Consider the following 56453-nt stretch of genomic DNA (forward strand, 5'->3'; position numbering starts at 1 on the left):
AGTCAGAGTCGTACGAGCCCGGCCAGTCGGGTACGTAATCGGGACGATGCCCTACCCCAACAGCGGCAGCATCGGATGGCCGCGTGCGCACTCTCGGCGGCAGATCCGTGTGCGCTGAGGCGCACACTACGCGGCAGATCCGGACGGTCTATGACCCCGGTGTGTCGTGGTTGCGAGTCGATTCGTGGGGACGAGCACAGTCATGTGGTTGCGAGACTCTTTCTCTATCTAGATGGTGATGTAGACGGAGATGAGTGCGAAGAGTCCGAAGCCGCCTGTGAGCATGAGTGGTCCCCAACTGCTGGTGGGGCCCTCGTGGGCTTGGGTGACTACCTCCTCGATGATCACGCTCATCAGGACGCCTCCGGTTGCCGCGAGGACGGACAGGGTCACGGTGTCAGGCGCTTGACGCAGAGATAGATACCCGATGGTGGCTCCTAGGAGCACGGGTACCGCGAAACTGGCGGCCATGAGCATCCGGAGGCGGGGTGCGAATCCGGCGCGTTTGAGGGTCGCGGTGGCTGCGAAGCCTTCGGGGATGTCGGCTGGCACTTGGCCTGCGGCTAGAAGCAGCCCCAGGCCGGGATTGATCACGCTGCCGGTCCCGATCATGACACCGTCGCTGAACAGGTCCAGTGACACTCCGGCGAAGATCGCCAGTGGTCCCGCGGATTCCTCTCCGGTGTTGAGGCGGTCCTTGATGAAGTCGATGAGACGCTCAAGGCCCATGAACACTGCCCCACCCGCGACAAAGGACGCGACCGGTATCCACGGGTGGGCGCCGTCGAGGGCACGGGGCACTAGTTCTAGCCCTACAACGGCTAGGACGATGCCAGCGGCTAGGTGCAGGGCCAGGCTCAAGGCCCGGTCGGAGACATCGAAGACCTCGGCGATGAGACCTCCGGCGATGTTTCCTGCGGCGGGCAAAGTCGCGAAGGCTAGGACGATCAGGAAGTCGTTCACGGCTGGGGAGGAGGCTCGGCGGCGGCTTCGCCATGAGTGGGTCTGACTCGCGCAACAATGAGGTAGAGCGCTCCGCCGAGCGCTGTGTCGAAGGCGATCTCGTCCATGTGTTTGCGCACCGACAGCCACGGCTGGATGTCCTCGTATGCGCGGGTTACGCCGAACGGCGCGGTGGCGGTGCGTCCGAGCGCGACTGCCCATTCGGGCCACTGTGGCGGTCGGCGGAAACCCAGGACCGCGAGCCTCCCTCCCGAGGGTGAGAGTTGCGCGGTGAGGTCGCTGATCAGGTCGTCCTGCTCGGGGATCATTTCGAGCGATGCTGTGGCCAGAACACCCGCTGTGTTCGGGGGAAGTCGGACTTCGCGAATGTCACCTTGGATGAGGGTGACTTGGGGCAGGTTGTGGCGGTCGGACCGGCGTCGTGCTTGATCGAGCATTCCTTGGGAGAGGTCGATGCCGACTACTTTGCCGTGTCCGCCGACCGCATCAGCCAGCGCCGGCAGATTGACTCCTGTTCCACAGCCCAGGTCCACCACGGTGTCGCCGGGGCGTAGGTCGAGCAGTTCGACTGCCTTCCTCTGTAGGCGTTCAGCACCGAGCGGTTGAAAGACCCATGCGGTGGCGTTGTAGGTGGGCGCAAGGCGGTCGTAGAGCGATCTGACTGAGTCGGCGCCTCGGACGTCGCCGTGGGATGCCCGTCGTGCTATGTAGCCCAGGGCTACGGCTGCGGTCGCCGCCGCGAGCCAGCGTTTGCGGTGTTCCATGGTGGATCTCCAATGCTGTTGACTTTGCCGGTTGTGCCGTGGGCGCCGCTCACGTAGCGGTTTCATCCGATGCGGCGTGAGGGGCGTTGTGGTCGTGGGTGACGTGCTCGCGGGTGATGTCCAAGAGCATGCGGACGTGCATGTCGGAGAGGCGGTAGAAGACGTTGCGGCCCTCGCGCCGACCCGTGACGACGCGTGATGCCCGAAGGAGTCGTAGGGACTGGGACAGGGTGGCCTCGCTGATGCCGGTTGCGGCGGCGAGATCGCACACGCACAACTCGCCCGCTTCCAACAGGGCGTATAAGACTCGCGTCCTGGTCGGGTCTCCCAGGATCTTGAAAACCCTGGCGACTTCGCTGAGGTCTTCCTCGCCGGGGGTGTTGGACCACACCATCGCGACTTTCTCCGGGTGCACGCACACGACGGTGCAACCGTCCAAGCCAACAACTTCAGTCATAGCCGTTCCTTACATCTGATTACCTGATCAGATGATCATGCCGGGGGAGGCCGGGTACGTCAACCGGCGCACGACTTTCGGCAGATCCGGACGTCCCGGTAACCGAACGCTGTGCGTGACATGCCGGTGGGTCTCAATTGATCTCGGACGCTCGTCCCGTATGCCCTGTCCGGGTGGCGTCTCCGGGAAGGGGGCGTTCTACGAGACAGATTCCGCCAACGACGCTCTCCGCTTCCGACCCCGACATCCCACTCGGACCGACCTCCTGCCGATGACCTTCATTGACCATCGACGGTCCCCGAAATCTCCCCCAGCTACGTGCCTCCCTACTCGCTCAACCCCTCCATATCAAGCGGCACGCATGCTACGAAGGTTCGTAGATGGGTCGCCCGTGGACGGGCGGCCCACGCGGCATTTCTAGGGGTCCGTTGGTTGTCGACGGACGCGGTTGAGAACGGGATCCGGGGTGGTCGGCGTGCACGGTGGGGTGAAGTTCTACCGCGGCGCGGCGAAGGCTGCCAGGGCCTACGTCGAGCGCGACCGATCGCGCGCCGATGACTACTACCTCGGTGAAGGCACCGGGGTCGCTGCCCGGCTCACCGCGAGCGACACAGACGTCGCGCGTGCGGGGTCGATGGACGCCGAGACCTATGAGCAGTGGGTCGCCGGGGTCGACGTCGACACAGGGCGTAAGAAGGGTCGGGTCCGCGATGACGCGAACGCGTTGCGGTTCGTGGAGGTCACCGTGAACGGCCCTAAGACCTGGTCGCTGGCCGCGGCGCTTCATCCGGAGGTCTCGGCAGCGCTGAACGCCGCTCAGGACCGTGCGGCGGAAGAGATCGTCGGCTGGGTCGCGCAGCACGCGACCACGCGGGTTGGGCCCCGAGGGCGGCAGGTGCAGGTGCCCGTTGAGCGGATCGAGGCCGCGGCGATCCGGCATTACACCTCACGGGCCGGTGACCCGCACCGGCATCTGCACCTCCAGGTCAACGCGCGCGTCTTCGCCGAAGGCGCCTGGCGGGGCCTGCACTCGGTCGGGGTGCGCGACATGATTGAGGCGATCAACGGCATCGGGCATGCCGCGGTCGCGTGCGACCCGGAGTTCCGGGCGGTCCTCGTCGCACGCGGCCTCACCCTGAACGCCGAGTCCGGGGAGATTGAGCAGCTCGCACCGTACATCGGGGCGTTCAGTGCTCGGACCAGTCAGATCCACCGCAACATCGACAGGTACGAAGCGAAGTGGCGGAGCGAGCATCCCGGTGAGGAACCCGGGCCGCGGCTGCGCGAGGTGTGGGATCGGCGGGCGTGGGCCGACGCGCGGCCGGACAAGGTCGTCCCTACGGACGGCGCCGACCTGGTCGCGCGGTGGAACGCCGAGCTGTGCGCCCTGGGCTACCGCGACCCAGCCGCCCCCGCCGTGCTTGAAGCGACCCAGATCGGCTGGATCGACCGAGACACGGCGGCGGACTGGGTCATCTCCCAGCTTGGGGCGAAGCGGTCGGCGTGGAACGCCGCCGACATCCGGGGCAAGGTGGAGGTCCTGCTGGCGCAGACCAACGTGGTGGCCGAGTCATCGGCGCGGATCGAGCTCGCCGAGGACGTGAGCGCCCGTGCCGCTGCACGCTGTGATCGGCTGCTCGCCGCACCCGACGTACCTGAACATGTCCGGTCGCTGACCTCCCGGCAGGTGGTGAAGGTGGAGACGGACCTCGTGGATCGCCTCGCTCGCCGCGCCACCCAGCCCGCTAGACGGCTCCGCCTGCGGGGGCGGGGGCTGACGCGGGTCGACGCCACCAAGGCCACCGTCGTCGGCGCACTGGCCGGCGACGGACAGCTCCTCGTGGTGGAAGGCGCGGCCGGTGCTGGCAAGACCACCGCACTCAAGTCGACGCACACCGAGCTCGCACGACAAGGTCACCGGATGCTGGTGGTGACGCCGACGCTGAAGGCGGCCGAGGTCACTGCCGCGGAGACCGGCGCCGACGGGCACTCGGCCGCCTGGCTGATTCACCAGCACGGCTGGCGCTGGGACGACGACGGGCACTGGACCCGCCGACCGGACGTCACTCCCGGCCAGGACGCCCGAATGGAACCAGGAGACCTGCTGCTGGTCGACGAGGCGGGAATGCTGGACCAGGACACCGCCCGCGCTCTCCTGACGGTCGCCGACGAGGCCGGGGCGCGGGTCGCACTGGTTGGCGACCGACACCAGCTCCCCTCGGTCGGACGCGGCGGCGTACTGGACCACGCCCTCGCCTGGGCACACCCGACCGCGGTCGTGACGCTAGAGAAGGTGCACCGGTTCACCGACCCCGACTACGCCGCACTCTCCCTGCGGATGCGCAACGGCGACGACCCCACCGCCGTTTTCGACGCGCTGCACCGCCGCGGATCGATCGTCCTCCACCCCAGCGACAGCGAGCGCACCGTCGCGCTCGCCGAGGCGGGTGCAGCCGGCGACCTCGTCCTCGCCGACACCCGCGAGCAAGTCGCCGGACTGAACGCCGCGATCCGCGACCAGCGTCGAGCCGACCGCGACCCGGGCGACTCGCCTGGCAGGGTGGTGACCGCTCGGGGCGAAGCGATCGGGATCGGAGACCGCGTCGCCACCCGCCGCAACGACCCCGACCTCGGGGTCGCGAACCGCCAGACCTGGACCGTCGCCGGCATCGGCGGAAACCACAGTCTTTTCCTTCACGGCCACGGGCGTGATCGCGAGATCCCCCCGGAGTACGCCGCCCGGTTCGTCGAGCTCGCCTACGCCACCACCGTTCATGGCGCCCAGGGCGAGACCGTCGACCACGCCCACGTCGCCCTCGGCGACACGACCGGCGCCGCGTCGGCGTACGTCGCGATGACCCGCGGTCGGCACAGCAACGTCGCGCACCTCGTGGCCGAGTCCGTCGAGGATGCGCGCAAGCAGTGGATCGGAGTTTCCGGTCGCAACCGCGCCGACCTCGGGCCCGCGCATGCACGTCGCCGGGCGATCGACGCCGTCGACCGCTACGGCCCCTTGGCACCACGCAGGCCGGCGCCGGCCTCTCCCCCGCTCTCCACGGCGCGCGCGGACACCCTCAGCCTTTGAGGACTAGCGGCGGCTCCTGCCGCTAGGTGGGTGGCGGCCACTCGATGCTGATCTCGCCTGCGACTTGGGCGCTGAGCCCGCCCGGGTCGCGTGGCCGCGCGTCCCGCGCCGTGGTGGCCGCGTCGATCACCGGCTGCCAGGCCGCACGGACCACATCGGGGAGCTTCATGTGCGGCCACGCCTGGGTCAGCAGTGCACCATCGACCGAGTCCAGGAGCATCTGGTCGAGCCCGTACACCAGGGCCAATTCGTAGTACTCGATGCGTTCGGCCGGATCCGACAGGTCCCAGATCTGGTGGTCGTCGGTGTGGAAGATGTACTTCAGCACCTGCACCCGGGCGAAGCAATCGGGCACCGGCACCGACCACAGGCGGTCGGGGACTGCGAACAAGCCGATCTCGGGGTCCTCCCGGTAGTCGAAGAAGACCATCGGCCTCACCGTCAGCTCCGCATTAGCGGCGTCCAACAGTCGCTCGACCACCTCCAGCGTGGGTGACTTCCGGCGTGACTCGTACTCCGAGACCGACGACTGCTGGGTCCGGGCGATCTCAGCCAAGCGGCGCTGCGACAGCCCTGCTGCCAGGCGGGCGACCTCGACCACGGTCTTCGGTTCCATCCGGCAATGATCGCTGATCATCGATCGGGAGGCCAGGCACACCTCCTGGGTAAGGCCGGAAGTTCCGACCTGCGACCGACTCAGGTCGGACAACACCAGGAGAACGCCATGACCGCTGAACCGATCAACCCCCACGAGAACCGCCGTCCCGCCAGGAACCCCGGCGACGAAATGCTCACCCTCCAGGAGGCCTGCCGCTTCCTGCGCGTCCCCGAGGGGACGTTGCGCTACTGGCGCCACCTCGGCGCCGGCCCGAGGAGTTTCAAGGTCGGCCGCCACGTCCGCTACTGGCGCACCGACCTCATCCACTGGCTCACCGAACAGAGCAATCGTCCACACCACGACCACTGAGCCGGCGACAGATTCGTCTGGAAGGGACACGATGAGACATGGCCAGCATCGAGAAGCGCATCCGGAACGGGGAAACGACCTGGCGGGCGCACTACCGCACACCCTCCGGTGTCCAGCGCAACAAGAGTTTCGGTCGGAAGCTCGACGCCGAACGGTTCCTTGCCGGCGTCGAGAACGCGAAGCTCACCGGCACCTACGTCGACCCGACGTTAGCGCAAGTCACGGTTGGCGAGTGGGCCGACCGGTGGCTGGCAGGCCAGGCCCACCTCAAGCCTTCGACCCATTCGCGCTACGCCGGCATCTTGCGGAGCCATGTCATCCCACGGTGGGGTCGCGTCAAGATCGGTGGCGTTTCCCATGCGGACGTGCAGTCCTGGGTGACCAGCCTCGCCGAGGCCCTTTCACCGGCGAGTGTCCAGAAGGTGCACCGCGTGCTCAGTCTGGTCCTTGATCTCGCTGTTAAGGACGGGCGCCTGGTCCGCAACGTCGCCACCGGGGTCAACCTCCCGCGGGTTGGCAAACCCGAGCATCACTATCTAACCCACGAGCAGGTCGAGGACCTCGCCCATGAGTGCGGGAGCCCATCTGATCCGAGCAAGCACGCGGCCTACGACACCCGCACCAACCAGACCTACCGTCTCGTCGTGTTGTTCCTCGCCTACACCGGCGTCCGGTTCGGAGAGATGGCCGCGCTGCGCGTCAATAGGGTCGATTTGGACAGGTGCCGGGCCAACATCGTCGCCTCCGTCACCCCCGTCCAGGGCCAAGGTCTGGTTTGGGGAACACCGAAGAACCACCAGCGGCGCGAGGTCCCCATCCCACCGTTCCTCGTTGAGGAACTCCGCCACTATCTCGCAGACAAGGCACTCGACGACCTCGTCTTCCCCGGCATCCGACGCGGCTCGCCCCTACGGGTCAGCACCTTCCGAACCTCATTTGACCAAGCCGCCGGAACGATCGGGCTTCCGGGTCTTCACCCTCACCAGTTGCGGCACACCGCAGCTAGCCTGGGCATCGCCGCCGGAGCCGACGTCAAGGTCGTCCAACAGATGCTCGGCCACGCCTCCGCAACGATGACTCTGGACACCTACGGGCACCTCTTCGAGGACCGCCTCGACGAAGTCGGCTCCGCCATGGACGCCGCCCGCAAGGTTGCTCAACAGCGTCGCAGCACGCTCCAGGCAGTTCCTGCTGTTGCCCCAGTGTTGCCCCACGCCTCAAACGTGGCTGGCGATCAGGAAGACGCTTTTGGCGTCTCTGCAGGTCAGAACCCACGTAAGACTGTGTACCCCCAACGGGATTCGAACCCGTGCTACCGCCGTGAAAGGGCGACGTCCTAGGCCGCTAGACGATGGGGGCCGGAACTGCGGGGCCCAGAGTAGTCGGTCACCCCACCTGTCCGCCAAAGCACCGCCACTTTCGTGTCGACGGCGAGCCTGCGGTAGCATCCATCCTTGCTTGGGCAGGTAGCTCAGTCGGTACGAGCGTCCGCCTGAAAAGTGGAAGGTCGGCGGTTCGACCCCGCCCCTGCCCACAAGCAAAATGGGTCTCTGACCTGCACGAACGCCCCCTCCGGAGTCCGGAGGGGGCGTTTGTGATTTGGAGTTGATCGAACTGCCACTACTCGGCCGATGGCACTACTGCGCCACCGCGGAAGCCGCGTTGTAGAAGTCGCTCGGCAGCGCATGCGACAACTTCCAGGTGATAGCGATCGGCCGGTCACCGGTGTGGCTGCTGTAGGTCGCTGGGCCCAGGAAGAGATAGGGCGCCGTGCCGAACTCGTCCTTCTGTTCCTGTCGGACAAATAGGAACACGGTGCTGGTTCCTTGGAGGTACCGCTGTCCGGTGGGAGACGCGACCGATGTGGTGGATTGGGACTCCCAGTGGAACAGGGTGGGACTGATCGGGTAGTCCGCGTACATCGTGGTGGGTGAGTAATCGGCCTCTGACTTCTTCAGCGTGACGAAGAAGGCGTCGACGTTGTGTTCCGCGGAGTACCAGACGCCTTCACGGAAACTGTTGGGCTTGCGGGGGAAGTCAAGAGCGGCCAGGATTTCTTCGCGCTGATAGCGGGCGTGCACTTTGAGGGGGATGCCTCCCAGCGGACCCTGAAGATCGAGCGCTACGTGTCGGGCCGCATCGAATCCGATGTCCACCACGGTCCGGATCTCCGCACGACTCGCGCGCTCCGCCTTCAACACCGCGAGTCCCGTCTCGTACGAGTCCATCGAACCGCCGTCGGACCACATCGAATAGAACATCATCCGGGCGTACTTCTGCTCTGCTGGCGACAAGTCCGAGTACGCGGACGCCTCATCACTCAACAAGGCGACGTACGCGTTCGCTCGGTCACGGTCGTCCACATGCGCGAACGCTCGCACTCGCTTGAGGAGGTGATTCTCCACCTCCGATCCAGGAAGAGCGGGTAGGCCGGCGTCGCGACGAAGCCGAGTCCACGAATGGCTGCCACGACGCAGGATGTCGCTGAGCTCCAGGCCTGATGACTCCAGGAAGCTGGAGAGATCGCCGTCCTCGCTGCGTCGCAACTCCGCCACGATGTGCTGCCACCTGTTGCCAATCTGAGAGCGGAGATTCTCCAAGATCATCGTTTGCGACTGACGGTCCAGAACGATCTGAGAGCCAGGACCGAGGAACGGAAACTCCTCGGCAACAGCCTTGGCGAGGCGCTTACCCGAGAGGCCCGTGAGTGCGCGATACCGGGCCGCGAAAGCGAACTCCCTCCGCTGGTAGCCAACGAAGTCGAGCACCGTCAGGACCGCCTTGTCACGAGTCCGCCGCAGGCCACGGCCGAGCTGTTGCATGAAGACCGTGGCGCTCTCGGTTGGGCGCAGGAAGAGGACGGTATCCACCTCGGGGATATCGAGACCTTCATTGAAGACGTCGACAGTGAAGAGGATGTTGACTCGGCGTTGGCGGAGCTGGCGTAAGGCTTCTTCTCGGTCGCCCCGCGGGGTCTGACCGCTGACGATCAGCGCCGGAACGCCGGCCTCGTTGAAGACTCGAGTCATGTACTTCGCGTGGTCTACCGAGACACAGAACCCCAGCGCCCGCATGGCACCGACGTCTCCGACTTTGTCCTGCAGTTCGCGAAGGACGACCGCTGCTCTTGCGTCGTTTCCTGTGTAGAGGTTCTCCAAACCGACCTCGTCGTAGCGTCCCCTGCTCCACGCGACGGATCTAAGGTCGGTCCCGTCGGCGATGGCGAAGTAGTGGAAGGGACACAACAAGTCGGCCCCGAGGGCGTCCCAGAGCCTCAGCTCAGCAGCGGTTCGGCCGCCGAAGAAGCTTCGAACATCCGAGCCGTCGGCTCTTTCTGGCGTAGCCGTGAGTCCCAGTAGTTCGCGCGGCTGGAAGTGCTCGAGGATGCTCCTGTAGGTGCGCGCCTGTGCGTGGTGAAACTCGTCGATCACGATGATGTCGTAGGCATCGCGTGGGATGTTCTGTACGCCATAGGCCGTGAGGGACTGAACGCTCGCAAAAACGTGGCGCCACCGCTCCGGGCGCGATCCGCCGACGTACAGCTCGCCGAAATCGGGATCGCTGAGGACCTCACGATAGGTCCGCAAAGACTGTTCCAGAATTTCTTTGCGGTGGGCGACAAACAGCAGCGAAGGTCGCGCTGCGGAGTCAGGAGCCAAGGACCTGTAGTCGAGTGCGGCAATCACGGTTTTCCCCGTGCCGGTCGCCGCGACCACCAAGTTGCGATGCCGATCATGCACGAGCCGCTCAGCGGCGATCGCGTCCAGCATCTCCTGCTGGTAGGGGTAAGCACGGACTTCCAGTCCCGAGATTGAGATCGTGACTCGGCCGCTGCTACTTCGGCCGGAGGCCTCATTGAGGGCATCGTCGAGTCGATCGCGATCTCGCTCAGGATCGTATGGCTCGAACTCGCCGGCGCTCCAGTAACTGTCGAAGGTCGCGCGGAACTTCTCCATGAGAGTCGGCGTGGACGCCGTCGACAAGCGGACGTTCCACTCGACTCCTTCGAGCATCGCGCTGGTCGTCAGATTAGATGAGCCGACGTAGGCGGTATCGAAGCCCGAATCGCGACCGAAGAGCCACGCCTTCGCGTGCAGCCGAGTGCGAGCCGCGTCGTACTGGATCCGCACATCAGCGCCGAACTCGTTGACGAGACGGTCCAACGCTCGCCGTTCGGTGCCGCCGATGTACGTCGTCGTGATGACTCGAAAGCGAATGCCGGCTTCCTGAAGGCGCTGAAGGTCCTTCTCCAACAGGCGCACCCCGTGCCACATTACGAAGGCGCACAGCAGATCGACACGGTCAGCAGAGTCAAGTTCCGCCCGCAGTTCGGAGGCCAGCGACGGCTCCCCGTGGGCGTTGGTCAGGAGGGCGGCGTCGTTGAGCGGAGTTTTTGGTCGCTTGATCAACCGGCCGGCTGAACCCGGGCCGCCCGGGGTGCGAAGTGCGTGAAGTTCTCGAACCGGGGCAAGGACCTCGTCGTCCGCTCCAGGAATACTCTCGAGGATGCGGTTGGCGGCAAGCAGTCGCTGCTGAGGATCCTTGATGGCCGCTAGGCGTCGGCCGATCTCCGCGCCGAGGTGCCTCGTGAGGACGTGGGGTGAGTCGGCGTCGTCCACCTGAGCGAAGTCGGGTTCGAGATTCAGAGTCCGCAGAAGCCTGTCCTCTAGGCGTGCGGTGACTAGTGACTCGTGCAGACCTTCGTACATAACACCTTCATCCGAGTGGGCTACTTCTTCGCTTTGCAATGTGGGTATGCAAGCACGATTTCGGTTTCTCCATTGGGCGAATCGGACGTTACGCGAGACCCCCGGAGACTGCCCTTTGCGATCTCCGGACATCAGCCTCACTGACGTCTAATATGGCGGCGTCATCAACTCAGCCAGGGGCAGTCGTGCCACCGCTTGACGGCAAACGAACCTCGGGAATTCCTATCGCGACTGCAGAGGTCTATTCGTGTCAACACCCCCTCCCGGTTGGTACCCCGCAAATGACGGCCCGTTTCAACGCTATTGGGATGGCCGGCAGTGGACGGAGTTCACCCACCCTGCCGGGTCTGCACGTGCCTCGGCGTCGGCGTCGGCGTCGGCGAATGCCGGCGCCTGGGGTCCCCAGCTTTCAACTTCCGCTAGCGGTTCTGTGCAGGATCACACGCCCCGTAGCGACCCGGGATCCATCAAGAAGTCTGGCGGATGGGTACGCCGGCACAAGGTGATCTCCGCGATCGTTCTTCTGTTCCTCCTCGGCTCCTGTGTCGCCGCGCTACCAAGCTCTCCTGAGCCCGTTGAGGAAAGCCCGACTGAGGCCGCCCCGCTAGCAACGACTCCGAGCGAGCCACCGACACCAGCGCAGGAGCCCGCGCCCGTGCTAACACAGAAAGAGCTATGGCGAAAGAACCTCGAAGAGAACGAACAGTCTTACCTGAGCGCTGTAGCTACTGCTTTCGCCGTTCGGTCGGCGCTTCTCGATATCGATTCCGGGGCCCTCAGAACGTGCAGCCAGATTGCGGCGAGCAAACCGCTGAATCGCAGGGCCTCTCGTACAGCACGAGACTTCGGCGTGGCAAAGTTGAGCGCTTTTGACCGCGCGCTCTCGGCAATGGACGAGACCGTGACGTACATCTGCCCCGAACTCGCCGAAACCCAGCAGAGCCAAGTGACCGAGCGTGAGGAAGCGGAGCGAATCAAGGCGGCTAAGCGCGCGGAAGCGAAAAGGGTCAAGGCGGCTAAGTTGGCGAAGGCGCGACAGATTGAGCAGCGCAGGGCCAAGGCAGCCGAGCGCGAGCGCGCGGCCGCGGAACGCCGCGAGGCCGAGCAGCGGCGAGCCGCGGAGGAAGCCCGGCTCAACGTGTACTACGGGAACTGCACCGACGTCGAGAACGCCGGAGCGGCACCCATCCGCCGAGGCGAGCCTGGTTACAGCAGCAGCCTCGACAGAGACGGCGACGGAATCGCTTGCGAGCAGTAGCCCGCCACGACCCGGGTACTAGAAGTAAGGACGTAAGTGTTCGCGCAACGGCGCGTCACAGACATACACGTACGTCCCGAGCATCCCCCGTGTGAGCAGCACAGCGTAGATGTTGCGTACGAACTGCAGGATGTGGTCGTCCGTGTAGGTGACACCGCGCATCCGGTTGTTCGTGGTGCCCCTGGGGTCGTGATAGCTCGGGCGATGGAAGTAGATGCGCTCGGCAATCGGGTCGTAGCGCAGATCATTGCCGATGATCACGCCCGCGTAGTTGAGGTCGTAGCCTTGGATTGTGTGTATGGAGCCCACCTCATCAACGGAGGTAGGCGAGTTCACCCAATCGACATCGGTGGCGTTCCAGCGAAGCCGCAACCCATCAAGGTCGATGTCCAAGGCCTCCCGGTCGTGCTTGCCCTTCCAGGGCCAGGCGAAGCCGGCCAGTAGGCGAGCGAGGCCGGCCTCTCCGTCTCGTTCGATGATGGCGTCGCGAAGCTCCGCGGGATCATCGAAGAAACGCAGGTCGTAGTCCGGGAACTCTCGGCGGCCGACGGCTGAGCCATCGAGCACGCTTCGCACGTATGACACGTAGTCGTTGCCCGCTCGTACTCGCATCTGGGAGACGAGCGGATAGTGGCGACCGGTCCGCTTCACCTCGTCGACGAGATCTTGGGTCGCCTCGACGGGAAGGTCCGCGGGGCGAACGGCTTGGGCGCCGTCTAGGAGGTAGATCTGGTGGTGGCTCTGATAGTCGATCCAGTCCATCTGGGTGATGGACATGTCGTCCTGACCGAAGAGCTTCGTGTTGATGTCGGCGAACATCTTGTTTAGAGGTCCGGCGGCTTGAGCCGCCCGCTGGTTGAGGCGGTGCGCCTCGTCCACGATCAACAGGTCGAACTGCTCGGAAGATCCTCCAACCTCGAACGGGCTGAGCACCTGTTTCGGTGACAAGCCCGGTGTCTTGCGGAAGACGTTCTTGATGGAGCGACGCAGCGATTGTTGCGGCACGACCAGCGCCACCTTGAAGTTGGCCAGCAGTTCCGGGTAGCCGGGCACGAAGAACTCGGAGAGAAGGGAGTCACCGTCTGGCGGGTCGGTGAGGTCCGCGTGCTTGATGTCCATCAGCAGCTTCATGAGGAAGATGCCCACGATGGTCTTGCCGGTTCCGGGAGCGCCGTGAATCACGATCCTGCTGGAGACACGAGACTTCAGATCCTCGAACAACCCGCTGATGATGTCTTCGACCGCGATGGCCTGGTCCTGGGTCAGGGCCTTAAACGGCGACAGCTTGAAAAGGTCGCTGTTCTCGATCTCCCGTATCGGCCGGCTGAAGACACCGCGCGCCCGCATCTCGTCGAAGATTTGGTGGAAGGTCTCGCGATACTCGTCCCGCCCGAAGTAGTCGGAGTCCGTGATGCCGTGATTGCCGTTGAGTACGTTGAATTGGCCGTCCCCGGCGAAGCGCCGGATCAGGAACGATTCGAGGTCCAAGCACACGGACTTGTTGAACCGGTCGTCAATGACGACTCGGGCGCTCTTCAGACTCTGCCGTTGAGGTGACGCGAGGTGCTGGCGGAACCGTGCCGCCACGTTCAGCGACTCCCCCACGTAGATTTTCCCTGCACCGTCGAGCGTGTAGACCACGGGCCAGTTGCGGTACCTGGGCTCGAGGGGCGCCCACGCTGCGAGTTGGGCAGCGGTGAACTTGACCTCCTCAATCCGGAAGCTGGTCATACTTCTCGCTCCGCCCGCGTGCCTTCTCCACCGGATACTTGTTTCGAGTGATCTCGAGCTTGTCCAGTACGACCTGATCGGGGTCGACTCCTAGCCGAGCTGCCAGCAGGTGGCAGTACGTGAGTACGTCGGCCAACTCGCCCGTCACCCGGTCCGTGTCCACGGCTTCCGTCCACTGGAAGCACTCCAGCAGTTCGGCGGCCTCGATAGCGATGCTCTTCGCCAGGTTTCCCGGCGTATGGAACTGCGCCCACTCTCGCTCCGCGACGAACGCTGCCAACTGTTCCGAGACCGGGAGTGTCATGGCGACACTCTAGGTACCGATCGCACCAGCTGAGGGCGATCAGCCCGAGTGTCCCTCAGACGCCTCTCAGCGACCCGTCATCAACCCATCCGGATCCAGCCGCTCCAACAGCGTGTCCGCGATCGCTTCGAGCTGACCGAGCTGTTCCGGGGTCAATGCGTCGATGACGTGACGTCGTACGTTCTCGACGTGTCCGGGTGCCGCAGCGACTAGGACGGTCCAACCGGCATCGGTCAGTCGGGCGTTGGTGGCGCGACCGTCCTCCGGGCACTGGAAGCGCTCGACGAGACCGCGCTCCTCCAGCCGTCGGATGACGTGGGAGAGCCTCGGGAGGGTGGCGTTGGTGCGGTGGCCAAGGGAGGTCATCCGCAGGGTGCGCTCGGGGGCGTCGGAGAGCATCGCGAGCACGAGATACTCGAAGTGGGTCAGCTGCGCGTCACGCCTCAGCTGGGAGTCCAATGCTCCCGGCAGAAGTTCGACCACCGCGATGAACTTGATCCATGCGTCCAGCTGTCGTTGGTCCAGCCACTCCGCGTCCATGGCCGCAAGCCTATCGCGCTTACTTGACTAGACAACTGAATCGCGGCACCCTTTAGTTGTTGAAACAACTAGTTAGAACGAAGGTACGCACCATGACCGTCAACGCCGTCCGCCTCAACCACGCCGTGCTCTACGTGGCCGATCTACAACGCAGCCTCACCTTCTACCAACAGGCCTTCGACATGGAGGTCGTCGCGAGCGAGCCGCGCGCCAACGCGGCGTTCCTGCGCCTGCCCCGGTCCGGCAACCACCACGATCTCGGTCTGTTCGGGGTCGGCGCTCAGCCGCCCCGCCCCCGCGGGTCACTCGGGCTCTACCACCTGGCCTGGCAGGTCGACACCATCGAAGAGCTCGCGGAGGCCCGCCACACCCTGGCCGACCTCGACGCCCTGACCGGCGAGTCCGACCACGGAGCCACCAAGAGCCTCTACGGCCGCGATCCCGACGGCAATGAGTTCGAGGTCATGTGGATGGTGCCCAAGTCCGACTGGGGCATCTTCGCCAACGCCGCCCCCGTCGCCCATCTCGACCTGCCGGCAGAGGTACGCCGCTGGGCCGGCGTTCGCACGGCCGCCGAGTTGGTCCCTGGGGAACCCGACGCCTGAGGAGCCTGACGACTGAGGAACCACCGGTCAACGGGTCGGAACCCATGGGTGACGCAGGACACCCACGCGTCTCCAATCTAGGTCCCCCTAGCGATCCGAATGACCAGTGTTGCGGGACAGACCCCCGTAATCCACTTACGAAGGAGTTCCACATGCGCAACATCTTCTCGAACCCCAAGCGCAGCATCGCCACCATCGCCGGCGTCGCTCTGCTCGCCGTTCCGCTCGCCGCCTGCAGCTCCGAGGACGCCAGCTCCTCCTCGAGCAGCTCGTCGTCGTCCTCGCAGTCGGCCCCTGAGCCGGTTGCCGCGATCGACTCGCTCACCGGCGAATCGACCGCCATCGCACTGGACAAGGGCTTCACCGACGCCCTGGCCTCGCTCAAGCTGACCCCCGGTGTCGTGGGTGGCGCCAAGCTCACCCCCGAGGGCTCGCTGGAGTTCCCGATCACCGGTGGCAACGTCACCGTCTTCGAGCCGGGCACCGTTTCGCCGTACGTCATCGGCCAGATCCAGCACGTCGACTCCGGCCTCTCGCTGACCGCTGGCGACACCACCGTCGAGCTGACGAACCTCAACGTCGACCCGGGCGTCTCGCGCGTCTACGGCGACGTGACCGTCAACGGAGAGGTCGCCGCCCAGAGCGCGTTCCTCTTCCAGCTCAACGGCAGCACCCTGAACCCGCTCGAGGTCGAGGGCAACAAGGCCATCCTGCAGGGCACCGAGGTTTCCATCTCCGAGGTCGCCGCACCGGTGCTGAACGACGTCTTCAAGACCGACGCCGTCAAGCCCGGCCTGCTGGTCGGCATCGCCACGATCACCGTCAACACGAAGTGATCCTCGCCTGACTGAGTAGTGCACTGACCACGACACGAACCCCCGGCGCTTCGCCGGGGGTTCGTGTCGTTTCGTGATCAGCGACGACCAGCCGCCTCAGCGCGAGGCTTCCGACCCACGATCGGGTCGCACCGACCCAACGAGCATCTCCAGCCGATCCGCTGCCACCTCGGCCGCGGGTGGCTCAGCCCTCAACCGCTCGCCCAAGTCAGCCGCTCGCGCAATGGTGGCGGGCCGGAGCAACGTGCCCAAACCCAGCTCCAGTGCGGCGGTGTCGAGCTGCGTGAACGGCACGTGCGCACCGACCCCGAGCCTTGCCAGGCGGGTTCCCCAGAAGGGTTGGTCGGCAAAGACCGAACAGACCAGGGTCGGCAACCCGGCAGACAGGCTCGCCGTTGTGGTCCCGACGCCGCCGTGGTGAACCGCGGCCCGGCAACGGGGCAACAACCTCTCGTGGTCGACGGCCCCCACCACCAGGACGTCGTCGGACTTCGAGGACGCCAACTGGCTCCATCCAGCGCTCACTACCGCTCTCAACCCCAACCGGCGAGTGGCCGTGGTGACCATGTTGAGGGTGGCGGCTGGGTCCGCGATCGGCATACTGCCCATCCCGACGTACACCGGGGACTCTCCCGCCGCCAACCACTCCTCCAGTCGTCCGTCGACCGGGGCATCTGCAAGCTCGCGACGCAGCTCGGGGCTGGGCGCCGGAACCCCGATGAGCGGACGACGTGGACCGTAGTCGGAGATGCCCGGCGCGAGTGACGGGCTGTAGGCCTGCAACTCCAGGTGACCCCCGTCCGCCAACTTCCGGGCAGTCGGTGTCGGATCGGCAGGCAGACCGAGCTCCTCGCGGAACGTGGCCACCTCACCCGCCACCCCTTTCCACCAGACTCGGTCGAAGAGTGCGCCCGTGGCCCGGTTGAGGGGACCAGGTAGTTGTCGAGTGGTCACCATGAACTGCGGGACGGCGCTCGTGCGTCGGTACGGCGCGCTGTGCAGCGAGGCATAGGGCACGCCCAACTTCTCCGCCATCGGCAGCGCGAGGTCCTCGGCCAGGACTCCTGCCACGATCAGTTCGGCGCCCTCGGCCGTCTCCTGCAACTCGCGCATCGTTTCGGGGAACACGCTCACGGACACCGCCATCATCTCGTTCATGAAGGTGCGAACGTCGCCCGCCGCCAGCCAGCGTCGCCCTTCCGCGGACTCCATGAAGGCTTGGGTGTCCGGGCCGAAGCTGCTCGACCGCAGCCCACACCGCAGGCCGGTGTCCACCAAGTTAGGGGGCACCCCCAGAGACACGTCGTGTCCTCGACGGGCGAGCTCAGCGCCCACCACCACCATGGGTTGGACGTCACCGCGGGTTCCGCTGGTGACGAGGGTGATCTTCATGAGTGCTCCGTTCCCGAGAAGGTGTGGTCCTACACAGCTGGTTCTGCCATGGTCGGTCCGCGATGGCTGCCGAAACATCCGTCACCGCGGCGTACTTCACGCACTGTCCGCGCCCAACTGCTCCAGGCGACCCTGGGAGGCGGCCTGCACCAGCTCGCGGCGCGAGGAGATCCCCAACTTGGCCAGGACATGGCCGACGTGGGTCCGCACCGTGCGTCGGGAGACGACCAGCAGGTCGGCGATCTCGGGGTTGGAGCGGGCCTCCGCGGCCAGGCGGGCCACCCGCATCTCGGTCGGGGTCAGCGACTCCCATCCCGAGCACGGACGCGACCGACTCCCCCGAACCCCGGTGACCAGCCCGGCCGCACGAAACTGCGCCCGCAGCCGGGCCACCTCCGCCGTCGCCTGCAGATCGCCCCAGATACCGAGCGCCTCATGAGCACAGGACCTGGCCTCCTCGCAGCGGTCGGCCGCCACCAGGAGCAGCGTTGCTTCGGCGGCAGTGTTGGCGATGTCGGGGCGTCGCAACGACCGCCTCGCCTCCCGCAGACCCTCCAGCAGGAGGTCCGGGTCGCCTTCAGCCAGGCCCCGCGCACGCAGGGACCACGACTTCAGGCTCGGCACCCCGACGTTGCGCGCCGCGGCCGCCTCGGCGAAGGCGACCACCGGCTGCACAGTCTGGAAGCAACCCGACCCACGGGCGAGCCGGACGACCGTGGGTGCGAGTGGTGCCTGGTCGACCGCCAGCCCCAGGGTGTCGAGGTCGGCCCACAACGCGATCGCCGTACGGGCGGCCTCCGCGACCGCGCCTTCTCGCTCCAGGACCATCATCTCGAGACGGACCGTCCCGCCGCTCTCGAAGTTCGGGGTGCCGTCCTCGACGAGACGGACCGCCTGTTCGAGATGCGGCCGGGCCGCGGCAGGTCCCTCCCGGTGCAGAGCCACGTGGGCCCGCACCAACGGAGGCTCGACCCAGGCATGGGCACCGATCTCGCGGGCCAACATCTCCCCTGCCTGCGCGTCCGCCAATGCGGCATCCCAGGCGCCGCGCGCCAGGTGCTGGCCGGCCCCGGTCACCAGCATCAGTTGGAGGTAGTTGTCATCGCCCAGCGCCTGAGCGGTCCGTACGCCGGAAGCAGCGATCTCGGCCGCCTCCTGATGTCGATCGCTCTGGTAGGCAGCGAAGCCGGCGGTCCCGTGGGGATACATGGCGTAGGCCAGTCGATCGCCGCTGCCCTCGGCCATCCGCAGGGCCCGTTGGGCGACGGTGGCGTACTCCTTGAGTTCAAGAAGGTCGTGCAACCCGAAACTGACCATGCACAGGGCGTTGGCCTCAGCCGAGGCCTCGCCCCCTTCCTGGGCGAGCTCCACGGCCTTTCGGCCCATCTCGAGGACACAGCGGGAATCGAGGTAGAAGGCAGGCCCCAGCCTGATCCGCGCGGCCGCACGTCGAGCGGCGGTCTCCGCATCCGACGAGACGGCACAACGCGCCTCGCCCAGGACGCGGTAGCACTCCAGCACCGCGATCTGACTGGGCGTGACCTCACCCGATCGCACAGCGGCCCCGAAGAGGTCGGCGTCGAAGACCCCGGCAGCCAAAGCGGCGTGGGTGAGTATCTCCCACAACCTGGGGGCATCGGGCTGGTTCGCCCCCACCTCCAACAACTCACGACAGGTCTCCATGGCCTCGCTCAACCGCCCGGCCGCGAGCAGCGCACCCGCCCGATCGGCCCGGAGCTCGCGCCGACGTGGGTCGAGGGGATTCAGTCCCTCCAACGCTGCGTCGAGGAGTGCCACCGCCAGTCCGGGCCCTTGATCCAACACCTGGTGGGCCGAGGCTCGCAGCCGGTCCACGTTGGAGCAGTCATCGCTGCGCACCGAGCGCAACAGGTGCTCTGCCACCACCACCGGCGAAGCGCCGGCGGCGGCGAGATACCGGGCGGCGTCCTCGTGGGCCGACAACCGGACCGGCGCTGGCACCGCCTCGTAGACGGCCTCGCGGACCAGGTCGTGGGTGAAGACCAATCTCTCGCCATCCACCGTCAGCAGTCCGGCGCGGCCCAACTCCTCGATGACCGGCATCAACTCGGTGGTGGCGCGGCCGGTGAACGCGACGAGCTCGACCACCGGGAAGCGGCCACCCAGCACGGCACACTGGTTCAGCAGGGTTCGCGCTCCCGGGGTGAGGAAACCCAGCCGGCTCAGGATCGAGGTCGCCACCGAACTCGTCCAACCTCCTCCCACCAACTCCATGCGCCCGTTCAGCGAACGGTGCAGCGCCCCGGAGGTCTGCATCGCAGCCACGAGCTCCCGCACCATGGCCGGGTTGCCACCGGCGCGGCGTACCTCCCGCTGGAGACCGGGTCCCGGCGGCAGACCGATCTGGTGGGCAACCTGCTTGACGACTGCCTCGTGGGGCAGCGCCTGAAGGTCGAGGACGCACGAGGTCCCGCTCAACGCCGCCACCCAGGAGTCGACCTCCGCCCGCTGCGGGGTCGGCCGGGCCGTGGCCAGGACCGCCACCGAGGAGATCTCGTGACCCCGGGCCAGTCGGGCCAGGACGGCGAGGCTGCCGACATCGGCCCACTGCAGGTCCTCCAGGACCAGCATCGTCTGACCTCGCGCCGAGACCCGGTCGAGCACCTCCAGCCACAGTTCCACGCTGGCGCCCCTGCCGGTCGGGGGGCGATCCACCAGCCCGCTGACGGCTTCGGCCAGTACGGCGAACGGTTGACCCATCTCCAACTCACGCGCGGACCCGCGCACCAACCTCCATGATCCGGCTGCGCGCTTGCCCAACTCGGCGGCCAACGCAGACTTCCCGATGCCGGGCGGCCCATGGATGAGCACCTCAGGGGCGGGGCCGGTCAGGGCAGCCAAGCCCGCGACAAGTTCGTCACGCCGCCCGACGAGCACATCGCGCGACGACCTAGTCGTTACACCCATTATCGGATTATGTGGTCGGGTCGTGCCCCATGGCGAGGCTTTCTCACGCATTTTCGGACGCAGCTGTCGATCTACGCCATGGTGGCGGATGTCTGCGCCACCGTCTGGCGCAGACAGTTGTTCTCCGACCATCTCTCGGGTCGAGCGACACAGGAGACGACATGTACACCGGTTACGAAGGACAACTGGCCTGCCAGCAGCGGGCCGATGTCCGAAAGGCCGCCACCGAGCGCCGCTTGGTTCGCGAGATTCGACAGGCCAAGCGGTCTGAGTCTCGTCCGACCCCGAGTGTCGTTGCCTGGGCCAGGGGACTCCTCAGTCACCTGCACCTCCCCCACCCGAAGGTCGTCGGCTGAGGGGTCCCGACTGACTCCGCAGACGGGTTGGCGGCACCCCACCCACCGCCACCCCTCAGAGCTTCGGGAACAACCGATCAGCGCGTTCGCCGATCTCGAGGGTCGACTTGGCTCGGCCCACGATCGACCGGTCCGGCTTCCCCACCACCTCCAGGTCCTTCTCCGGGTAGTCGAACTGCGAGAGCACGTAGCGGATCGCCTCGAGCCGGGCACGCTTCTTGTCGTTGCTCTTGATCACCGTCCAGCGGGCGTGGCGGGTGTCGGTGTAGAAGAACATCGCCTCCTTCGCCTCGGTGTAGGCGTCCCACTTGTCCATGCTCGCCCGGTCCGTCGGCGACAACTTCCACTGCTTGACCGGGTCCAACGACCGCGACGCGAACCGAGCCGCCTGCTCGGCCTGGCTCACCGAGAACCACAGCTTGATCAGGTGCGTGCCCGAGTCCACCAACATCCGTTCGAACTCCGGGCAGGAGCGCATGAACTCGAGGTACTGCGCCGGCGTACAGAAGTTCAGGACACGCTCGACCCCCGCACGGTTGTACCAAGACCGGTCGAACATCACGATCTCCCCGGCGCTGGGGAGGTGGGCGACGTACCGCTGGAAGTACCACTGACTCTTCTCGACCTCGGTCGGCACCGGCAGCGCCACCACCCGGGCACCACGCGGATTCAGGTGCTCGGTGAAGCGCTTGATCGAGCCACCCTTGCCCGCCGCGTCGCGACCCTCGAAGAGGATGGCGACCTTCTGGTCGGTGTCCTTGACCCAGACCTGCAGCTTCAGCAGCTCGATCTGCAGCGTCCGCTTGGACCGCTCGTAACTGCGCCGGCTCAGCTTCTTGTCGTACGGATATCCCTCCCGCCAGGCCGGGTCGGCCTCTGCTGCACCGGCACCGTCCGAGTGGGGACCGGACTCGCGTAGGTCGGCGAGCTCGTCCAGCTCGTGTTTGTACGCCGCCGCGTCGAGCCTCGCGCGTCCGGCTTCCGTGTCGTGATCCATCACCGGCGGATGACCACCTTGAGCGCCTTCGTCTCGGCCGCGCGGGCGAAGGTGTCGTAGGCGTCGAGCATCTCGTCGAGCTTGAAGTGGTGCGTCGCGAACTTCTCGGCCGGCAGCTTGTGCTGGGCCACCAGCTTGAGCAGCATCGGTGTGGTCGAGGTGCTGACCAGGCCCATGGTGATCGCGATGTCCTTGATCCACAGGTCCTGCAGGGGCAGCTCGACGGGCGCGCCGTGCACGCCCACGTTGGCGACCGACCCACCGGGACGCACGATGTCCAGGCACGCCTGGAAGGTCGCCGGGACCCCGACGGCCTCGATGGCCACGTCGACCCCCAGCCCGTCAGTCATGGCAAGAACCTGCTCCACCCAATCGGCGTCACCGCTGTTGATGGTGTCGGTCGCGCCGAGCTCCAGGGCCTGCTCGAGCCGGCCGGGGTCGAGGTCCAGGGAGATCACCCGGGCCGCGCCGTACAGTCCCGCGGTCATCACCGCGGCCAGACCCACCGGCCCCGCGCCGACCACGGCCACCACGTCACCCGGCTCGACATCGCCGTACCGGACCCCGATCTCGAAGCCCGTCGGGAGGATGTCGCTGAGCATGATCGCCGCCTCATCGCTGACCCCGTCGGGGACCTTGTAGACCGAGTTGTCGGCGAACGGCACGCGCACGTACTCCGCCTGGGTCCCGTCGATGAGGTGGCCGAAGATCCAGCCGATCCCGCTGGCCCCCTCGTCGGCCAGGCAGTGGGCGTAGAGGCCCTTGTGGCAGAACGAGCAGGAGCCACAGGCACTCACGCACGAGATGATCACCCGGTCGCCGATCGCGACATTCGAGACGGCCGCGCCGACCTCGATGATCGTCCCGACCCCCTCGTGGCCGAGGATCCTTCCCTCGGTGACCGCGGGTACGTCGCCCTTGAGGATGTGCAGATCGGTGCCGCAGATCGTGGTCGTGTCGACCTGGACGATGACGTCCGTCGGCTCGATGATGACCGGATCCGGGACTTCCTCCCAGGCCTTCTGGCCGGGACCGTGGTAGACGAGCGCTTTCATGGGGTCCTCCTGTCGACGCTTCCGGATCAACCGGGAGCCTGTCTTCAGGCTGGCCTGGGTCAGGCGCTGCGAGAAGGGCAGGAGGTCCTGCGCTGCGGGGCCTTTCGGTGGTCTCGACAGGCTGGCCGGGGGGACTTGGCCTGTGCGGAGCCGGGTTTCGAGACGGCCGCGGCCGGCCTCCTCAGCCAGAGGTGGGGGTGGGTGATGGGGTCGGGGAACTCGACGGCGATGTCGATGGGCTCGACGAGGTCGTCGACGAGGTCGTCGGCGACGGCGAGGTGCTGGGCGTGGACGACGGGGTCGGCGTACCGGTCGGCAATGAGCCCGAGGTGGGCGATCCCGTCGGGGACCCGGCGGGGGCCACCGAGGTGGGCCCGTCCGACGGTGACGACGAGGGGCTCGAGGACGGCGAGGTCGTGCCGGTCTGGGTGGGACTCGGGCTCTCACCACCCGGCGCAGGGGAACCCTCCCCCTGCGGATTCACCAGGGCAAGGATCTGCTGCTCGAAGTCGGTGAGCTGGGCCTGGATGCTGCCCAGGGGCTGCTCCCCGATGGTCTCGCCGTACGCCGCGATCTGCGACCACAGCGCGTCGAGCTCCTTCAGCGTCGCATCGTCGGGGACCCCGTCCAGGGTCACGAACAACTGGACGGCCAGGGAGTAGGTCAGGCAGTTCACGCAGCCGGAGTTGACCGCGACCGAGATGTTTTGCGGGACGGCCGCGTTGGTCTGGCCCTGCACCAGCACGACCTGGAAGGCAACCGACACCGTCGAGCAGTCCTTGCAGCTCGCCAGGGCGTAGGCCTCGTTGACGTTGTCCGCGACCTCGCCTTCCTCGACCCACATGAGGGCGAAGGCGACGTCGTACTCCGTGGTCCCGTCGGTCGTGTTCACCGCCAACGCCTGGTTGTCGCCCTCGTCGGGCGCGAGCGGTTGGTTGAACGGAAAGATCCAGGGCTGCTCCGCGGCGTCCGCGTCGGCGGCTGCGTCGGCGGTCGCGTCGGCGGTCGACACCTGCGAGCCCGGCTTGATCTCGGCGCCTGTGTTGTCGCCGCGGGGGACCAACACCATCGCCAGTTGCGGCTTGTCCCGGGTGGGGCGCTCCTGGTCGTTGCTCCACGCGACCGAGGTGCGGCCCGAGGACCCGACGTCGAAGCCGACGGCGGGGCGCGCCACCGCGACGGCGTCGCGCAACGACCCGCGCTCCCACGGACGGATCGGGTCGTAGGTGTCGGCGTCGGGCCACCACACCCAGGCCAACCCCGCCACGATGGCGAGTCCGGTGACGATGGCCGTGGCCCGTCGCGCCGGCTTCCCTTCGGTACGCCGCCACGTGCCGCGCACGATCTGTCGGACCAGCCGACCCAGCAGGATCGCCATGGCCAGGATCGGCAGCACCACGATCACCATCCCGAGCCAGCGCGCCACCGACCCGATCAGGTCACCATCGGCCCAGGCGATCGACGCCAGGTCCTGCTGCTGTCCGGCGCTGGCCCAGGCTGTGGCGGCGAGCCTCGGCAGAGCCAGAATCATCGCGCCCAGGGCGAGCAGCAACAACGGCACGACCGCCAGCACCCAGGCGGTGATGACCACCCGCGCCCACGGCTTCAGCCGTCGCGGCTCGGGGTCCTTCCACCGCCACGGCAGGGCCGACTTCAGCACCGGTCCGATCCAGTGGAACAGGTCCGGGATGCCGGTGACGTCCGCGAGGACGTGGTAGCCGTCGAACCGCACCAACGGCAGCAACTGGCGCAGCATCTGCAGGATCTGCCCGGCGACCAACAGCAGGACGGCGTCGGCGTTGCTGACCCACCACGCGCCCAGGGTGGCCACGACGATCAGTGCGTTGAAGTACAGCCCACCCAGGTCGGTGCGGATCCGTCCGCCGCGGCCGAGCCGGTAGGAGTCCGTGACGTCGGTGTAGAACGCCGGCCAGATCAGGTAGACCCCGGCACCCATGACGCCGGGCGTGGCTCCGCCGTACCTTGCGGCCGCGGCGTGCCCGAATTCGTGCCACCCGGCCGAGACGACCGTGATGGCGAACAGGGCAAGGAGTAGACCCGGGCTGCCGAAGGCGTCGTACGTCGCGGAGGCGAGCCCCTTCTCCACGAGCACCCACCAGGTGATGGCCACGAACGCCACGACCACCGGCAGGACCAGGAACGGGCGGAACAGTTGAGCGAACGGTGCCGTGAGACGTCGGGTGCGTTCGGGGTCGGTGACCGACATTTTCATCCGCAACCCCAACAGCGGGTTGGACCGCTCCAGGCTGGGCTGGCTGCCGTCGGCCAGCGTCACCAGGCCGCGCGGACGCAACTGCTCCTCGAGGAGGTGCTCGACATTGTCGGCCGACACCTGCTTGCCGTAGGCCTGCGACACGGTCGCCGCCAACGTCTCGGCGTCACGCTCCCCGTCGATGGTCGACAACAGCAGGTAGAGCAACGGGGTGAGTTGGACCGTCTGGCCGTCCGCCCGCCGCGCCAACGCCGGGGGCACCCGGTAGCCCGACCCGGGCATCTCCCCGATCAGTTCGATCCCGTCCGCGCGAGCCGGCGGACGGTCGGCAAGGGTGCCGGGGGCGGCCGAAGCCGCCCCCGTCCCGGAGTCGCTCATCGTTCGTACTGCTCGCTAGTCCGCCCTACTCAGGGCTGGTCGATGTTCGAGACCTGGTCCGAGTTCGCCTCGGCCGATCCGTCGATCTGCTGGTTGATGATGGCGTCCTGCTGGGCGACCGCGACGGCGTCGCTGTCGACCGAGCCGACGTTGGCGGCGACCGCAGCGTCGATCGGGGCTGCCACGTTGGCGTTGGCCGCGATGGCGCCGTTGACCGGGGCCGCGATGTTCGCGTCGCCGTCCAGGTCGACGTTGACGTTGAGCAGGTTGCCGTCCGCGGCCGAACCCAGGGTCTCGGTCGCTCCGCCGACGACACCGCCAGTGCCGGAGGTCGTGGAGTCGCCGGTCGGGGAGTCGCCGGTCGGGGCGGCCTCGCCGGTGGGGGCGGTCTCCGTGGTCGGCGCCTCCTGCGTCGGGGCGGCGCCCTGCTCGAGTGAGGAGTCCTGGGTGGCGTTCGCGGTCGCGTCGGCGGAAATGCCCTGGTCGATCATCACGCCCTGGTCGGACAGGGCCTGGGCCGAGGATCCCTCGGAGAGCACGTTCGCGCCGACGGCGGCGTCGATGGGCGCGGCCACGTTGGCGTTCGCGGCGACGCCGAGGTCGATCGGCGCGGCAGCGTCGATGCCCAGGTCCAGGTCCGCGTTGAGGTCGAGGATGGAGACGACCTCCTTGTCCGGAAGCGACGTGGCGCTCTCGGCGGCGAGCTCTTCGTCGCTGAGACCTTCAGACATGTTTCCTCCGTATATGTGGGGGTGACGGCGACACATAACAGGAGGCAACGGGCTCCGCGCCACTTTTGCGGGAAGGTTCACCCGTTGGGGTGGGTGCGGAGCCCCAGGCCCATTCGGGCCCTGGCTGGACCCCGGCGAGATCAGCCGGATTCAGCTCTTGAGGCCCGCCATCCACTCGGCGATCGCAGTACCGATCTCGTCGGGGCTGTCCTCCTGGATGAAGTGCAACCCGGAGACGGTGACCTCCGTCTGGTTGGGCCAGGTGCGGACGAACTCGCGCTGATCTCCGATCAGGATCGAGCCCGGGTCGGCATTGATGAACAGCTTGGGCAGATCGCAGGTCGAGAGCCAGGCGGCGTACGACTGGACGATCTCGTGGACGTCGGCGGGAGTGCCCTCGATAGGGATCTGTCGGGGCCAGGTCAGCGTCGGCCGTCGGTCCTCACCGCCGGCGGCGAAGGGACGGCGGTACTCCGCCATCTCCGCCTCCTCGAGTGGGCGGATGATCGAGGAGGGCAGGATCCCCTCGATGAACAGGTTCTTCTCCAGCACGATCTTCTCCCCCGCTTCGGAGCGCATGCCCTGGAAGATGCCGCGCGCCGACTCCGGCCACTCCTCCCACGTCACCGGTCGCACGATCGCCTCCATGTAGGCGATGCCGGCGACCCGGTCGCGGTGGCGGTTGGCCCAGTCGAACCCGAGCCCCGAACCCCAGTCGTGGATGACGAAGGTGATGTTGTCGCCCAGGTCGAGTTGGTCGAGCAGCCCGTCGAGGTACTCCCGGTGCTCGACGAAGGTGTAGGAGTCGGGTCCTGGGTTGTCGAGCTTGTCGGAGTCGCCCTGGCCGATCAGGTCGGGCACGACGCAGCGCGCCCGGCCGGACACGTGGGGCACCACGTTGCGCCAGAGGTACGACGACGTGGGGTTGCCGTGCAGGAAGACGACGACGTCGTCGCCGGACCCGCTCTCGTGATAGGCCATCTGCTTGCCGTTGACGGTCTTGTACTGCTTGCTCAACACCTCAGTAGTCATGGTGCCGAGTTTCGTAGCGACTGCTACTTTATGTCAATGGCCCGTCCACCGAAGTACGCCGACAGCGACGTACTCGACCGCGCCACCGACCTGTTCTGGCTCAACGGCGCGGACGCGGTCTCGATCCGCGACCTCGAGGCGGCGCTGGATCTGCGCGCTCCCTCGATCTACCGCCGCTTCCACAGCAAGGACGAACTGCTCACCCAGTGCCTCGACCGGTACGTCGACCGCGTGATCGGTGGCCGGATCCGCCACTTCCTCGACGACACCGAGGACCCGCTCGGCGGCCTGCGGGCGTTCTTCACCTCCGCCCTGCGACCCCACCCGGGCGAGACGCTCTCCCGCGGATGCCTTCTCACCACCACCGCCGGCCACAGCACCGCCACGACGCCGGAGATCCGCGATGCACTCCACCGCGGCTTCGAGACGATCCGGGCGGCCTTCGCCACCCAACTCTCCCGCGCTGTCGACACCGGCCAGCTCGCCCCGCGGACCGATCCCGAGGCCACCGCCCGGGCGCTGCTGCTGTCGTTCGAGGGTCTGCTCGCGCTCGCCCGCAGCGGTGCGCCCGACCTCCTGACCGCCATCGACGCGACGTTCGACATCCTGACTCCGACCCGCTGAACCACCCACCCACCGAGGAGAACCACGTGTCCGACAACCCCCAGCCCGTGCACTTCGTCGCCCACTTCACCGTCGACGACCGCGACGGCTACCGCCAGTACGAGAAGGGGTTCTTCCCCATCCTCAAGACCCACGGCGGCCGCTTCATCACCTACGACGACAACGTGACCGTCCTCGAGGGCGAGCGCACCGCCGGTCGCACCGTGATGATCCGCTTCGAATCCGAGGACGCTCTGATGGGGTGGTGGAACTCGGAGGAGTACGTCGAGCTGGCCAAACTCCGGCACGCGAGCACGACCACGCACTCGATCACCGTGGTGCACTCGCCGCCTGCGCGCTGAGCGGCGGTTGGGCGCGCGGGTCGCCGGGTTTCGAGGCTCCTCGCTAGCGCTCGTCACACCTCAACCAGCGGCAGTGACCGTGGCCGGCCTCCTCAACCAGCGGCGTCAGGTGACGTCGTACTCGTGCAGTCCGGACTCCTCGTGCAGGGCCCGCCAGGTCTTGAAGTTGCCGGGGAACAGGAACGGCGCGTGGCCCGAGGCGCTGGTGTAGTAGCTGCTGCAGTCCGGCGCACCCCAGGAGAAGGTGGCGTACTTGTCGGCCAGCGAGTCGTTGTACGCCGCACACACCTCCGCCTTCGGGGCCATCGCGGTGGCGCCGGCGTCAGCGAGGTCGCCGAGCAACTTCACGATGGTCGCGACGTTGCGCTCGGCCGTGACGAAGTACGACACGTTCAGGACCAGGCCGTTGGGGCCGACGGCCATGAAGTAATTCGGGAAGCCGGGGATCGCGATGCCCTTGTGGGCTTGGGGTTCCTCCCCCATCGCCTCCGCCAGTGAGGCCCCGCCGACGCCGGTCACCGCGATCCGGTCGAGGTCGAGGATCCGGTAGCCGGTGCAGTAGATGATGACGTCGGCGTCGATCTCGCGGCCGTCCGTGGTGACCAGCCCGGTCGGGGTGACGCGGGCGAGACCGTCGGCGATCAGGTCGACGTTGTCCCGGTTCAGCGCGGTGTAGAAGTCGTCGGAGACCAACCCCCGCTTGCAGCCGTAGCGACTGTCCGGCAACAACGCGGCCCGCAGGTCCGGGTCCTCGATGCTCTTCTCGAGGTGCCCCCGCGCCATCCACTCGAAGTGGTTCATCCGGTTGTGACCCAGGGTGACGGCGTACTCCACCTGGGCGAGCAGGAGGGTCTGCGCGCCCCGCAGGGCGGTGATCAGGTGCGGGAAGCGGCGGAAGAGCCCGCGCTCGATCGCGGTGTACTTCCGGTTGCGGCGCGGCATGATCCAGTTCGCCGACCGCTGCAGCACGCTCAGGTGTCCGACGATCTGGGCCACCTCCGGCACGATCTGTACGGCGCTCGCGGCCGACCCCACGACCACGACCCGCTTGCCGGCCAGGTCGATGTCGTGGTCCCAGCGGGTGCCATGGAAGCTCGGGCCCTCGAAGTCGTCCATCCCGGGCACGTTCGGGAACAGCGGGGTGTGTTGGTTGCCCATCGCATTGATCACCGCGTCGCAGACGAAGATCTCACCCTCGGACGAGCGGAGCTCCCAGGTCCCGCTCTCGTCGTACGCCGCGCTGACGATCCGGGTGTTCATCCGCAGGTGCGGCGTCAGTCCGAACTCCTCGGCGCAGCGCTCGAGATAGGCCAGGATCTCCGGCTGGGTGACGAAGCTGGCGCTCCAGTTCGGGTTGGGGGCGAAGCTGAACGAGTAGGAGTGCGCCCAGATGTCGCACGCGAGCCCCGGGTAGGTGTGCAGCCGCCAGGTGCCGCCGGGCCCGTCCAGGGTGTCGAAGATGGTCAGGTTGGTGAAGCCGTTGCGGAGCAACTCGCGCCCCGCCGCGATGCCCGCCGGGCCGGCGCCGATGACCGCGATGTGGCGTGCGGCCCGGTCGGCCCAGGTCATGCGGCCTCAGCTGGGAACGGGAGAGTCGTCAACCGGTGGGCGCGGATCCGGGCGCCGTGGGAGCAGGTGTCATCGGCCAGTCGGTCGAGCGCCTGCAGCAACGTCCGCCGGTCGCTCGTGATCACCGCCCGATCATCGGCCACGAACTCCACGAGCACCGCGATCGACCGCTTGAGCTCCCGGGACGCCGGCAGCCACGGAGCGCTGAGGACGGCCAACTCGGCGATCTGGGTGATCAGTGCGTGCCGCCCGTGGATGTGGGCGAGTTCGTGGGCGATCACCGCGTCCAACGAAGCCGGGTCCAACCGATCCGCCACCCCGGAGGACACGAAGATCTCGGGACGGCGCCCACCGATCGAGCAGGCGATCAGGGTCTCGGACTCGAAAAAGGTGACGGGGCAGTCGGTAGGGCGGACGGCGTACTCCCGGGTGGATCGCGGCAGGCACCGCATCTCCCGTTGGACCCGACGGCCGGTGGCGGCGATCCGCTCTGCGAAGGAGGTGAGCAGGGCGAGCAGCGCCCCGAGGGCCAGCAGGCCGCCCCACAGCAGGACCTCCGCCACCCACGAACGCACCGACCCGACGCTGGCCACGCGGACCGACCACAGCGACCCGAACGCCACGACGCCACCCAGGACCAGGGCGCTCAGACTCGAGCCCAGGACGGTCAGCCAGCCGCGCAGCATCCGCTCGGGGTGACGCAGGTACCACCCACCCTTCCGGGCCAGGAGGGGTACGCCGAGGGTCGCGACGGCGGCGTACCCGACCAGCGTCAGGCTCAGCCACGCGCTGATACTCACGACCGCTCCCCCTTCGGCTCGCGGAGCAGTTCCCGTTGCAGGAACTCCAGGTCGGTGTCGTCGAGGTCGCCCATGAACCGCATCAGCGCGGCCTGCCGGTCCGAGGTGTCGTTCAGGGTTCGCAACATCCCGAGTCCGGCGTGCTCGGCCTCCGTGCGGGTCGCGGCGAAGCGGATCCCGCGGGCGGCGTGGCCGACCCGTTCGACGTCACCCTTGGCCGACAGGCGCGTCAGCGAGGTCAGGATCGTGGTGTGCGCGGGCGCATCCCCCGGCATCGCACGCTGGATCTGCTTGGCCGTCAGGGGGGTCCCGGCGGACCACAGCACCTGGAGGACCTGGGCCTCCAACTCGCCGTAGCCGCGACGTGGCGCACCGCTCATCCTCGACCCCTTCCTACTGTTCTACATAAGGTAGCGCGAGGGGGTGGACCCTTGACACGACCGTCCGTCATTCATACATTCATACACCTCTCGAGTGATTGTATGAACGGAGTTCGGCATGCCGCAGGGCCACAACTTGGGTAACGCATTGGGCAACACCGCCGTGGTTCTCGGTGGGAGCGTGGCCGGGCTGTGCGCCGCCGGCGCCCTGGCCGAGCACTTCGACCAGGTCGTCATCCTCGAGCGGGACGCCCTGCCGGCGGACGCCGAGCATCGCCGCGGCGTACCCCAGAGCAAGCATCCGCACTTCCTGCTCAACGGCGGCCGCAAGGCCATCGGCGCCCTCTTCCCCGGCTTCGAGGAGGACCTGATCGCCGCCGGCGGCATGCTCCTGATGCCCTCCCACGACGCGGCGTACCTCGAGAAGGACGGGTGGGCTCCCCGCAAGAAGTCCACGATGACCATGGTCTACAGCTCGCGGATCCTCATCGAACGCGTCCTGCGCGACAAGGTCCGGGCTCTGGCCAACGTCACCATCCGCGAGAGCGTGGCCGTGCAGGGTCTGGAGTACGCCGACCAACCCGGTCAGCGCGACCGACCCGGCAACGTGAGCGGCGTCCGTTTCCAGCAGGCTGACGCCGAACCCGAGACGATCACCACCGATCTCGTGATCGACGCGATGGGCCGCGGCTCCTCGGTGATGGATTGGCTCGAGGCCGCCGGGTGGGCCCCTCCCCCGCTGCAGACACTCGACGCGAAGGTCACCTACGTCTCCCGGTGGTACGACCTACCGCCGGCTGACGAGCGCGCGAACCAGTGGTGGAAGCACGTCATCATCATGCCCGCGCAGGGATCGACCGAGGGGCGCCCCGACGAGCACGCGTTCCTGTCCAACTTCATCCCCATCGAGGGTGACCGCGCCATCGCGTCCATGGGGTCGTGGGGCATCGACATGCCCCGCAGCACCGAGGACTTCACCGCCGCCGCGGAGCGCCTGCGCGCCCCCGTCTTCGCCGCATCCATGGCGGGTTCGACCCCCACCTCCGAGGTGCACCTGACCCGCTCGACCGGCAACAAGTGGCGCCGCTACGACCAACGCCCCACCGCCCCCGCAGGCCTGATCTCCATCGGCGACGCGATCTGCGCGTTCAACCCCTTCTACGCCCAGGGCATCAGCTCCGCAGCCGGGTGCGCGGTGCTGCTGAAGTCCTGCCTCGCCCGGGCGACCGCCCTGGATGCGGACTTCGTCGTCGACTACACCCGCCGGCAGGTCACGGTGCTCGAGGTGCCGTGGAAGCTCGCGATGGCCCGCGACTCCGGCTATGAGTGTGCGACCGGCACCGAAACCAAACCGGCCTGGCAGCGCCGGATCGTCAACGCCGTCAGCGATCCCGTCTTCAACGCGATCACCGGCGCCGCCCGCGAGGACCAGGTGGTCGACGAGCACTTCGCCCGGGTCTTCAACCTCGAGGAGTCTCTCGGCGACATGTTCAAGAGCCCGCGGGTCCTCTTCGGCCTGGTCCGCTACCAACTCAGGGCCGCCCTGGGGCGCACGACCGTCCCCTACGGATTCGACCCCCTGGCCGACCCGCCCGGCACCGACTACACCCCCGACGCCGAAGCAGCCGTCCCCCCGACTGGCCCTGACAGATCCCTCCCCCAGACCGAGATGGAGCACGCCCGATGATCCCCACCGACGGAGGTGTCCTCTGCGACGAGGCCGCCGAGGCGCTCACCAACGACCTCGGCTTCAGCTGCCTGGACGTCAACCCGGTCGTCTCGCTCAACAACCCGACCGACCTGACCAGCTGGACCCAACCGGTCCTCGAGGTCGTGATCATCGCGGGCGCCGTGTTCGCCCTGATCCACGCCGTACGCCGCCTGCGCAACGAGGGCGACCCCACCAACATCTCGCTGTGGTTCGCCTCGCTGGCCTACCTCGCCGTCACCGAACCGCCGCTCTACTTCCCCGAGTGGTTCGGCCTCGACAAGATCTACGGCTTCATCTTCGCCCACAACGAATTCACCGTGCAGTTCATGTACGACCGACTCCCGCTCTACATCGTGGCGTTCTACCCCGCGATCAGTGCCCTGGCCTACGAGGCCGTGCGTTGCATGGGGATCTTCCGCACCCGTGGGCCATTGGTCGGCGCGATCGCGGTCGCTTTCGTCGCCCAAGTCTTCTACGAGATCTTCGACCACCTCGGACCACAGCTGCAGTGGTGGGCGTGGAACCCGGACAACGCGGTGGTCAACCAGCCCTCGTTGGCGTCGGTCCCGGTGACCAGCATGTTGCTGTTCGCCTCGGTCTCGATCGGGTTCCTCACCTACTTGGTCGTCCGATTCGTCGGGCCCGAGACCCGCACGAAGCCAGTTCCCACCGGGCTGTCGTTGACCGGGCGGACGGTGGCGGCCGGCGTACTGACCCCCCTCGGGATGCTGGTCGCCGGCATCCCGTCGAGCATCTTCGGTGGGGACACCCCGAACGTCACCGCCCAGTCCTGGGTCCTCGGCATCGAGTTGGGGCTGGTCTGGATCGCCGGGTTGGCGATCCTGGCACGCGAGTGGAAGGCGACCCCGGCCGCCGTACCGATCCGGTTGAACGGTTTCGTCGCGACCTTCTCGGTGGCCTATCTCGCTGCTCACGCGGTGTTCTGGTTGTCGGCGCTACCCGCCTACCTCGACGCGACCGATGGCGTCACCGAGTCCGGGACCCCGATCGGCAGCGGCTGGTACGTCGTCCTCTGCTTCCTCGGCGCCTTCGCCACCCTGGCCGTCCTCCTCAAGCGCACCCGCGTCGCCACCCCGGCTTCCGCCTCCGAGACCGCGTCGGTCCCGGCCTGACCATGGGACACCACGGCTGGCAGGGCGACCCGCCGCGCACCGAGGCCCTCGCCCGCGAACGCATCATCGCGGCGACGACCCGATGCATCGAGCGGATGGGCGTGCCGAAGACGACGCTGTCCAACATCGCCGAGGAGGTGGGCGTGACGCGGCAGACCGTCTACCGCTACTTCCCGAGCCTCGCCGAGCTGCTGTCCGCCGTCGCGGAGACCGGCGCCGCGGACTACGTCGCACGGATGGAGTCCCACCTCGCGTCCGCCACCACCCCGATCGAGGCGGTGGTCGAGGCGACCGTGTTCGCGCTGGACGAGATCCCGCGCGAGCCGCGGATCGGACTGCTGCTCGAGGCCGACGACCAGGATCTCTTCGGCCGCGGCGTGACCTCCGCCCTCGGGTTCGACCTCGGGGCCCAGGTGTTACGGGGCGTCGAGGTCGACTGGGCCTCCGCCGGGATCGTCACCGACGCCGACTTCGAGGCCCTCGCGGAGGTCATGATGCGCCTGATGGCGTCCTTCCTCCAGCACCCCCCGGCGGTGCCGCGATCCTCCGATGAGGTTCGCGCGTTCGTACGCCGCTGGTTGGGTGCGGCTCTCGCTGGCGGTTCGTGACACCCAGAGCACCTCCCGGCGGCCCGACCAGGTGCTTCAGATGTCGCGACCCTGTCTCACAGGTCGACGCTGGCGTTGCCTCCCTGACTTGCCTCCCTGACTTGCCAACCAGCTTCCCGGACGGCTCGTCGTAGGTGAGCATCGCGACGCTGGACTCGGCAACGGACCTTACGGGTGAGAAGGGCCGCCATTTCGGCCCCCCGGCTAGCGTTCGCTGACCACCTTGGTTCGCCTCCCATCGTCACGAGGACCCCCTTCATGCCCCGTATCTCCGGCCTCGACCACCTCGCGCTGACCGTCACCGACCTCGATGTCAGTTGTGACTTCTACGAGAACGTCTTGGGCCTGTCCCCCTCCGGCACCCTGGAGGACGGCCCCTTCGTCCGACGTCTGTTCGCGCTCCCCGGCGGCCCCCACCTGGGGTTGACCCGGCACGACACCGGCAGTGGACAGCCCTTCGACCCCACCACCCCGGGCCTTGACCACCTGGCCCTCGCCTGCGCCACCCGTGAGGAACTCCTCGCCTGGGTGCAGCACCTCGACGAGCGAGGGGTGGAGCACAGCGGAGTGCAGGATGCGGCGTACGGCAGCGCGTTGAGTTTCCGTGACCCGGACGGCACCGCGCTCGAACTCTTCGTGGCGGCCGGGGACTGACGGCGGGTCGCTAGGCCGGGGCGAACACCGAGCACCAGATCTCGGCGCCGCCGATGTCGTTGCCGTCGGGGTCGGCGATGGCGAGGTCGAGCAGCACCATCTGCCCACTGCCGTCGGGGACTCGATCGATGACGTTGGCGCTCGGGAACGAGCCCCCGGTGCTGAAGGAGTCTCCGACCCCGGAGATCAGTCTGACGCCGCGCTCGTTGTTGGCGCCCACCATGGTGATCGTCAAAACGTCCTCAGCCGCGTCGTCAGGCCCGACCTGATAGCCCGCCAACCCGGTGATCCGGAACTGGTCGCCCCAGGTGAGCAGATCGTCGGGAGCCTCGCTGTCCGGGGCGGCCGGACCCAGCAGGCAGTCGCCCTCGGTGTCCACGGTGACGCCGTTGATCGTGAGCGTGCCCGTGCCTTCAGCCGGGGCGTCCGCGGTTGGGCTGTCCGAGGGGTCGTCCGCAGACTCGTCTGTGGGCGGAGTGACGGCGTCGGTGGACGAGACCTCGGTGGCGTCGAAGTTGACGTCGGAGTCACCCCCGCAACCGGCCAGCCCGGACAAGCCGAGTGTGAGAACGAGGGCGGACACTGCGCGTGTAGGGGTGATCATCCTGGGCTCCTTGGCGGGACAGGCAGACCACGATAGACCCGAATCGACCCCCACGGCCATGGCTGGACTAGTGGGCCCCGTGGCCGTCGTACCCCATCGGACCGGGTGACTCAGGTCTGGCCGACGAGCCCGATCAGTCGCCGAGAACCTGGATCCGACCGCTGTTGTCCTTGTCCAGGGCGCGCCCGATGACCATCCGCTGGATCTGGTTGGTGCCCTCGAAGATCTGCATGACCTTGACCTCACGCATGTAGCGCTCGACGGGGAAGTCCTTGGTGTAGCCGGCTCCGCCGAGGACCTGCACCGCGTCGGTGCACACGCGCATCGCATTGTCGGTGGAGACCAGCTTCGCGATCGAGGCCTGCCTCCCGTAGGGCAGACCGGCGTCCTTGAGCCGAGCCGCCGCGAGGTACGTCGCCCGCGCCGATTCGACCGCCGCGGCCATGTCGGCGAGGAGGAAGGAAACGCCCTGGTGCTTGATGATCGTGGTCCCGAAGGTCTCCCGGGTCTGGGCGTAATCGATCGCCACGTCCAGCGCGGCCTGGGCGACTCCGACCGCCACAGCAGCGATGCCCAACCGGCCCGCATCCAACCCGGCCAGCGCGATCGCCAGGCCCTGGCCCTCGGCGCCGAGCAGACGATTCGCCGGCACCCGCACGTTGTCGAACAACATGGTGGCCGTGGTCGATCCGGTCAGCCCCATCTTGTCCTCGGGGTTGTCCACGGTCAGGCCCTCGGCGTCAGCGGGGACCAAGAAGCAGGAGATACCCCGGCCGCCGTCCGACGTACGCGCCATCACTTTGTAGAAGTCGGCCTCACCACCGTGGGTGGTCCAGGCCTTCGCGCCGTTGATGACGTAGTCGTCGCCCTCCTTCACGGCGCGGGTCTTCATCGCCGCCGGATCCGAACCGGCGTGGGCCTCGGAGAGGCAGTAGGCGCCGAGCAGGTCGCCGGCCAACATCTCCGGGAGCCAGTCGTTGACCTGCTCCTCGGTGCCTTGACTGGCCAAACCGAAGCAGGACAGCGCGTGCACGCTCACCCCGACCCCCACGCTGGCCCAGGCGGTGGCGATCTCCTCGACCACCTGGAGGTAGACCTCGTAGGGCTGGCCGCCGCCGCCCTGCTCCTCCGGGTAGGGCAGACCCAGCAGTCCGGCCCTGCCCAGGGTGCGGAAGACCTCTCGGGGGAAGGCCGCGTCACGCTCGGCCTGGTCCACACGGGGCCGCAGTTCTTTGTCGACGATGTCGCGGGTCAGCGCGATCAGGTCGGCCGACTCCTGGGTGGGCATCAGGCGGGTCGCGGGCATGGGGAGCCTCCGAGGTTGGTGCGAGAAGGGGTCCCCTGAATCGTCGCATGCGGACCTGACCAACGCGTTGGTTGAGGTGCGAGGGCCCCCCGGGCCCGAGCCTCGAATCCCCGCAACCGGCGTCACCAACGTTCCCGTGCACGGAACCAGGTTTCGAGGCTCGTCGCTAGCGCTCCTCACACCTCAACCACCGCCGACCCGCCCGTCGCTAGCGCTCCTCACACCTCAACCAGCGTGCGCGACCCCAGGGTTCCTCGCACCTCAACCGGCGTGCGCCACCCCAGGCGCTCCAACCTCAACCATCGGACAGGGAACGTCACCTGCCAGACTCACCGACCATGAGCATGGTCATCGACATCAAGGACAGTTTCCTCCGCCTACCGCGTTCGGTGGCGATCTGGACCGCCGCCATTCTGATGCCGGTGAACATGATCGCGCTGTTCTTCCTCGGCCAGCCCTTCGGCTGGCTGGTCGCCCTGCTGGCGGTGGGCGCGCTCATGGCGAACCTGCCGATCATGCTCCGCGCCCGCGGTCTGACTACCGCGATGGGGGCGCCGCACGTGGTGGCGTGGATTCCGCTGTTGGTGCTCATCGCGTTCCTGCTCATCGCCAGGTTCGACGACCTCTCGACGGCCTTCACCGTCTACCTGGTCGTCCTGTTCGTCACCAACGCGGTCTCGCTCTACTACGACATCCCCGACACCCAGCGCCTGCTCAAGGGCGACGAGACCGTCTTCTGAGTCCTCGCGGTCAGTCCTCGGCGACCGCCAGCAGCGGGGCCACCCCACCGAGGCTCTTGCGGTAGCGCACGTGGGCGGCGTACTGCTCCAGGGTGCTCCACAACGTCGAGTGGGCCGACCATGGCAACGGGTCATCTCCCTGGCGCCAACTCTCGCCGAACGCGATCCACACCGGCACCCAGTCCGCCGCCAGGTCCCAGGCTCCGCGCCGGGCCTCGATCATCCGGCGTCGCATCTGGAACGCCTGACGTGGTCCGTCGACCACGATGGGCGAGTTGGCCACCGGCCACACCCACAGGTCGAGGCCCACGAGCAGCAGCTCCAGCTCCGTGAGCACCGCCGGATCGACCAAAACGGTCGCGACGTTCTCGTGCGGGCGGCGTCTCATCGTGGTTCCTCAGACGTGACCCGAGAGCTGAGCCATCCGGGCCTCGAGGTCCGCGAGGTAGCGGTCGCGTTGCTTGGCCGAGACGGCACTGTCGCCCTCGAGGTGACTGCACGCGGGGAGTACGTCGATCGACAACTTCGCCGCACCCGCCAGGGCCCGCAGCTCGTCGAGTCGGTCCCCGAACGGCGTACCGCTGCCGGGTGAGTAGGAGCGGACGACCTCGTCGATCGAGTCGGCGTACAGGTCGGCCTTGGTCACCACGATCACCAACCAGGTGGGGTACTCCCGGCGCACGGCCATCGCGGCGATCAGGTGCGAGGTGACCGTCCAGTCCTCGAGTTCGCGGGCCAGTTGCTGTTCACGATTCACCTCGGCGGTGCCCGTGGTCCCCGCCGTACGCCGGCCGGTCGCGAGTCCGTTGGCCACCACGTGGAGTACGCCGTCGACCGGCTGGTCGTGGAAGACCTCGTCCAGCGCACCCAACCGGGTGGCGGCGTTCTCGCCCGGGACGACCCGGAAGCGGAAGCCGTGCAGACGACGGCCTCGCGAGACCCGGCGTTCGAGCACCGCAGAGCCCGACTCGGCGGGACCGTCGGCGGACGCACGTCCGGAGAGGTGGTCAATCAGTTCGGTCTTGCCGACCCCGGTCATTCCGGTGACGGCGACCGTGGGGAAGCGCTGGTGGAACAGACCGGTCACGCGGTCGCGTCCGCGCCCGATGGCGCGAGGGACGGAGCGCAGGCCGGTGGGACGGGCAGCAGAGCGAGGGGTCGGCACGCGTAAGACGCTATCCGACGTACCGACCCCGACGGCTCAAGCCGTCAGTCGCCTCTTACTTACCGAAGGTGCTGACGTCGATCACGGCGCGGTAGCGCACGTCACCGGAGACGACCTTGTCGTAGTAGGCGTCGACGTCGCTGCCGGGGATGACCTCGACGGTGGCGGTGATGTTGTGCTCGGCGCAGAAGTCCAGCATCTCCTGGGTCTCGGCGAGGCCGCCGACGAGCGAACCCTCGAGCGAGCGGCGCTTGGTGATGACCGAGAACGCCCCGATCTCGAGCTTGTCGCTGGGGGCGCCCAGGTCGACCATGGTGCCGCCGCGGCCGAGAAGACCGAGGAAGGCGTCGAGGTCGACCGCGTCACCGACGGTGTTGATGAGCAGGTCGAACTGGCCGGCGAGCTTCTTGAACACCGAGGCGTCCTCGGTGGCGAAGTAGTCGGTGGCGCCAAAGGCGAGGCCGTCTTCCTTCTTCGCGTCGGTCCGGCTGAGCACGCTGACCTCCGCGCCCATGGCGGCGGCGATCTTGACCGCCACGTGGCCCAGTCCACCCATGCCGATGACGCCGACCTTGGTGTCGGGTCCGACGTTGTGGCGCTTCATCGGGGCGTACGTCGTGATGCCGGCGCACAGCAGCGGCGTGGTCGCGGCGAGGTCGACGCCGTCGGGGATGCGGACGACGAAGTGGTCGCGGACCACGATGCCCTGGCTGTAGCCGCCGTAGGTGATCTCGCCGTGCTTGTCCTTCGCGGAGTAGGTGCCGACGACTCCGTTGTCGCAGAACTGCTCCTCGCCGTCGCGGCAGGCCTCGCAGTCCAGGCAGGAGTCAACGAAGCAACCCACGCCGACGGTGTCGCCCACCTGGTGGGTGGTGACCTCGGAGCCGACCTCGGCGACGGTGCCGATGATCTCGTGGCCCGGGGTGATCGGGAAGATCGCGGCACCCCACTCGTTGCGCGCCTGGTGGATGTCGCTGTGACAGATGCCGGCCCAGGTGATGTCGATGCGGACATCGTTGGCTCGCAGGTCGCGGCGTTCGAGCTCGACGGTTTCGAAGTCGGCTCCGGCGGAGGGGGCGGACAGGGCGGTCACGGTGGTGGTCAAATGAAGCTCCTCGAGATCGGGGTTGTGATGGGCGGTACCCCTACCCAGCACCGTTGAGGCCTCAGTTGTTCCCGCTGAACGACTTGGAGGCCTCCGGAGAATGGTGAGGTGCCCGAACTTCCCGAGGTCGAGTCCGCCCGTCAGGTCGTCGAGACCCGTGCGTTGGGTCGACTCATCGCCGACGTCGACGACCGCGACACCTACGAGTGTCGTCCCCACGAACCGGGCGAGATCCGCTCCGCGTTGGTGGGTCGCGAGCTGACGACCACCCATCGCCGCGGCAAGGCGATGTGGTGCGAGACCTCCGAGGACGGACCACTGCTCGGCATCCACCTGGGCATGAGCGGTCGCATCCACGTCAGCGACAGCGACGGCCGCGGAGGAGGCAGGGCTGCGCGCAAGGCGGAATGGGACCGGTTCACGATCACCTTCGAGGACGGCGGCACCCTGCGCCTGTTCGACAAACGCCGCCTGGGCCGCATCCGCCTCGACCCAGACCTCTCCGCCCTCGGACCCGACGCCGCCGAGATCAGCCGCGACGACTTCCGCACGCGCATCGGCAAGGGCAATGCCCCACTGAAGGCACGCCTGCTCGATCAGGGAGCCATCGCGGGGATCGGCAACCTCCTGGCCGACGAGGTGCTGTGGCAGAGCAGCCTGAGCCCCCAACGGCGTACCGCTGACCTGGCTGTCGAGGAACTCGACGACCTACGCCGTCACCTGCGCACCGCGATCCGAGCCGCGATCCGTCAGGGCGGGGTGCACACCGGCGAGATCATCAAGCACCGCCGGCGCGACGAACACTGCCCCCGGTGCGGAGCGGAGATGACACGCGCGACCGTGGGCGGCCGGACGACCTGGTGGTGCCCGGTCGAGCAGACCTGATTCCCCCGCGAGTCGGCGCTTCTTGACGCCCGAAAGAGCCCGAGTCGGCGCGTCTTCAAAAACTAGCGCCGACTCGGCAGTCAGTTCGGGGCGTCGGCGACCGTGAGGTCGAACAGGACGTCCGATCCGTCGACCGAGGTGACCACGACTGCGACGTCGTAGACGTTCTCACCGTCGGTGAGTTCACAGGTCACCTCGGCGTCGACCTCCGCAGGCAGGTCCTCGGGGCACGTGACGTCGTCGGGGGCCTGACCAATCTGCTTCTCGAGCTCGGAACTGACCTGCTCGGCGACGTCGTCGGCCGTGACCGATGAGGAGCACCCGGACAGGGCCGAGACGGACAGAGCAAGTGCGATCAGAACAGGGGTACGCCGCATGGGGTCCGCCTCAGCTGGGTTCGACGGCGCCCACTGCGCGCGTCGCGCTCAGTGTCTAGCACCTCCGGACGGGCCCTGTCCGGTGTATGACCGATGAAGCGGTCAGTCCGACCCGCCGTTCGACTCGCGAGCGTCGCGCTGGACCTGCTGCCGGGACGGTTGCGGCAGTTGCCGTCCGGCCTCGCCGCCGATGCGGCCACCGTGGGGACGACCGTGATCGGCGAACTCCTGCCGGCTGAAGGCCAGGAAGTGTTCTCCCACCCGGATCCGGGCGCCGGTGCGGAGCCGCCCCGACCGGGTGAGGGCTCCGTGGACCCGCAACTCTCCGTCGACGGCCCAGATGACGAACTCGTCGTCGTTCTCGTGGAAGACGACTGCGTGGTGCGGTTCGATTCCGGCCAGGACGATGTCGGAGGTGGGGTCGCTGCCGATGGTGGTGCGGTCCTTGAGCCAGAACACCGGCTGACGCTCGCCCTCCCAGACCTCCGACTTGGCCAACACCAAGTGGGCCTCCCCGCCGCGACCGGGGTCATGCGTGGTCGTGACACGGCGGCGCCGCTGGAAGGTCGGGGCGATCGGGAAGAGGGTGGCCGGCGGGACCATCGAGCTGTTCGGAAGCACCGGCTCGCTGGCCTTCAACCGCGAGCGGGCCGAGGTCCACGCACCCTTGAGGCTGCCCAACCGGATGTGCCGCGACCGGGTGGCCCGACGCTGCCACCACGGGGCGCGGACGTCCCCGAGAGTGACCAGATGATCGCCGTGGTGCACGACCTTGACCGTGAGGTGGCGGATCGCCAGCTCGTCGGCCAACAGCCGGATCACCGGCGCATCCCCTGCGCCGGCGAAAGCGCTGGGGTCGTCCACCTCGAGCTGCAGACGACCCCGGCGCCCCCGTAGGGAGCCGTGAATGGGCTCCCGTCCTTCCACCTCCAGTGCGAAGGTGAGGTCGGCGTCCACCAGGGTGGGCATGACTCAGGCTCCGTTGGGCGAGACCGGGCGGCCGTTGTCGCTGGTCGTGATGGTCAGCGTGCCGTCGATCTTCCACGTCGCACGCGGGGCGTTGGCACCGGTGTCGCGGGGCACCTCGACCGAGATCTCTTCGAAGCGGTAGTGGATGGCGGCGTCGCGTCCGGTGAGGAACGTCCACATCCGCTGGCCCAGGTCGGTCCAGCTGACGACCTCGTCGTTGTCGGCTCCTACTGGTTGACTGCTCATGATGCTGCCCTTCAGGTCATTGTTAAACAACTTGTTTAAGTTGTACCCTCTTAATATGCGCAGACTGATTAACTCACCGCAAGGGGGTCCGCCCCTTTCCTCCGCGGATCCCACCCCTAGGGGCCCCACGCTGATGAACCAGGACTGGCGTGATCTGACCTGGCTGCACTGGGCGGTCGAACCCGAGCGGGTTGCCGGGCTCCTACCGCGCGGCGTACGCCCCGATGTGCTCGATGGGGTGACGTACGTCGGGCTGGTGCCGTTCCGGATGGTCGACGCCGGCTTCGGGTCCCGGCAGTCGGTGCCGTGGTTCGGCTCCTTCCTGGAGACCAACGTCCGTCTCTACTCGGTGGACGCCGACGGCCGACGCGGCGTGGTGTTCCTCAGCCTCGACGCCAACCGGCTGCCCGTCGTACTGGGCGCCCGCGCGACCTTGAACCTGCCCTACCGCTGGGCGGAGATGGACTACCACCGTCGACCCGGTGGCATCGACGACTCCCCCACCGGTGACATCCACGACTACACCTGCCGACTGCGACTCCCGTCGACCCAGGCGTCGAGTCGGATCCGGATCCGCGTCGGAGCGGAGCGCGAGTTGAGCGCCGTCGACCACTTCGTCGCCGACCGCTTCCGGTTGCACACCCGCCGGCTGGGCCGCCTGCTCGAGGTGCCGAACCACCATGGTCCGTGGCCGGCGTACGACGCGGAGGTGCTCGAGCTCGACGACGACCTGGTCGCCAGCGTCGGCCTGCCCGAGTTGTCCCACCGTGCCCCGGACCTGGTCGCGTTCAGCCCGGGGGTCCACACCACCTTCGGGCTCCCGAGTCTGGCGGCCGAGGTTCCGGGATCGTGAGGTCGCCGGCCCGCACACATCCGTAGGCGTCACCTGCCGGTAGCGGCGCCGACGAACCGGCCCCATGTCGCACGCGGTGATCGTCGCAACCGAGGGGTCAGGGGTGGTCGGTGCGCAGCACCGATCGAGGCGAGTGCTCTGGGTTGCCGCTGTCGCTCTCCACGCTGATGTCGATCGCGAGGTACGCCAACCGGGCGTCCTCGGTGGCGCGGTCCTCGTGCACGACCTCCGAACTCCGAGTCAACAACGCGTGGCCGATGACGATGTGCGTCAGGTCTCCGCGACACCCGGCACATCGATCCAGATGGTCGGCTGCGGCGAGGATCTCGTCGTTGTCGGCTTCGCCCCGAACCAGTGCCGCCAGGTCGGGGTGCCCGGTCGTCTCGCCCGGGCCACGGGCGATCATCCGGCGAGACTGCTCTCGCGCATTCCCATCGTGAGCGGCCCGGTTGTCGGCGACCCGGTTTCGACCGCATCCGCCTCGCGCATCAGCGTCGCCATCCGACGCATGGCTCGCAGCACGCGCGACTTGACCGTCCCCAGGGGCAGGTCGAGTCGTTTCGCGATCTGGACCTGGGTCAGCCCCTCGTAGTAGGCGAGCCGCAACACCTCTTGATCGACCTCGGACAGTCTCAACAGCGTGGCGCGGACATCGGCAGCGTCGGCGAACCGTTCGGCCGTATCCCGGCCGTCCTCCCCCACGAGGTCGCGGACGGCCTCAAGGTCGACGACCTTGTAGCGCCGCGAGCGCAGGGTGTCGATCGCGCGTCGGTGGGCGATCGTGTAGAGCCAGGCGCTGAACCGCTTCTCGGGGTCGTATCGATCGGCGTGACGCCACACGTCCAAGAACGTCCGCTGCAGGACATCCTCCGCCTCGTTCGAGCCGACGTGACGACGCAGAAACGCCAGCACCGACGGTCCGTACGTCGCGTAGATGTCCGCCAATGCCGTCTCGTCGCGGGCGGCGAGGCGAATGCCGAGGGCTTCTCCTGTATCCATGCTGAGGTCTTCACATCCCGTTAACTGCGGTTGAAGATTTTTCTGACCGCACTTCAACAGAACGTACAGTTTTGCGCAGGGCGGCGTACGCCCCCTAGGGGTGAGATGTCACCTGGGACTTCAGACGCGCGGGCCCACCTCGGAACGTCGTCGCCCTGCGCTGACGCGCACGTCAACTCCGCTCCCACCTCGGCAGCCAACCCCGTCGCACACGTGACCTCGACGGCGATCCTTGCCAGCGCGATCGCCTTCCAGCCGCGGCCCATCAGCACGCATCCGTCCGCGACATACTCGACCCGTGCTGCCTCCCTTCCTGCCCGCCGGTCGAGCACGGCCCGTGGCCCTGCTCCGCGCCGACGCCGGCTCACGGCTCGACGGGGCGGTGGCGCCGTACGTCGGAATCACCGGCGAGTTGGCCGACGGCCCCACCCCCGACGGAACCAGCCTCACGCTGACCTCCGGGGACACCCGCCTCACCGGGAGGTACGACGACGGCTTCGCTCTGGACGTGACCGTCCGGGGAGCCACCACCCACCTGCGAGGCCGCCGCAGCGGGAAGCCCGAGCGGCCGCCGACCGCGATCGGGCTGACCCTCACCGGCGCGCACCTCGGCGTCTGGAGCCTCGAGGGGACCTGGGTCTTGCGGGGGCGGGTCGACGTCACCCGTGACCTCGACGTCCCCATCGACCCACGCGACGAGGACTGGCTCGACGGCCTGACCTCATCCGCGGACGGGGTCACCGACGTGAGCGCCGGAGTCTTCGGCCAGCTCGGGCTGCGCGACCTGCGGCTGGTCACCCAGGCCGACGGATCGGCGTACGACGTCCCCGGCGAGCCGGGCACGGTCCTGCTGACCGCGACCAGCGCCGGTCCGGGCTTCTTCGACACCGCGCACACCTCGGTCTGGTCGCTGGACACCGCGACCCTGGAACTGGTCCACCGATCCGACCTGTTCTTCCGGCGCCCGGATCGCGCCGGCGTATTCGGGGATCACGCGGCCCACCTGCTCCGCGACGGCGATCGCTGGATCGTCACCACGAGCACCTGGGGCGACTTCGACCAACGCCGGACCGACGCGAGCGTCGAGGTAACCCTCGCCACCTCGACCGCGGACCTGACCTCCGGCACGCACGTCCTCGACACGCAGTCGCTGGCCCTGCCCACCGACGGATTGACCTCCGTCGGGGTGTGGGACCCGCACCTGGTGCGAACCGACGACGATTGGCTGGTGGCCTACGTGAGCGCTTCGAAGTTCTTCCGTTTCCACCCCGTCCTCGCGTCCGGGCCGACCCTCGACGACCTCACCCTGCGCGGCGCGGCCACCGACCGTCGGAGCACCGAGGGCCCGACCCTCGCGCGGATCGATGGTGCTTGGCGCCTGCTGGCCAGCGACGGGCCGGACAACCCGCGCGGGCTGAGGGAGCGCTATCCGGTGTTCGACCTCAACATGCTGGAGATCGGAACCCTCAACGCGCCGTACCCGACGAACATCCCGTGGCCCACCCTCGTCCCCACCCCCGACGGCGGCCACCTGATGGTCGGCTTCAACGGGACGACGTACGGCGGTCGCGTGGTCGGGTACGGCAGTCACGGCGACGTGGTCTTCGCCCGCAGCCCCGGCCCGGGCACTACCGCCTAGCTCGTGAATCCCGTGCGCCTGGTGTGTGGAAATCGCGAGCCAAGCGTTTCAATCACTACCCAAGCGGCTGATTGCCCCCAGGATCCGGTGTCGCCCCGTCCTGCGGGACCTCTCCGTTCGGCACGCAGTAGCTCCCACCCTCGGGGTACGACGCGGGGTACTCGCCCGGCGAGCAGTCCCACTCGTCCCCCACAGGATTGAAGGCGTACAGCACGAACGCGCCCAGACCGATCACCATCGCGACCGTGGCGATCAACGTGACCACGATCTTCAAGACCTGGGTCGTCAGGCTCGGCAAGGCCCTGGCACTCATCTCTTGGGCGCTCATCATTTCTCCTCGCGCTGGTGATCGGTCATCGGGTCGGCGGTGAAGCCTGCGGCCGGAAGCTCTCCGTTGCGGAAGCACCGGTGGGTGTCGACGTCGGCCGAGGCGGGGTAGGAGCCGTCGGGGCAGCGAATGGTGCCGGAGGCGTCCTCGTCCGCGCTGAGCTGAACCGCCAGCAGCAGTCCTCCGATCAGCACCCAGACCGAGAGCACGGCGAAGAAGAGGATCCGGGTCAGGACCCAGGGAAGCCACAGCGGCGGTCGGGTGCGAGTCCGGGTATCCATGTCGCCACCCTGCCCGAGCATCGATCCGTCACGACACCGTCCGCGTACTCATCTCCCACGAAGTGCGTGAAATGGCCCCACGAAGTTCGTGAAATGGGAACGCGAGATCCCGACTCCCGCGCCCTGCGTCCCCATTTGCCGAACTTCGCGTCCCCATCTGCCGGACTTCGTGGGGCCATTTCACGAACTTCGCGTCCCCATTTGGCGAACTTCGTGAGGGATGGGCTGGACACGTGTTCATCTTGTGACGCAGGCCACTAAGGTCCACTCTTAGCGAGTGGCCGACCGGGGTCCACGCCGCAGCTCGAGGAGACCGCCATGGGGTTCATCGCACCTGACCTGCCCGACGTCGACTACGACGAGTGGAGCAAGCTCCCGCGCGGCGAACGTCTCAAACCGCTGGCGAGGCACTGGGTGGAGCACGGCTTCGGCACGCCCCTGGGCGTCTACATCCTCTACATCGTGAAGATGGCCGCTTACCTGGTCGGCGCGGCGTACCTCATCTCCTTCACCCCTGGTCTCGGAGGCCTGGGCGAATTCACCAGCTGGTGGGACGAGCCGATCGTCTACCAGAAACTGGTCGTCTTCACCCTGCTCTTCGAGGTGCTCGGCATCGGCTGCGGCTTCGGCCCACTGACCCTGCGCTTCCTCCCGCCCGCCGGTGGGTTCCTCTACTGGCTACGCCCCGGCACCATCCGGTTGCCACCCTGGCCCACCCGCGTCCCCGGCACCGCGGGCGACTCCCGCACCCTGCTCGACGTCGGCCTGTACGTCGCCGTCCTGGCCACCGGTGTCGTCGCGTTGCTCAGCGATCCCGACCCGGGCCGACTCTCCACCGCCGTCGGCGGTGAGGTCGGACTGATCGACCCGGCGATCGTCGTCCCGCTGATCGTCACCCTCGCCCTGCTCGGCCTGCGCGACAAGACGATCTTCCTGGCCGCCCGCGGTGAGCAGTACTGGCTGACCCTGTTCATCTTCTTCTTCCCGGTGACCGTGCAGATCATCGGCTTCAAGCTCGTCATGCTGGCCCTGTGGTGGGGTGCGGCGACCTCGAAGCTCAACCACCACTTCCCGCACGTCGTGGCGGTGATGATGAGCAACAGTCCGGCGATGCGGCTCAAGTCGGTCAAACGGATGATGTACCGCGACCCCGAGAACGACCTCAACCCCTCCAAGGTCCCGGCGCTGCTCGCCCACGGCGGCACGACGGTGGAATTCCTGGTCCCGTTGTTCCTGGTCTTCATCGGTCAGGGCGGACCGCTGACCTGGGCGGCCCTGATCTTCATGGCCGTCTTCCACCTCCACATCATCTCGACGGTCCCGATGGGGGTGCCGCTGGAGTGGAACCTCTTCTTCATCGTCTCGCTGTTCTTCCTCTTCGGCGCCCACGGCGAGGTCACGATCTACGACCTCGACAACCCACTGCTTTTGGTCGTCCTGCTCCCGGCGCTCCTCGGGCTCCCGATCCTGGGCAACCTGCGCCCCGACCTCGTCTCGTTCCTGCCCGCCATGCGCTACTACGCCGGCAACTGGGCGACCAGCCTCTGGCTCTTCCGCGACGACTCCGAGCAGCGCCTCGAGACCGACCTGGTGTCCCCCAGCAAGCTCCCGATCAACCAACTCACCACCCTGTACGACGCTCAGACCGCCGACCTCATGATGCAGAAGGGCATGGCGTGGCGGTCCCTGCACGTCCAGGGCCGTGCGCTGAACGGTCTCGGCGCCCGCGCGCTCGGGTTGGACGGCGGCGACCCCGACGACCTCGCCAACCGCTACACCGCCCGCGACGGCGAGTTCGTCGCCGGGACCTCCATCGGCTGGAACTTCGGTGAGGGCCACCTGCACAACCACACCCTGCTCGAGGCCATCCAGAACCGCTGCCACTTCGCCGAGGGTGACCTGCGGGTCGTCGTCCTGGAGTCCCAACCGATCCACCGCAAGACCCAGCACTACCGCATCTACGACGCCGCCACCGGCCTGGTCGAGGAGGGCGACGTCCTGATCAGCGAGATGTTGACCCGTCAGCCCTGGCCGGTGATGGGCGAGGACTATCCGGTCCACAACGTTACGAGCCTCACCGCGCCGCTGGGTTGATCGATGGGCCCGTGGGGAAGGATGGTGCGGTGACTACTGCCGTTGTCGTCGGAAGTGGGCCCAACGGCCTGTCCGCCGCGCTCACCCTCGCCGCCGCCGGCATCTCCGTCCGGGTTCTGGAGGCCGCCGACACCCTGGGCGGTGGGGTTCGCTCCAGCGAGCTGACGCTGCCGGGACTGATCCACGACGACTGCTCGGGCTTTCACCCCCTCGCCCTGGACAACGCCTTCTCCCGCGCCTTCGACCTGACTCAGGCGGGACTGACATGGCGCTGGCCCGAGGTGCAGTTCAGCCACCCCCTCGATGAGGGCCGGGGGGCGGCGGCGTACCAATCGGTCGCCGACACCGCCGCCGGCCTCGGCGAGGACGGCCGCGCCTGGTCCCGCATGTTCGGCTCGCTCAGCGACCGCTTCGACACCATCGCCGAGGAGTTCCTCCAACCGGTCCTCCACCTCCCGGACCACCCGCTCCACCTGGCCCGCTTCGGCGCGTACGCCGCCCTACCCGCCTCGGTACTGGCCAGACGCTTCTCCACCGACGAGGGTCGAGCCCTCTTCGGCGGCGGTGCCGCTCACGCGATGCGGCCCTTCGGCGGCCCGGCTTCCTCCGCCATCGGGGTCGCGCTGATCACCGCGGCGCACCGCTACGGGTGGCCGGTCGCCGAGGGCGGCTCACAAGCCATCGCCACGGCCATGGTCAGGCTCGGCGAGGGCCTGGGCGTCACCTACGAGACCGGCGTCGAGGTGACGTCGTACGACGACCTCGGGGCACCCGATCTGGTCCTGCTCGACACCGCCCCCGGCGCTGCGGCCGACATCCTCGGGGACCGGATGCCGCGTCGTGCCGCTCGCGGCTACCGACGCTTCCGGCACGGCCCGGGTGCCTTCAAGGTCGACTACGCCGTGGCCGACGGGGTCCCGTGGACCCACCAACCGTCCCGCCGGGCCGGCACCGTGCACGTCGGCGGCAGCGTGGATGAGATGGCCCACACCGAGCGCGCCGTCGCCCGGGGACGGATGCCCGATCGGCCGTTCCTCCTCGTCGGCCAGCAGTACGTCGCCGACCCGAGCCGGTCGGTCGAGGACGTCCACCCCCTCTACGCCTACGCCCACGTGCCGGCGGGATTCGACGGCGACACCCACGCCGCCACCGAGGCCATCACCGCTCAGATCGAGCGTTTCGCTCCGGGCTTCCGTGACCGGATCCTGGCCACCCACGTCCGGAGCGCTGTGGCGATGGAGGAGCACAACGCCAACTACGTGGGGGGCGACATCGTCACCGGCGCCAACGACCCCTTCCAACTGGTATTCCGCCCTCGACCCACCCTGCGGCCCTACAACACCGGGGTCCCCGGGGCATACCTCTGCTCCGCCGCGACTCCCCCGGGTGCCGGCGCCCACGGGATGTGCGGGTATCTGGCCGCCCAGACAGCGCTGCGGGACCTCGCCCACTGAGTTTCCCCGGCGTTCTCCACACGCTTTGCCTCGCCCGATCCCCGAAATCCACAAAACGGTAACAACACGCCGCAGGTCTAGACCGATAGATCCACTTTTGAGTAACACATGACAAACCGTTGGCCACATGAGAGCGTACTTCTCAACGGCATCCCCCACGGTTGCGAATCGAACACCCCAAACTGCACCAGCAGTCGAACTCGATCCGCCGCCCCCTCGAAAGGAGGGGAACATGATCCCCTTACTCGTCATCGTCGGTCTGATCACCGCTGCGGCCGTCGCGCTCGTCACCTCGGGACCCGCCACCAGCCGCACCCGGGACATGGATTCCGCTCGCCGTGCCCGCTACCTCTCCCGCAACCCGCACGTCGTCAACTCCGGTGACATCCACCGGATGCTGGCCGAATCGGACTTGGAGATCGACCAGATCGCTCGCACCACCAACGGTGCCGTCGAGCTGGGCTACTCCTCGTTCACGATGTTCGCCTGGATCAAGCGGTACGACGCCCGGACCCTGTGCGAGGTGATCGCCGAACGCATCAGCGAGCACGAGGCACTGGCGCATCTCTCGGACGGCACCCTCCCGCAGATCGACGCGATCTCCTCCTTCGCCACCTCCCAGGACGTCCCGATGCAGGTCCGCGCCGATCGCGACGAGCGCCGTCGCCGCCAAGCCAGCCCCCGCACCCTGAACGCCGCCACTCACCGCACCCCCTCGATCTCCGTCCCGACGGTCTTCGCGCCGGGAGACTGGACCATGGAGGCCGGGCGCACCGCCGTCCTCGTGGACGAGCCGGCCACCCTCGACCTCCTCGACGAGATGTTCGACGAGATCCTCGATCAGGAGCACCCCGACGAAGGGCGTCCGGTCGTCCGACAGGCCGCCTGACCCTTCACCATCCGCAGCACCTCAGCTGCAACCGCCTCACCCCCAGACAGGGGACGCCGGCGCGCCCGTCAGATCGGCTGCATCGACACCCCGTACGACCTCCCCCCACACAACGTCAGCAGGCCACCGCTCCCCCCACCGGTGGCCTGTTGGTCATTTCGCCCCCGACTCCGCCCCCGTCTCAGGCGGCGTCTCCGGTCGCGTGACCCGGGCCGGAGGATCGCCCACCCCGCAGTGGGTGGTGGGGTCCCCGTGCGGTTCGATCTCGAGCGTGTCGTTCGAGATCGCGACGGCGGCAACCAGGGCACCGAACAACAACAGGACCATGGCCGCCACCATCGCCCGCTCGAAGCCGGCGTCGAAGGCGTCCGGTACGGCGTAGTCCGCACCGGAGATGCCCGCCACCACCGGAAGCACCGCAATGGCCACCAGCCCGGCCGCCCGAGCGACCATGTTGTTGACCCCCGAGGCCAGTCCCGCGTGCTCGTCGGGAGCGGCCGACAGGGCTGTCGCGGTCAACGGAGCGACCAACACGGCCAACCCCAGACCGAAGACGAGCACACCTGGCAGGACGTCCGCGGCGTACGACGCGTCGGGGCCGATGCGGAGCATCAGCAGCAGTCCTCCGGCGCACACCACGGGTCCGAGGCTCATCTGGAGCCGAGGTCCGATCCGATAGGCCAACTGCCCCGAGCGGGCGGACAGGAACAACATGACGATCGTGATGGGCAGGATCGACAACCCCGCCGCGATCGGCCGGAAACCGCCGACCACCTGCAACTGGATCAGCAACAGGAAGAACACCGCACCCAGACCGCCGTAGACCGTGAACGTCACCAGATTGGCCGCGGAGAACTGGCGGGAGGCGAACATCGTCAGCGGCAGCATCGGATGGCGCGCACCCCGCTCCACCAACACGAACCCGACGATCGCCAACGCACCGAGCACGGCCGCGGTCAGCACCGGCCACGATCCCAGTCCACGATCGGGTTGCTCGACCAGCGCGTAGGTCACACCTCCGAGAGCCATCACCCCCAGTCCTGCGCCGGGGACGTCGATCACCGTGGCTGCCCCCGGGTCCCGGGTCTCCGGCACGTGCCGCAGGGCGAACGCCACGACGACGACCGCCAGGGGTGCGTTGATCAGGAAGATCCACCGCCAGGAGACGGTCTCCACCAACCAGCCGCCGAGGAACGGGCCGATCGCGGTGGCCACCCCGGACAACCCCGACCAGGCGCCGATCGCCCGGGAGCGATCCTCCGGGACGAAGGACGCCTGGATCATGGCCAGACTCCCCGGTGTCAGCAACGCCGCACCCACCCCCTGCAGAGCCCGCGCGGCGATGAGGGTGGTGATCGAGGGAGCCAGCCCACACAACAACGACGCGGACGCGAACCACACCACCCCGATGATGAAAAGCCGTCGCCTACCGAACCGGTCGGCCAGCGACCCGCCCAGCAGGATGAAGGAGGCCAACGTCAGGGTGTACGCCGTCACCGTCCACTGCAGACCGGAGAACGGTGAGTCGAGCGCCCGACCGATCTCGGGCAGCGCGACGTTCACGACCGTCGCGTCGATGCCCGCCAGCCCTGAGCCGAGGATGGAGGCGGTCAGGATCCAGCGACCCTGGGCCGAACCGAGCGTGACCTGATGTCCGGCCACGACGGGTCCTTCCGCGTCGGGCGTCCTCCTGCGCGACTCCATGGATCTCGGCTCTCCTTCGAAGGCTGGGAGGGTTCGAGGCTCGGGTGCGCACCTCTTCACGGCATTCTCTCGCAACGTCCCCATCGACCGCTCTAGTCAGGTGGATCGTTTGATCCGTTTGACTGCACGATGCCCACCATCGGGGGAAGGTTGAATCACGAGGTCTATGACAAGGGGGCCACTCGGTGTCGAGCCCGGAGTTCTTCGAGCGTCTAGCGACCAACAATCCTGACGGACTGTGGCTGCTGGACGCCCAGGGGCGCACGCACTACGCCAACGAGGCCATGGGCCGGCTGCTGGGGAGGTCGCCCGACGCGATGAGCACATTGCATGTGCGCGACGTCCTGGACGACCAGGGCCTGGTGGACTTCCTGCGACACATCAACGGCGCAGTACAGGGCGATCCCGGAGAGCACAACGTCGAGGTACTCCTCCACCGACCCGACGGCAGTCAGCTCTGGGCCCTCATCAGCTGGACCCCGTTCATCGAACCGGACGGTTCGCCGACCACCACGTGGTTGCACCGGGTGACCGAATACACCGAACGTCGCCGACTCTTGGACGCTCTGACGGCGCGCGAGCAGCAACTGTCCACAGCCCAGACGATCGGTCAGTTGGGTAGCTGGGAACTGACGATGGCCACGGGAATGGTGACGGGCACCGATGAGTATTTCCGGATCTACGGCGCCCCCACGGTCGGGTTCGTGCCGACCTTCGAGGCCATGAGCGCCTTCACCCATCCCGATGACCAGGAGACGGTCGAGGAGGCCCTGGCACCGCTGATGTCGGGCGAGAGCGAGACCTTCATCTGGGAGGGCCGCATCCGAACCGGCGAGGGGGACGTGCGCTGGGCTCGGGCCCGTGGTTTCGCTTCGCACGACGACACCGGCGCCCTGGTCTCCATCAGCGGCACCCTGCAGGACATCACCGATCTGAAGGAGTCCGCACGCGAGGCTCACTGGGCCAATCAGCAACTCCGAGCCCACCTGGCGTTCACCGAGGCCGCCAACCAGGCCACCACCATGGGCCAGACCCTGGAATACTCCGCCGCCAACAACTCCCCGGACAGCGGTTGGCAACCCGTGGGTCTGTTTCTGCGGGACTCGGGCAGCGACACGATGGCCCGGGGAGACCTCGACATCGCGGTCGACGCGCGGCTCGAACCCGAGGCCTTGGCAGGCTTGGACCTCGTGCTCGCCGAACTCGCCTGGCGCACCGGGCAACGCCAGCTGGAGGCGATCCCCTGGGCTGACGGGACCGGCGTGCTGGTCGCGCAGCCGATCGCGGTCGACGGGGTAGTGATGACCGTGGTCGAAACCCTCATCGAGGATTACGACGGAGCCCTGGCCTCCCCCGAACTGATCTCCCAGATCGCTCGCCAGTTCGAGAACGTGGCGCTGCGTGCCCAGGCCGTGCACGCCCTAGCCCACGCCCGCGACGAGGCGATGGCGGCCTCCGCGATGAAGTCGGACTTCCTGGCCACCATGAGCCACGAGATCCGCACCCCCATGAACGGCGTGATCGGTCTGAACGATCTTCTTCTGGGGACCCATCTGGACCATCGGCAACGTCAGCTCGCCGAGGGTCTGCGCGAGTCCGGCCAGAACCTGCTGGCGCTCATCAACGACATCCTGGACCTCTCCAAGTTCGAGTCCGGGATGTTGGAGCTGGAGCGGCGCGAGTTCCAGGTCCGCGATGCGCTCGAGCGGGGGGCAGCGGGTCAAGGTCCCGCCGCGGCGGAGAAGGGCGTCGAGGTCACCGTGAAGGTGGACCCGAGTGTCCCGGCGACGTTGGTGGGGGACTCGGTCCGTTTCGGGCAGATCCTGAGCAACCTGTGCCACAACGCGGTCAAGTTCACCGACCAGGGTGAGGTCCAGGTGCGGCTCGACGTGGACGAACTCAACGCCGTCGACGTGTTGGTGCGGGTCACCGTGACGGACACCGGCATCGGGATCCCCCCGTCCGCTCGCGAGTCCATCTTCGCCCCCTTCACCCAAGCCGACCTCTCGACCACAAGACGCCACGGCGGAACCGGGCTGGGTTTGGCCATCTCTCAGCGCTTGGCCACGGCACTCGGCGGTGAAATCGGATTCAGCGACTCGGTCGATCAACCCGGAAGTAGTTTCTGGTTCACCGTTCGCTTGGGTCTCCCCGCACAGCGGCATGACCACCCGCAGTCCACCTCGCGCCCTCGAGCCGAGATGGCCAACCGGACGGTTCTCCTGGTCGAGGACCACCCCTCGGCCGCCGAGGCGGTGACCCAGACGCTCGCCGATTGGGGCGTCACCGTCGACCACGTCACGAACACCCAGGCCGGAGCAGCGGCCCTGAGCACCGCCGCGGCCCAAGATGCGCCATACGCCGCGGTGCTGGTGGATCAGACCCTCCCCGAGGGCGACACCGACCGGTTCGTGCAGGATCTGGTGCGCCTGGGCCACGACGGGCCTGCCGTGGTCCTGGGCGACCCACCGGCCTCGTCGCTGCTGTTCGGCGGTGGGCGAACGGTTCCCCACGTGAGCAAACCCGTTCGCTCCACCGTGCTTTACGGGGTCCTGATGGAAAGTTGGGGCTTGATGAGTCCGCCTCCACAGCCCGGGCTCGGCCGCGATACCGACTCAACACCGATCGGCGCCCGGGTCCTGATCGTCGACGACCACCCGGTGAACCAACTCGTGGCAGCAGGTTTTCTCGAAGCACAGGGCTGCCAGGTTGAACTGGCCGACGACGGACAACAGGCGTTGGAGTTCCTCCTCGTTGATGACCACGACATCGACCTGGTGCTGATGGATTGTCGGATGCCACGCATGGACGGGTACGACGCCACCCGCGCGATCCGGACCGACGAGGCGGCCCGGCTCGAGCACGGCCAGTCCGGGGTTCCGATCGTGGCCATGACCGCCTCCGTGCTTGCCGGGGAACGCGAGCGGTGCCTGGGTGCGGGCATGAGCGACTTCCTCACCAAGCCGGTCGACTCCGCAGAACTGACCCGGTGCCTACACAGATGGATCCCCTCGATGGGGGTCGCCGCAGGCGGCCCCATGGGCGACACCAGCCCCCCGAACAGCCCGAGCAATCACGAAGGTCCATCGGGCACCGAGGTGCCACCAAGCGCAGCGTCGCCGGAGCCGGTGGTGCTCGACCCCGATCGCGTCGCCGAACTCAGCGAGCTCGTCAAGGACGGTGTCTCGTTCTTCGAGCGCGGTCGACGCTCTTTCCTGACGAGGGTGGACGAGATGGTCCGCCGCATCGAGATCGACGCCGGACTCGGCGATGCCGCCGCGACCATGTCCGCGGCCCACGCCCTCAAGGGCAGCGCCCTGAACCTCGGACTGATGCGGCTGGGTGCGCTGGCGGGAAGCATCGAGTCTGCGGCCGAGACCGGCGACCCGTCCAACGACCCCGCCAACCATCCCGCTACGGGGGCCGTACCGGAGCTGGTGGGCCGATTGCGCCAGGTGTCGGCGGAGGCCGCGGGGGCGCTGTCGGATCACGCCCGCACTGCGACCTCACCAGCCAACTGACCCATCCGCCAGCCCCTCAGAACGTGTGCGGAAGCACCCGGCAGCGCTACTGTGGAGCGTGAGCCGCGCCACCCCTGCGGCCTGACCAGACCGATCGCCACCCACGCGCCCGGACATCCGACGAAGAAACGGACA

Annotated in this window: 50 protein-coding genes, 2 tRNA genes and 2 pseudogenes; 22 read left to right on the plus strand and 32 right to left on the minus strand. The window is 67.7% G+C overall.

What is annotated here, in order from left to right; genetic code table 11:
• Positions 1-228: 228 nt before the first annotated feature.
• The 3 genes from ACYVLV_RS06370 to ACYVLV_RS06380 are packed head-to-tail and all read right to left on the minus strand — an operon-like array spanning position 229 to position 2184.
• Positions 229-963, minus strand: coding sequence for a ZIP family metal transporter (locus ACYVLV_RS06370; RefSeq protein ID WP_460808604.1), 735 nt, complete (start codon positions 961-963; stop codon positions 229-231).
• Positions 960-1727 carry a class I SAM-dependent methyltransferase gene (locus tag ACYVLV_RS06375; protein WP_460808606.1) on the minus strand — a complete coding sequence of 256 codons (768 nt, stop codon included), beginning with the start codon at positions 1725-1727 and terminating at the stop codon, positions 960-962. Before ACYVLV_RS06375 ends, ACYVLV_RS06370 begins: the two co-directional genes overlap by 4 nt.
• A 49-nt stretch (positions 1728-1776) precedes the next feature.
• A complete protein-coding gene (locus ACYVLV_RS06380; protein ID WP_460808609.1) occupies positions 1777-2184 on the minus strand; it encodes an ArsR/SmtB family transcription factor in 408 nt (135 codons plus the stop codon).
• A 448-nt stretch (positions 2185-2632) separates the two neighbouring features.
• On the opposite strand from ACYVLV_RS06380, the gene mobF reads away from it, so the two are divergent.
• On the plus strand, positions 2633-5269 hold the full coding sequence (mobF, locus tag ACYVLV_RS06385) for a MobF family relaxase (RefSeq protein ID WP_460808613.1): 2637 nt from the start codon (positions 2633-2635) through the stop codon (positions 5267-5269).
• A 22-nt stretch (positions 5270-5291) separates the two neighbouring features.
• Here the strand turns inward: mobF and ACYVLV_RS06390 are convergent, their stop codons facing one another.
• Positions 5292-5885: a helix-turn-helix domain-containing protein gene (locus tag ACYVLV_RS06390; protein ID WP_460808615.1), complete on the minus strand. Its 594-nt coding sequence runs from the start codon at positions 5883-5885 to the stop codon at positions 5292-5294.
• Between the two features lie 108 nt (positions 5886-5993).
• Here ACYVLV_RS06390 and ACYVLV_RS06395 point away from each other — a divergent pair, with 108 nt between their 5' ends.
• Positions 5994-6236: a helix-turn-helix domain-containing protein gene (locus ACYVLV_RS06395; protein ID WP_460808617.1), complete on the plus strand. Its 243-nt coding sequence runs from the start codon at positions 5994-5996 to the stop codon at positions 6234-6236.
• A 38-nt stretch (positions 6237-6274) separates the two neighbouring features.
• Positions 6275-7327 (plus strand): annotated as a pseudogene (locus tag ACYVLV_RS06400) (tyrosine-type recombinase/integrase); the annotation flags it as partial.
• A gap of 195 nt (positions 7328-7522) precedes the next feature.
• Here the strand turns inward: ACYVLV_RS06400 and ACYVLV_RS06405 are convergent.
• Positions 7523-7595 (minus strand) — tRNA-Glu (locus tag ACYVLV_RS06405).
• 101 nt (positions 7596-7696) lie between these two features.
• On the opposite strand from ACYVLV_RS06405, the gene ACYVLV_RS06410 reads away from it, so the two are divergent.
• Positions 7697-7770: transfer RNA gene (locus ACYVLV_RS06410), tRNA-Phe, on the plus strand.
• A 103-nt stretch (positions 7771-7873) separates the two neighbouring features.
• Here the strand turns inward: ACYVLV_RS06410 and ACYVLV_RS06415 are convergent.
• Positions 7874-10945, minus strand: a complete 3072-nt coding sequence (locus ACYVLV_RS06415) for a DUF3427 domain-containing protein (protein ID WP_460808731.1) — start codon at positions 10943-10945, stop codon at positions 7874-7876.
• Positions 10946-11192: 247 nt separating this feature from the next.
• Here ACYVLV_RS06415 and ACYVLV_RS06420 point away from each other — a divergent pair.
• Together ACYVLV_RS06420 and ACYVLV_RS06425 are read left to right on the plus strand one after the other, a co-directional pair.
• A pseudogene (locus ACYVLV_RS06420) lies at positions 11193-11291 on the plus strand (DUF2510 domain-containing protein); the annotation flags it as partial.
• A 156-nt stretch (positions 11292-11447) separates the two neighbouring features.
• Complete coding sequence (locus tag ACYVLV_RS06425; RefSeq protein ID WP_460808733.1) at positions 11448-12203, plus strand: excalibur calcium-binding domain-containing protein; 756 nt, start codon at positions 11448-11450, stop codon at positions 12201-12203.
• 18 nt (positions 12204-12221) lie between these two features.
• On the opposite strand, the gene ACYVLV_RS06430 is transcribed toward ACYVLV_RS06425, so the two are convergent.
• The 3 genes from ACYVLV_RS06430 to ACYVLV_RS06440 all read right to left on the minus strand — a co-directional run bounded on the left by ACYVLV_RS06430 (position 12222) and on the right by ACYVLV_RS06440 (position 14778).
• Complete coding sequence (locus ACYVLV_RS06430) at positions 12222-13934, minus strand: DNA/RNA helicase domain-containing protein (protein ID WP_460808618.1); 1713 nt, start codon at positions 13932-13934, stop codon at positions 12222-12224.
• Entirely contained in the window at positions 13915-14238 is a 324-nt protein-coding gene (locus tag ACYVLV_RS06435; RefSeq protein ID WP_460808621.1) for a nucleotide pyrophosphohydrolase, read from the minus strand. The genes ACYVLV_RS06430 and ACYVLV_RS06435 overlap by 20 nt, the downstream gene beginning before the upstream one ends.
• A gap of 66 nt (positions 14239-14304) precedes the next feature.
• Entirely contained in the window at positions 14305-14778 is a 474-nt protein-coding gene (locus ACYVLV_RS06440; RefSeq protein ID WP_460808622.1) for a MarR family winged helix-turn-helix transcriptional regulator, read from the minus strand.
• Between the two features lie 92 nt (positions 14779-14870).
• On the opposite strand from ACYVLV_RS06440, the gene ACYVLV_RS06445 reads away from it, so the two are divergent.
• Together ACYVLV_RS06445 and ACYVLV_RS06450 are read left to right on the plus strand one after the other, a co-directional pair.
• Positions 14871-15383: a VOC family protein gene (locus ACYVLV_RS06445; RefSeq protein WP_460808623.1), complete on the plus strand. Its 513-nt coding sequence runs from the start codon at positions 14871-14873 to the stop codon at positions 15381-15383.
• 152 nt (positions 15384-15535) lie between these two features.
• Positions 15536-16219 (plus strand): hypothetical protein, encoded by a 684-nt coding sequence (locus ACYVLV_RS06450; RefSeq protein ID WP_460808625.1) that lies wholly within the window; start codon positions 15536-15538, stop codon positions 16217-16219.
• Positions 16220-16315: 96 nt separating this feature from the next.
• Here the strand turns inward: ACYVLV_RS06450 and ACYVLV_RS06455 are convergent, their stop codons facing one another.
• The 7 genes from ACYVLV_RS06455 to ACYVLV_RS06485 form a co-directional block, all read right to left on the minus strand.
• Positions 16316-17611, minus strand: a complete 1296-nt coding sequence (locus ACYVLV_RS06455; protein WP_460808626.1) for a glycosyltransferase — start codon at positions 17609-17611, stop codon at positions 16316-16318.
• Positions 17612-17707: 96 nt separating this feature from the next.
• Positions 17708-20557: a helix-turn-helix transcriptional regulator gene (locus ACYVLV_RS06460; RefSeq protein WP_460808627.1), complete on the minus strand. Its 2850-nt coding sequence runs from the start codon at positions 20555-20557 to the stop codon at positions 17708-17710.
• A 411-nt stretch (positions 20558-20968) separates the two neighbouring features.
• On the minus strand, positions 20969-21910 hold the full coding sequence (ppk2, locus tag ACYVLV_RS06465) for a polyphosphate kinase 2 (protein WP_460808630.1): 942 nt from the start codon (positions 21908-21910) through the stop codon (positions 20969-20971).
• A complete protein-coding gene (locus tag ACYVLV_RS06470; RefSeq protein WP_460808631.1) occupies positions 21910-22965 on the minus strand; it encodes a zinc-dependent alcohol dehydrogenase family protein in 1056 nt (351 codons plus the stop codon). Before ACYVLV_RS06470 ends, ppk2 begins: the two co-directional genes overlap by 1 nt.
• A 181-nt stretch (positions 22966-23146) precedes the next feature.
• Positions 23147-25576, minus strand: coding sequence for a zinc metalloprotease (locus tag ACYVLV_RS06475; protein ID WP_460808634.1), 2430 nt, complete (start codon positions 25574-25576; stop codon positions 23147-23149).
• Positions 25577-25605: 29 nt separating this feature from the next.
• Positions 25606-26307 carry a hypothetical protein gene (locus tag ACYVLV_RS06480; RefSeq protein ID WP_460808636.1) on the minus strand — a complete coding sequence of 234 codons (702 nt, stop codon included), beginning with the start codon at positions 26305-26307 and terminating at the stop codon, positions 25606-25608.
• 150 nt (positions 26308-26457) lie between these two features.
• The gene (locus tag ACYVLV_RS06485) at positions 26458-27339 is read right to left on the minus strand and encodes a haloalkane dehalogenase (RefSeq protein ID WP_460808639.1); all 882 of its coding nucleotides are present in this window, start codon (positions 27337-27339) and stop codon (positions 26458-26460) included.
• 36 nt (positions 27340-27375) lie between these two features.
• Between ACYVLV_RS06485 and ACYVLV_RS06490 the strand changes: the two genes are divergently transcribed.
• Together ACYVLV_RS06490 and ACYVLV_RS06495 are read left to right on the plus strand one after the other, a co-directional pair.
• Positions 27376-27963 carry a TetR/AcrR family transcriptional regulator gene (locus ACYVLV_RS06490; RefSeq protein ID WP_460808642.1) on the plus strand — a complete coding sequence of 196 codons (588 nt, stop codon included), beginning with the start codon at positions 27376-27378 and terminating at the stop codon, positions 27961-27963.
• A 26-nt stretch (positions 27964-27989) separates the two neighbouring features.
• Positions 27990-28304 carry a DUF1330 domain-containing protein gene (locus tag ACYVLV_RS06495; RefSeq protein ID WP_460808643.1) on the plus strand — a complete coding sequence of 105 codons (315 nt, stop codon included), beginning with the start codon at positions 27990-27992 and terminating at the stop codon, positions 28302-28304.
• A 105-nt stretch (positions 28305-28409) separates the two neighbouring features.
• Here the strand turns inward: ACYVLV_RS06495 and ACYVLV_RS06500 are convergent, their stop codons facing one another.
• The 3 genes from ACYVLV_RS06500 to ACYVLV_RS06510 are packed head-to-tail and all read right to left on the minus strand — an operon-like array spanning position 28410 to position 31053.
• Complete coding sequence (locus tag ACYVLV_RS06500) at positions 28410-29873, minus strand: flavin-containing monooxygenase (protein WP_460808644.1); 1464 nt, start codon at positions 29871-29873, stop codon at positions 28410-28412.
• A complete protein-coding gene (locus ACYVLV_RS06505; protein WP_460808645.1) occupies positions 29870-30673 on the minus strand; it encodes a M56 family metallopeptidase in 804 nt (267 codons plus the stop codon). The genes ACYVLV_RS06500 and ACYVLV_RS06505 overlap by 4 nt, the downstream gene beginning before the upstream one ends.
• Positions 30670-31053, minus strand: coding sequence for a BlaI/MecI/CopY family transcriptional regulator (locus tag ACYVLV_RS06510; protein WP_460808647.1), 384 nt, complete (start codon positions 31051-31053; stop codon positions 30670-30672). Before ACYVLV_RS06510 ends, ACYVLV_RS06505 begins: the two co-directional genes overlap by 4 nt.
• A gap of 118 nt (positions 31054-31171) precedes the next feature.
• Between ACYVLV_RS06510 and ACYVLV_RS06515 the strand changes: the two genes are divergently transcribed.
• The 4 genes from ACYVLV_RS06515 to ACYVLV_RS06530 all read left to right on the plus strand — a co-directional run bounded on the left by ACYVLV_RS06515 (position 31172) and on the right by ACYVLV_RS06530 (position 35159).
• Positions 31172-32740 carry an NAD(P)/FAD-dependent oxidoreductase gene (locus ACYVLV_RS06515; protein WP_460808648.1) on the plus strand — a complete coding sequence of 523 codons (1569 nt, stop codon included), beginning with the start codon at positions 31172-31174 and terminating at the stop codon, positions 32738-32740.
• Positions 32737-33897, plus strand: a complete 1161-nt coding sequence (locus ACYVLV_RS06520) for a hypothetical protein (RefSeq protein WP_460808650.1) — start codon at positions 32737-32739, stop codon at positions 33895-33897. Before ACYVLV_RS06515 ends, ACYVLV_RS06520 begins: the two co-directional genes overlap by 4 nt.
• Positions 33898-33899: 2 nt before the next feature.
• Positions 33900-34505 (plus strand): TetR/AcrR family transcriptional regulator, encoded by a 606-nt coding sequence (locus ACYVLV_RS06525; RefSeq protein WP_460808652.1) that lies wholly within the window; start codon positions 33900-33902, stop codon positions 34503-34505.
• A gap of 258 nt (positions 34506-34763) precedes the next feature.
• Positions 34764-35159 carry a VOC family protein gene (locus ACYVLV_RS06530; RefSeq protein WP_460808653.1) on the plus strand — a complete coding sequence of 132 codons (396 nt, stop codon included), beginning with the start codon at positions 34764-34766 and terminating at the stop codon, positions 35157-35159.
• A 10-nt stretch (positions 35160-35169) separates the two neighbouring features.
• Here ACYVLV_RS06530 and ACYVLV_RS06535 read toward each other — a convergent pair whose 3' ends face one another.
• Both ACYVLV_RS06535 and ACYVLV_RS06540 read right to left on the minus strand, forming a co-directional pair.
• The gene (locus ACYVLV_RS06535; protein ID WP_460808655.1) at positions 35170-35763 is read right to left on the minus strand and encodes a hypothetical protein; all 594 of its coding nucleotides are present in this window, start codon (positions 35761-35763) and stop codon (positions 35170-35172) included.
• A 133-nt stretch (positions 35764-35896) separates the two neighbouring features.
• Positions 35897-37069, minus strand: coding sequence for an acyl-CoA dehydrogenase family protein (locus ACYVLV_RS06540; protein ID WP_460808656.1), 1173 nt, complete (start codon positions 37067-37069; stop codon positions 35897-35899).
• Between the two features lie 338 nt (positions 37070-37407).
• Between ACYVLV_RS06540 and ACYVLV_RS06545 the strand changes: the two genes are divergently transcribed.
• Entirely contained in the window at positions 37408-37809 is a 402-nt protein-coding gene (locus tag ACYVLV_RS06545; RefSeq protein ID WP_460808659.1) for a hypothetical protein, read from the plus strand.
• Between the two features lie 10 nt (positions 37810-37819).
• On the opposite strand, the gene ACYVLV_RS06550 is transcribed toward ACYVLV_RS06545, so the two are convergent.
• Genes ACYVLV_RS06550 through ACYVLV_RS06560 form a run of 3 tightly spaced genes read right to left on the minus strand, consistent with a single transcriptional unit; the run spans position 37820 to position 40079 of the window.
• Entirely contained in the window at positions 37820-38197 is a 378-nt protein-coding gene (locus tag ACYVLV_RS06550) for a hypothetical protein (protein WP_460808660.1), read from the minus strand.
• Between the two features lie 9 nt (positions 38198-38206).
• Entirely contained in the window at positions 38207-38974 is a 768-nt protein-coding gene (locus ACYVLV_RS06555) for a GTPase domain-containing protein (RefSeq protein ID WP_460808662.1), read from the minus strand.
• 55 nt (positions 38975-39029) lie between these two features.
• Complete coding sequence (locus tag ACYVLV_RS06560; protein WP_460808663.1) at positions 39030-40079, minus strand: NAD(P)-dependent alcohol dehydrogenase; 1050 nt, start codon at positions 40077-40079, stop codon at positions 39030-39032.
• A gap of 108 nt (positions 40080-40187) precedes the next feature.
• On the opposite strand from ACYVLV_RS06560, the gene ACYVLV_RS06565 reads away from it, so the two are divergent.
• Positions 40188-40964 (plus strand): Fpg/Nei family DNA glycosylase, encoded by a 777-nt coding sequence (locus tag ACYVLV_RS06565; RefSeq protein ID WP_460808664.1) that lies wholly within the window; start codon positions 40188-40190, stop codon positions 40962-40964.
• An 80-nt stretch (positions 40965-41044) separates the two neighbouring features.
• On the opposite strand, the gene ACYVLV_RS06570 is transcribed toward ACYVLV_RS06565, so the two are convergent.
• The 3 genes from ACYVLV_RS06570 to ACYVLV_RS06580 form a co-directional block, all read right to left on the minus strand.
• Positions 41045-41341 carry a DUF4333 domain-containing protein gene (locus tag ACYVLV_RS06570; RefSeq protein ID WP_460808666.1) on the minus strand — a complete coding sequence of 99 codons (297 nt, stop codon included), beginning with the start codon at positions 41339-41341 and terminating at the stop codon, positions 41045-41047.
• 102 nt (positions 41342-41443) lie between these two features.
• Positions 41444-42310: an FHA domain-containing protein gene (locus ACYVLV_RS06575; protein WP_460808667.1), complete on the minus strand. Its 867-nt coding sequence runs from the start codon at positions 42308-42310 to the stop codon at positions 41444-41446.
• A 3-nt stretch (positions 42311-42313) separates the two neighbouring features.
• Complete coding sequence (locus tag ACYVLV_RS06580) at positions 42314-42556, minus strand: hypothetical protein (protein ID WP_460808669.1); 243 nt, start codon at positions 42554-42556, stop codon at positions 42314-42316.
• Positions 42557-42611: 55 nt separating this feature from the next.
• Between ACYVLV_RS06580 and ACYVLV_RS06585 the strand changes: the two genes are divergently transcribed.
• The gene (locus ACYVLV_RS06585) at positions 42612-43409 is read left to right on the plus strand and encodes a YqjF family protein (RefSeq protein ID WP_460808670.1); all 798 of its coding nucleotides are present in this window, start codon (positions 42612-42614) and stop codon (positions 43407-43409) included.
• 97 nt (positions 43410-43506) lie between these two features.
• Here ACYVLV_RS06585 and ACYVLV_RS06590 read toward each other — a convergent pair whose 3' ends face one another.
• Positions 43507-43815, minus strand: coding sequence for a hypothetical protein (locus ACYVLV_RS06590; protein ID WP_460808672.1), 309 nt, complete (start codon positions 43813-43815; stop codon positions 43507-43509).
• Positions 43812-44408, minus strand: a complete 597-nt coding sequence (locus tag ACYVLV_RS06595; RefSeq protein WP_460808674.1) for an RNA polymerase sigma factor — start codon at positions 44406-44408, stop codon at positions 43812-43814. The genes ACYVLV_RS06590 and ACYVLV_RS06595 overlap by 4 nt, the downstream gene beginning before the upstream one ends.
• 298 nt (positions 44409-44706) lie before the next feature.
• On the opposite strand from ACYVLV_RS06595, the gene ACYVLV_RS06600 reads away from it, so the two are divergent.
• On the plus strand, positions 44707-46047 hold the full coding sequence (locus tag ACYVLV_RS06600; RefSeq protein WP_460808676.1) for a hypothetical protein: 1341 nt from the start codon (positions 44707-44709) through the stop codon (positions 46045-46047).
• 55 nt (positions 46048-46102) lie between these two features.
• Here ACYVLV_RS06600 and ACYVLV_RS06605 read toward each other — a convergent pair whose 3' ends face one another.
• Both ACYVLV_RS06605 and ACYVLV_RS06610 read right to left on the minus strand, forming a co-directional pair.
• On the minus strand, positions 46103-46375 hold the full coding sequence (locus ACYVLV_RS06605; RefSeq protein ID WP_460808677.1) for a hypothetical protein: 273 nt from the start codon (positions 46373-46375) through the stop codon (positions 46103-46105).
• Entirely contained in the window at positions 46375-46656 is a 282-nt protein-coding gene (locus ACYVLV_RS06610) for a hypothetical protein (protein WP_460808679.1), read from the minus strand. The genes ACYVLV_RS06605 and ACYVLV_RS06610 overlap by 1 nt, the downstream gene beginning before the upstream one ends.
• Before the next feature lie 318 nt (positions 46657-46974).
• Here ACYVLV_RS06610 and ACYVLV_RS06615 point away from each other — a divergent pair, with 318 nt between their 5' ends.
• The 3 genes from ACYVLV_RS06615 (at position 46975) to ACYVLV_RS06625 (ending at position 51093) form a co-directional block, all read left to right on the plus strand.
• On the plus strand, positions 46975-48750 hold the full coding sequence (locus tag ACYVLV_RS06615; protein WP_460808681.1) for a DUF3556 domain-containing protein: 1776 nt from the start codon (positions 46975-46977) through the stop codon (positions 48748-48750).
• 29 nt (positions 48751-48779) lie between these two features.
• Positions 48780-50204 (plus strand): phytoene desaturase family protein, encoded by a 1425-nt coding sequence (locus ACYVLV_RS06620; protein WP_460808682.1) that lies wholly within the window; start codon positions 48780-48782, stop codon positions 50202-50204.
• Positions 50205-50436: 232 nt separating this feature from the next.
• Complete coding sequence (locus ACYVLV_RS06625) at positions 50437-51093, plus strand: hypothetical protein (protein WP_460808683.1); 657 nt, start codon at positions 50437-50439, stop codon at positions 51091-51093.
• 153 nt (positions 51094-51246) lie between these two features.
• Here the strand turns inward: ACYVLV_RS06625 and ACYVLV_RS06630 are convergent, their stop codons facing one another.
• Positions 51247-52797, minus strand: coding sequence for an MFS transporter (locus ACYVLV_RS06630; RefSeq protein WP_460808684.1), 1551 nt, complete (start codon positions 52795-52797; stop codon positions 51247-51249).
• Between the two features lie 185 nt (positions 52798-52982).
• Between ACYVLV_RS06630 and ACYVLV_RS06635 the strand changes: the two genes are divergently transcribed.
• On the plus strand, positions 52983-56318 hold the full coding sequence (locus tag ACYVLV_RS06635) for a response regulator (RefSeq protein WP_460808687.1): 3336 nt from the start codon (positions 52983-52985) through the stop codon (positions 56316-56318).
• Positions 56319-56453 lie beyond the last annotated feature (135 nt).

Source organism: Nocardioides salsibiostraticola (genome assembly GCF_054783655.1).

Coding starts and splice junctions, on each gene's coding strand:
- ACYVLV_RS06375 (WP_460808606.1), bottom strand. CDS start 1,727: ATGGAACACCGCAAACGCTGGCTCGCGGCGGCGACCGCAGCCGTAGCC.
- ACYVLV_RS06380 (WP_460808609.1), bottom strand. CDS start 2,184: ATGACTGAAGTTGTTGGCTTGGACGGTTGCACCGTCGTGTGCGTGCAC.
- ACYVLV_RS06390 (WP_460808615.1), bottom strand. CDS start 5,885: ATGGAACCGAAGACCGTGGTCGAGGTCGCCCGCCTGGCAGCAGGGCTG.
- ACYVLV_RS06395 (WP_460808617.1), top strand. CDS start 5,994: ATGACCGCTGAACCGATCAACCCCCACGAGAACCGCCGTCCCGCCAGG.
- ACYVLV_RS06415 (WP_460808731.1), bottom strand. CDS start 10,945: ATGTACGAAGGTCTGCACGAGTCACTAGTCACCGCACGCCTAGAGGAC.
- ACYVLV_RS06430 (WP_460808618.1), bottom strand. CDS start 13,934: ATGACCAGCTTCCGGATTGAGGAGGTCAAGTTCACCGCTGCCCAACTC.
- ACYVLV_RS06435 (WP_460808621.1), bottom strand. CDS start 14,238: ATGACACTCCCGGTCTCGGAACAGTTGGCAGCGTTCGTCGCGGAGCGA.
- ACYVLV_RS06440 (WP_460808622.1), bottom strand. CDS start 14,778: ATGGACGCGGAGTGGCTGGACCAACGACAGCTGGACGCATGGATCAAG.
- ACYVLV_RS06445 (WP_460808623.1), top strand. CDS start 14,871: ATGACCGTCAACGCCGTCCGCCTCAACCACGCCGTGCTCTACGTGGCC.
- ACYVLV_RS06450 (WP_460808625.1), top strand. CDS start 15,536: ATGCGCAACATCTTCTCGAACCCCAAGCGCAGCATCGCCACCATCGCC.
- ACYVLV_RS06455 (WP_460808626.1), bottom strand. CDS start 17,611: ATGAAGATCACCCTCGTCACCAGCGGAACCCGCGGTGACGTCCAACCC.
- ACYVLV_RS06460 (WP_460808627.1), bottom strand. CDS start 20,557: ATGGGTGTAACGACTAGGTCGTCGCGCGATGTGCTCGTCGGGCGGCGT.
- ppk2 (WP_460808630.1), bottom strand. CDS start 21,910: ATGGATCACGACACGGAAGCCGGACGCGCGAGGCTCGACGCGGCGGCG.
- ACYVLV_RS06470 (WP_460808631.1), bottom strand. CDS start 22,965: ATGAAAGCGCTCGTCTACCACGGTCCCGGCCAGAAGGCCTGGGAGGAA.
- ACYVLV_RS06475 (WP_460808634.1), bottom strand. CDS start 25,576: ATGAGCGACTCCGGGACGGGGGCGGCTTCGGCCGCCCCCGGCACCCTT.
- ACYVLV_RS06480 (WP_460808636.1), bottom strand. CDS start 26,307: ATGTCTGAAGGTCTCAGCGACGAAGAGCTCGCCGCCGAGAGCGCCACG.
- ACYVLV_RS06485 (WP_460808639.1), bottom strand. CDS start 27,339: ATGACTACTGAGGTGTTGAGCAAGCAGTACAAGACCGTCAACGGCAAG.
- ACYVLV_RS06490 (WP_460808642.1), top strand. CDS start 27,376: ATGGCCCGTCCACCGAAGTACGCCGACAGCGACGTACTCGACCGCGCC.
- ACYVLV_RS06500 (WP_460808644.1), bottom strand. CDS start 29,873: ATGACCTGGGCCGACCGGGCCGCACGCCACATCGCGGTCATCGGCGCC.
- ACYVLV_RS06510 (WP_460808647.1), bottom strand. CDS start 31,053: ATGAGCGGTGCGCCACGTCGCGGCTACGGCGAGTTGGAGGCCCAGGTC.
- ACYVLV_RS06515 (WP_460808648.1), top strand. CDS start 31,172: ATGCCGCAGGGCCACAACTTGGGTAACGCATTGGGCAACACCGCCGTG.
- ACYVLV_RS06520 (WP_460808650.1), top strand. CDS start 32,737: ATGATCCCCACCGACGGAGGTGTCCTCTGCGACGAGGCCGCCGAGGCG.
- ACYVLV_RS06525 (WP_460808652.1), top strand. CDS start 33,900: ATGGGACACCACGGCTGGCAGGGCGACCCGCCGCGCACCGAGGCCCTC.
- ACYVLV_RS06530 (WP_460808653.1), top strand. CDS start 34,764: ATGCCCCGTATCTCCGGCCTCGACCACCTCGCGCTGACCGTCACCGAC.
- ACYVLV_RS06535 (WP_460808655.1), bottom strand. CDS start 35,763: ATGATCACCCCTACACGCGCAGTGTCCGCCCTCGTTCTCACACTCGGC.
- ACYVLV_RS06540 (WP_460808656.1), bottom strand. CDS start 37,069: ATGCCCGCGACCCGCCTGATGCCCACCCAGGAGTCGGCCGACCTGATC.
- ACYVLV_RS06545 (WP_460808659.1), top strand. CDS start 37,408: ATGAGCATGGTCATCGACATCAAGGACAGTTTCCTCCGCCTACCGCGT.
- ACYVLV_RS06550 (WP_460808660.1), bottom strand. CDS start 38,197: ATGAGACGCCGCCCGCACGAGAACGTCGCGACCGTTTTGGTCGATCCG.
- ACYVLV_RS06570 (WP_460808666.1), bottom strand. CDS start 41,341: ATGCGGCGTACCCCTGTTCTGATCGCACTTGCTCTGTCCGTCTCGGCC.
- ACYVLV_RS06575 (WP_460808667.1), bottom strand. CDS start 42,310: ATGCCCACCCTGGTGGACGCCGACCTCACCTTCGCACTGGAGGTGGAA.
- ACYVLV_RS06580 (WP_460808669.1), bottom strand. CDS start 42,556: ATGAGCAGTCAACCAGTAGGAGCCGACAACGACGAGGTCGTCAGCTGG.
- ACYVLV_RS06585 (WP_460808670.1), top strand. CDS start 42,612: ATGCGCAGACTGATTAACTCACCGCAAGGGGGTCCGCCCCTTTCCTCC.
- ACYVLV_RS06590 (WP_460808672.1), bottom strand. CDS start 43,815: ATGATCGCCCGTGGCCCGGGCGAGACGACCGGGCACCCCGACCTGGCG.
- ACYVLV_RS06595 (WP_460808674.1), bottom strand. CDS start 44,408: ATGGATACAGGAGAAGCCCTCGGCATTCGCCTCGCCGCCCGCGACGAG.
- ACYVLV_RS06605 (WP_460808677.1), bottom strand. CDS start 46,375: ATGAGCGCCCAAGAGATGAGTGCCAGGGCCTTGCCGAGCCTGACGACC.
- ACYVLV_RS06610 (WP_460808679.1), bottom strand. CDS start 46,656: ATGGATACCCGGACTCGCACCCGACCGCCGCTGTGGCTTCCCTGGGTC.
- ACYVLV_RS06615 (WP_460808681.1), top strand. CDS start 46,975: ATGGGGTTCATCGCACCTGACCTGCCCGACGTCGACTACGACGAGTGG.
- ACYVLV_RS06625 (WP_460808683.1), top strand. CDS start 50,437: ATGATCCCCTTACTCGTCATCGTCGGTCTGATCACCGCTGCGGCCGTC.
- ACYVLV_RS06630 (WP_460808684.1), bottom strand. CDS start 52,797: ATGGAGTCGCGCAGGAGGACGCCCGACGCGGAAGGACCCGTCGTGGCC.